Source organism: Achromobacter sp. EG18 (genome assembly GCF_059759395.1).
This window is the reverse complement of record NZ_CM186213.1, coordinates 4,714,893-4,770,696: the sequence shown is the minus strand read 5'-3', so window position 1 is coordinate 4,770,696 and position 55,804 is coordinate 4,714,893. Positions and strand designations below refer to the sequence as shown.

At 68.8% G+C, this 55,804-nt stretch carries 52 protein-coding genes (2 of these 52 only partly in view); 16 read left to right on the top strand and 36 right to left on the bottom strand.

Annotated features, from left to right (window positions below; translation table 11 throughout):
* The 4 genes from fdhE to fdnG form a co-directional block, all read right to left on the bottom strand.
* Positions 1-469, bottom strand: the 5' portion of a protein-coding gene (gene fdhE / locus AC6CR5_RS21945) for a formate dehydrogenase accessory protein FdhE (protein ID WP_035182973.1). Its footprint begins 467 nt before the window's first position; 469 of the gene's 936 nt are visible here — the first part of the coding sequence; the start codon lies at positions 467-469; its stop codon lies beyond the left edge, outside the window.
* 126 nt (positions 470-595) lie between these two features.
* The gene (locus AC6CR5_RS21940; RefSeq protein WP_006387324.1) at positions 596-1,243 is read right to left on the bottom strand and encodes a formate dehydrogenase subunit gamma; all 648 of its coding nucleotides are present in this window, start codon (positions 1,241-1,243) and stop codon (positions 596-598) included.
* Positions 1,236-2,135 carry a formate dehydrogenase subunit beta gene (gene fdxH, locus AC6CR5_RS21935; protein ID WP_020925488.1) on the bottom strand — a complete coding sequence of 300 codons (900 nt, stop codon included), beginning with the start codon at positions 2,133-2,135 and terminating at the stop codon, positions 1,236-1,238. Before fdxH ends, AC6CR5_RS21940 begins: the two co-directional genes overlap by 8 nt.
* A 10-nt stretch (positions 2,136-2,145) precedes the next feature.
* Positions 2,146-5,214 (bottom strand): formate dehydrogenase-N subunit alpha, encoded by a 3,069-nt coding sequence (gene fdnG / locus AC6CR5_RS21930; protein WP_498084953.1) that lies wholly within the window; start codon positions 5,212-5,214, stop codon positions 2,146-2,148.
* 271 nt (positions 5,215-5,485) lie between these two features.
* On the opposite strand from fdnG, the gene AC6CR5_RS21925 reads away from it, so the two are divergent.
* Positions 5,486-7,033, top strand: coding sequence for a DUF1254 domain-containing protein (locus AC6CR5_RS21925; RefSeq protein WP_498084952.1), 1,548 nt, complete (start codon positions 5,486-5,488; stop codon positions 7,031-7,033).
* 77 nt (positions 7,034-7,110) lie between these two features.
* Positions 7,111-7,608 carry an acyl-CoA thioesterase gene (locus AC6CR5_RS21920; protein ID WP_006387319.1) on the top strand — a complete coding sequence of 166 codons (498 nt, stop codon included), beginning with the start codon at positions 7,111-7,113 and terminating at the stop codon, positions 7,606-7,608.
* 182 nt (positions 7,609-7,790) lie between these two features.
* On the opposite strand, the gene AC6CR5_RS21915 is transcribed toward AC6CR5_RS21920, so the two are convergent.
* The 19 genes from AC6CR5_RS21915 to AC6CR5_RS21825 all read right to left on the bottom strand — a co-directional run bounded on the left by AC6CR5_RS21915 (position 7,791) and on the right by AC6CR5_RS21825 (position 27,170).
* Positions 7,791-8,804 (bottom strand): sterol desaturase family protein, encoded by a 1,014-nt coding sequence (locus AC6CR5_RS21915; RefSeq protein WP_006387318.1) that lies wholly within the window; start codon positions 8,802-8,804, stop codon positions 7,791-7,793.
* Between the two features lie 2 nt (positions 8,805-8,806).
* Positions 8,807-9,601, bottom strand: coding sequence for a polysaccharide deacetylase family protein (locus tag AC6CR5_RS21910; protein WP_020925491.1), 795 nt, complete (start codon positions 9,599-9,601; stop codon positions 8,807-8,809).
* Positions 9,585-10,529: a YVTN family beta-propeller repeat protein gene (locus AC6CR5_RS21905; protein WP_047993088.1), complete on the bottom strand. Its 945-nt coding sequence runs from the start codon at positions 10,527-10,529 to the stop codon at positions 9,585-9,587. The genes AC6CR5_RS21910 and AC6CR5_RS21905 overlap by 17 nt, the downstream gene beginning before the upstream one ends.
* A gap of 210 nt (positions 10,530-10,739) precedes the next feature.
* Entirely contained in the window at positions 10,740-11,615 is an 876-nt protein-coding gene (locus AC6CR5_RS21900; protein ID WP_498085755.1) for a DUF2950 family protein, read from the bottom strand.
* 23 nt (positions 11,616-11,638) lie between these two features.
* Positions 11,639-12,937, bottom strand: coding sequence for a DUF3300 domain-containing protein (locus AC6CR5_RS21895; protein WP_498084951.1), 1,299 nt, complete (start codon positions 12,935-12,937; stop codon positions 11,639-11,641).
* 120 nt (positions 12,938-13,057) lie between these two features.
* The gene (locus tag AC6CR5_RS21890) at positions 13,058-13,273 is read right to left on the bottom strand and encodes a TOBE domain-containing protein (protein WP_006227327.1); all 216 of its coding nucleotides are present in this window, start codon (positions 13,271-13,273) and stop codon (positions 13,058-13,060) included.
* 91 nt (positions 13,274-13,364) lie between these two features.
* The gene (locus AC6CR5_RS21885; protein ID WP_053074833.1) at positions 13,365-14,270 is read right to left on the bottom strand and encodes an ATP-binding cassette domain-containing protein; all 906 of its coding nucleotides are present in this window, start codon (positions 14,268-14,270) and stop codon (positions 13,365-13,367) included.
* Between the two features lie 25 nt (positions 14,271-14,295).
* Positions 14,296-15,129, bottom strand: coding sequence for a MetQ/NlpA family ABC transporter substrate-binding protein (locus tag AC6CR5_RS21880; protein ID WP_047993091.1), 834 nt, complete (start codon positions 15,127-15,129; stop codon positions 14,296-14,298).
* A gap of 16 nt (positions 15,130-15,145) precedes the next feature.
* The gene (locus AC6CR5_RS21875; protein WP_006387310.1) at positions 15,146-15,808 is read right to left on the bottom strand and encodes a methionine ABC transporter permease; all 663 of its coding nucleotides are present in this window, start codon (positions 15,806-15,808) and stop codon (positions 15,146-15,148) included.
* Positions 15,808-16,617, bottom strand: a complete 810-nt coding sequence (locus AC6CR5_RS21870) for a methionine ABC transporter ATP-binding protein (protein WP_006387309.1) — start codon at positions 16,615-16,617, stop codon at positions 15,808-15,810. The genes AC6CR5_RS21875 and AC6CR5_RS21870 overlap by 1 nt, the downstream gene beginning before the upstream one ends.
* Positions 16,618-16,645: 28 nt before the next feature.
* Positions 16,646-17,872: an acyl-CoA dehydrogenase family protein gene (locus tag AC6CR5_RS21865; protein WP_024067508.1), complete on the bottom strand. Its 1,227-nt coding sequence runs from the start codon at positions 17,870-17,872 to the stop codon at positions 16,646-16,648.
* A gap of 24 nt (positions 17,873-17,896) precedes the next feature.
* Positions 17,897-18,679: an aliphatic sulfonate ABC transporter permease SsuC gene (gene ssuC / locus AC6CR5_RS21860; RefSeq protein ID WP_049054204.1), complete on the bottom strand. Its 783-nt coding sequence runs from the start codon at positions 18,677-18,679 to the stop codon at positions 17,897-17,899.
* Complete coding sequence (gene ssuD / locus AC6CR5_RS21855; RefSeq protein ID WP_024067506.1) at positions 18,679-19,851, bottom strand: FMNH2-dependent alkanesulfonate monooxygenase; 1,173 nt, start codon at positions 19,849-19,851, stop codon at positions 18,679-18,681. Before ssuD ends, ssuC begins: the two co-directional genes overlap by 1 nt.
* A 17-nt stretch (positions 19,852-19,868) precedes the next feature.
* Positions 19,869-20,834 carry a sulfonate ABC transporter substrate-binding protein gene (locus AC6CR5_RS21850; RefSeq protein WP_006387305.1) on the bottom strand — a complete coding sequence of 322 codons (966 nt, stop codon included), beginning with the start codon at positions 20,832-20,834 and terminating at the stop codon, positions 19,869-19,871.
* Positions 20,835-20,851: 17 nt separating this feature from the next.
* On the bottom strand, positions 20,852-21,445 hold the full coding sequence (ssuE, locus tag AC6CR5_RS21845; RefSeq protein WP_006387304.1) for an NADPH-dependent FMN reductase: 594 nt from the start codon (positions 21,443-21,445) through the stop codon (positions 20,852-20,854).
* Between the two features lie 49 nt (positions 21,446-21,494).
* Positions 21,495-22,301: a MetQ/NlpA family ABC transporter substrate-binding protein gene (locus tag AC6CR5_RS21840; RefSeq protein ID WP_006387303.1), complete on the bottom strand. Its 807-nt coding sequence runs from the start codon at positions 22,299-22,301 to the stop codon at positions 21,495-21,497.
* 1,018 nt (positions 22,302-23,319) lie between these two features.
* Positions 23,320-24,690 (bottom strand): LLM class flavin-dependent oxidoreductase, encoded by a 1,371-nt coding sequence (locus AC6CR5_RS21835; RefSeq protein WP_200220743.1) that lies wholly within the window; start codon positions 24,688-24,690, stop codon positions 23,320-23,322.
* A gap of 20 nt (positions 24,691-24,710) precedes the next feature.
* On the bottom strand, positions 24,711-25,925 hold the full coding sequence (locus tag AC6CR5_RS21830) for an SfnB family sulfur acquisition oxidoreductase (RefSeq protein WP_498084950.1): 1,215 nt from the start codon (positions 25,923-25,925) through the stop codon (positions 24,711-24,713).
* A gap of 3 nt (positions 25,926-25,928) precedes the next feature.
* Complete coding sequence (locus AC6CR5_RS21825) at positions 25,929-27,170, bottom strand: SfnB family sulfur acquisition oxidoreductase (protein WP_054445997.1); 1,242 nt, start codon at positions 27,168-27,170, stop codon at positions 25,929-25,931.
* 206 nt (positions 27,171-27,376) lie between these two features.
* Between AC6CR5_RS21825 and AC6CR5_RS21820 the strand changes: the two genes are divergently transcribed.
* The 6 genes from AC6CR5_RS21820 to AC6CR5_RS21795 all read left to right on the top strand — a co-directional run bounded on the left by AC6CR5_RS21820 (position 27,377) and on the right by AC6CR5_RS21795 (position 34,083).
* Positions 27,377-28,225: a hypothetical protein gene (locus tag AC6CR5_RS21820; protein ID WP_498084949.1), complete on the top strand. Its 849-nt coding sequence runs from the start codon at positions 27,377-27,379 to the stop codon at positions 28,223-28,225.
* Between the two features lie 35 nt (positions 28,226-28,260).
* A complete protein-coding gene (locus tag AC6CR5_RS21815) occupies positions 28,261-29,949 on the top strand; it encodes an ABC transporter substrate-binding protein (protein WP_498084948.1) in 1,689 nt (562 codons plus the stop codon).
* Between the two features lie 12 nt (positions 29,950-29,961).
* Positions 29,962-30,939 carry an ABC transporter permease gene (locus AC6CR5_RS21810; RefSeq protein WP_006387297.1) on the top strand — a complete coding sequence of 326 codons (978 nt, stop codon included), beginning with the start codon at positions 29,962-29,964 and terminating at the stop codon, positions 30,937-30,939.
* Positions 30,936-31,820: an ABC transporter permease gene (locus AC6CR5_RS21805; protein WP_020925510.1), complete on the top strand. Its 885-nt coding sequence runs from the start codon at positions 30,936-30,938 to the stop codon at positions 31,818-31,820. Before AC6CR5_RS21810 ends, AC6CR5_RS21805 begins: the two co-directional genes overlap by 4 nt.
* Positions 31,817-33,526, top strand: a complete 1,710-nt coding sequence (locus AC6CR5_RS21800; protein ID WP_054441344.1) for an ABC transporter ATP-binding protein — start codon at positions 31,817-31,819, stop codon at positions 33,524-33,526. Before AC6CR5_RS21805 ends, AC6CR5_RS21800 begins: the two co-directional genes overlap by 4 nt.
* 119 nt (positions 33,527-33,645) lie before the next feature.
* Complete coding sequence (locus tag AC6CR5_RS21795; protein ID WP_024067497.1) at positions 33,646-34,083, top strand: universal stress protein; 438 nt, start codon at positions 33,646-33,648, stop codon at positions 34,081-34,083.
* Between the two features lie 21 nt (positions 34,084-34,104).
* On the opposite strand, the gene AC6CR5_RS21790 is transcribed toward AC6CR5_RS21795, so the two are convergent.
* From AC6CR5_RS21790 to AC6CR5_RS21775, 4 genes are all read right to left on the bottom strand, one after another.
* Positions 34,105-35,121: a 2Fe-2S iron-sulfur cluster-binding protein gene (locus AC6CR5_RS21790; RefSeq protein ID WP_498084947.1), complete on the bottom strand. Its 1,017-nt coding sequence runs from the start codon at positions 35,119-35,121 to the stop codon at positions 34,105-34,107.
* Between the two features lie 11 nt (positions 35,122-35,132).
* The gene (locus AC6CR5_RS21785; protein WP_020925514.1) at positions 35,133-35,612 is read right to left on the bottom strand and encodes a GlcG/HbpS family heme-binding protein; all 480 of its coding nucleotides are present in this window, start codon (positions 35,610-35,612) and stop codon (positions 35,133-35,135) included.
* Positions 35,613-35,633: 21 nt separating this feature from the next.
* Positions 35,634-37,094 carry an aldehyde dehydrogenase family protein gene (locus AC6CR5_RS21780; RefSeq protein WP_020925515.1) on the bottom strand — a complete coding sequence of 487 codons (1,461 nt, stop codon included), beginning with the start codon at positions 37,092-37,094 and terminating at the stop codon, positions 35,634-35,636.
* Positions 37,095-37,211: 117 nt separating this feature from the next.
* A complete protein-coding gene (locus AC6CR5_RS21775; RefSeq protein ID WP_498084946.1) occupies positions 37,212-38,744 on the bottom strand; it encodes a hypothetical protein in 1,533 nt (510 codons plus the stop codon).
* Positions 38,745-38,969: 225 nt separating this feature from the next.
* On the opposite strand from AC6CR5_RS21775, the gene AC6CR5_RS21770 reads away from it, so the two are divergent.
* Positions 38,970-39,707, top strand: a complete 738-nt coding sequence (locus AC6CR5_RS21770; protein WP_020925518.1) for a sulfite exporter TauE/SafE family protein — start codon at positions 38,970-38,972, stop codon at positions 39,705-39,707.
* Between the two features lie 74 nt (positions 39,708-39,781).
* Positions 39,782-40,498 (top strand): GntR family transcriptional regulator, encoded by a 717-nt coding sequence (locus AC6CR5_RS21765; protein ID WP_026383713.1) that lies wholly within the window; start codon positions 39,782-39,784, stop codon positions 40,496-40,498.
* A gap of 23 nt (positions 40,499-40,521) precedes the next feature.
* On the opposite strand, the gene AC6CR5_RS21760 is transcribed toward AC6CR5_RS21765, so the two are convergent.
* The 4 genes from AC6CR5_RS21760 to AC6CR5_RS21745 all read right to left on the bottom strand — a co-directional run bounded on the left by AC6CR5_RS21760 (position 40,522) and on the right by AC6CR5_RS21745 (position 42,433).
* On the bottom strand, positions 40,522-40,872 hold the full coding sequence (locus AC6CR5_RS21760; RefSeq protein WP_026383712.1) for a 2Fe-2S iron-sulfur cluster-binding protein: 351 nt from the start codon (positions 40,870-40,872) through the stop codon (positions 40,522-40,524).
* Positions 40,869-41,210 carry a hypothetical protein gene (locus AC6CR5_RS21755; RefSeq protein ID WP_006387286.1) on the bottom strand — a complete coding sequence of 114 codons (342 nt, stop codon included), beginning with the start codon at positions 41,208-41,210 and terminating at the stop codon, positions 40,869-40,871. Before AC6CR5_RS21755 ends, AC6CR5_RS21760 begins: the two co-directional genes overlap by 4 nt.
* Before the next feature lie 73 nt (positions 41,211-41,283).
* Positions 41,284-41,622 (bottom strand): 2Fe-2S iron-sulfur cluster-binding protein, encoded by a 339-nt coding sequence (locus tag AC6CR5_RS21750; protein ID WP_006387285.1) that lies wholly within the window; start codon positions 41,620-41,622, stop codon positions 41,284-41,286.
* 79 nt (positions 41,623-41,701) lie between these two features.
* A complete protein-coding gene (locus AC6CR5_RS21745; RefSeq protein WP_006387284.1) occupies positions 41,702-42,433 on the bottom strand; it encodes an iron-containing redox enzyme family protein in 732 nt (243 codons plus the stop codon).
* Between the two features lie 222 nt (positions 42,434-42,655).
* On the opposite strand from AC6CR5_RS21745, the gene AC6CR5_RS21740 reads away from it, so the two are divergent.
* Positions 42,656-42,865, top strand: a complete 210-nt coding sequence (locus tag AC6CR5_RS21740) for a hypothetical protein (RefSeq protein WP_498084945.1) — start codon at positions 42,656-42,658, stop codon at positions 42,863-42,865.
* Between the two features lie 87 nt (positions 42,866-42,952).
* Here AC6CR5_RS21740 and AC6CR5_RS21735 read toward each other — a convergent pair whose 3' ends face one another.
* Positions 42,953-43,357, bottom strand: coding sequence for a DUF2809 domain-containing protein (locus tag AC6CR5_RS21735; RefSeq protein ID WP_150101875.1), 405 nt, complete (start codon positions 43,355-43,357; stop codon positions 42,953-42,955).
* A gap of 142 nt (positions 43,358-43,499) precedes the next feature.
* Here AC6CR5_RS21735 and sorA point away from each other — a divergent pair, with 142 nt between their 5' ends.
* The 5 genes from sorA to AC6CR5_RS21710 all read left to right on the top strand — a co-directional run bounded on the left by sorA (position 43,500) and on the right by AC6CR5_RS21710 (position 50,298).
* Complete coding sequence (sorA, locus tag AC6CR5_RS21730) at positions 43,500-44,735, top strand: SorA family sulfite dehydrogenase catalytic subunit (protein WP_024067491.1); 1,236 nt, start codon at positions 43,500-43,502, stop codon at positions 44,733-44,735.
* A gap of 10 nt (positions 44,736-44,745) precedes the next feature.
* Positions 44,746-45,069: a SorB family sulfite dehydrogenase c-type cytochrome subunit gene (sorB, locus tag AC6CR5_RS21725; RefSeq protein ID WP_024067490.1), complete on the top strand. Its 324-nt coding sequence runs from the start codon at positions 44,746-44,748 to the stop codon at positions 45,067-45,069.
* A gap of 133 nt (positions 45,070-45,202) precedes the next feature.
* A complete protein-coding gene (locus AC6CR5_RS21720; RefSeq protein ID WP_024067489.1) occupies positions 45,203-46,906 on the top strand; it encodes an MFS transporter in 1,704 nt (567 codons plus the stop codon).
* A gap of 219 nt (positions 46,907-47,125) precedes the next feature.
* A complete protein-coding gene (locus AC6CR5_RS21715; protein ID WP_054446001.1) occupies positions 47,126-48,535 on the top strand; it encodes an MFS transporter in 1,410 nt (469 codons plus the stop codon).
* Positions 48,536-48,675: 140 nt separating this feature from the next.
* Complete coding sequence (locus AC6CR5_RS21710; RefSeq protein ID WP_020925532.1) at positions 48,676-50,298, top strand: methyl-accepting chemotaxis protein; 1,623 nt, start codon at positions 48,676-48,678, stop codon at positions 50,296-50,298.
* Positions 50,299-50,339: 41 nt separating this feature from the next.
* On the opposite strand, the gene hutI is transcribed toward AC6CR5_RS21710, so the two are convergent.
* From hutI to hutU, 4 genes are all read right to left on the bottom strand, one after another.
* Positions 50,340-51,557, bottom strand: a complete 1,218-nt coding sequence (gene hutI / locus AC6CR5_RS21705) for an imidazolonepropionase (RefSeq protein WP_150101874.1) — start codon at positions 51,555-51,557, stop codon at positions 50,340-50,342.
* Between the two features lie 25 nt (positions 51,558-51,582).
* A complete protein-coding gene (gene hutH / locus AC6CR5_RS21700; protein WP_498084944.1) occupies positions 51,583-53,112 on the bottom strand; it encodes a histidine ammonia-lyase in 1,530 nt (509 codons plus the stop codon).
* A gap of 29 nt (positions 53,113-53,141) precedes the next feature.
* Positions 53,142-54,566 carry a purine-cytosine permease family protein gene (locus tag AC6CR5_RS21695; RefSeq protein ID WP_006387268.1) on the bottom strand — a complete coding sequence of 475 codons (1,425 nt, stop codon included), beginning with the start codon at positions 54,564-54,566 and terminating at the stop codon, positions 53,142-53,144.
* 69 nt (positions 54,567-54,635) lie between these two features.
* Positions 54,636-55,804: the 3' portion of a urocanate hydratase gene (hutU, locus tag AC6CR5_RS21690; RefSeq protein WP_498084943.1), read on the bottom strand. Its footprint extends 523 nt past the window's final position; 1,169 of the gene's 1,692 nt are visible here — the last part of the coding sequence; the start codon falls outside the window, past its right edge; it ends in the stop codon at positions 54,636-54,638.

Sequence of the window (55,804 nt, the reverse complement as noted above, 5' to 3'; positions counted from 1 at the left end):
CGGCGCCGTCGACGCCGCGATGCTGCTCCGACAGCACCGCCTCGGCCAGGTCTTCGAGCGATTCGGTGTCTTCATCGAGCGCTCGGCGCAGCGCCGAGCAGACTTCCAGCGCCTCGGCCGGCACGTCCTGGCCGCCGGCGACCTCGTCGACCAGCTGGCGCAGGATGTCGCGCCACAGCGGGTCGCGCGGCCATCCCACCGCCTGCAGCGGCGGCATGCCATGGGCCTGCGCCAGGGCGATGCGGTCTTCCGAGGCCGGCGGCGCGTTGCAGCCGCGCAGGGCGTTCTGCTGGGCGTCGACCAGCCGCGCCATCAGCAGCAGGTAGTCGGCCACCGGGCTATCCACGGCCAGTTGCCGCAAGCGCGCCGCGCGCGTCGCGAAGACCGAATCGCGCGCCGGCAGCTGGATGCGGGGGATGGTGTTGTGGTCTAGCGCTTCGATCTCGCCGCGCGGAAGAATTCGCTGCAATTGCGTCTCCAGATAAACAAACACGGCTGCCGCCCCGACAGGGGGAGGCAGCCGTGCGGTGGGATCGGGCGGGATCCACCCGGCGGAGCCGCCACCGCCTGGTGACGCCCGCCGCGCGGGGCCGGCTTACTTCGTCGTGGACTGCTTGCCGATTTGTTCCCGGAACCAGGCGCGGTGGTGCTTCCATGCCCAGCCCGCGGTCACGTAGCCACGCAGCATCGCCGTGAGCGAGCCCTTGACCCAGATCGCCGCATAAATATGCACAATGATCGCGCAAATCAGCACCAATGCACAAACGGCATGCAGCACAGAGGCGGCGCGCACCACCCAGATCGGGAAATAGAAGGCGAAGAACTCGCGCCAGATCACGATGCCGCTGGCGAACAGCCCCAGCATGCACAGGATCAGCACGTAGAACAGCAGCTTCTGGCCGGCGTTGTACTTGCCGACCTCGGGCAGCTTGTCCTCGCGGTTCTCGACCACGTCGTTGAGCTGGCTCAGCCACTGGCGGTCGGCCTTCGTCATCAGGTTGTGGCGCCACATGTGGCCGGCGAACACCACGAAGCAGAAGAACATCACCAGTCCGATGAACGGATGCAGGATGCGGGTCCAGGGACCGCCGCCGAACAGGTTGGTGAGCCAGAACATCGACGGGTGGAACAGCGCCAGCCCGGACAGCGCCAGCAGGATGAAGGTGAAGGCGATGATCCAGTGGTTGGTGCGCTCGCCGGGCGAATAGCGCTTGATCCGGCGGTGATGGCGGTCGTCACTCATGGCGGATCTCCTGTTCGGCACGGCGTTCGTCTTCCTCGTCGACCTCGTTGCGGCCGACGCGGGCGTAGTGGAAGAAGCCGGCCAGCGCCGTCAGCGCCATGGCGGCCACCCCCAGCGGCTTGGCGATGCCCTTCCACAGCGAGACCATCGGGCTGATCTGCGGCTCCTTGGGCAGCCCGTGGTACAGCCCGGGCTGGTCGGCGTGATGCAGCACGTACATCACATGGGTGCCGCCCACGCCTTGCGGATCGTACAGGCCGGCCTGCTCGAAGCCGCGCGACTTCAGGTCCTCGATGCGCTCGGCGGCGTGCTGCTTCATGTCGTCCTTGGTGCCGAACACGATGGCGCCGGTGGGGCAGGCCTTGACGCAGGCCGGCTCCTGGCCGACGGCCACGCGATCGGAACACAGGGTGCACTTGTACGCCTTGTGGTCCTTCTTGCTGATGCGCGGCACGTTGAACGGGCAGCCGGTGATGCAGTAGCCGCAACCGATGCAGTTCTCTTCGTGGAAATCGACGATGCCGTTGGTGTACTGGATGATGGCGCCCGGCGAGGGACAGGCCTTCAGGCAGCCCGGGTCCTCGCAGTGCATGCAGCCGTCCTTGCGGATCAGCCACTCCAGGTCGCCTTGCGGGTTCTCGTACTCCGAGAAGCGCATGACGGTCCAGGAATGCTCGGTCAGGTCGGCCGGGTTGTCGTAGACGCCGACATTGGTGCCGATCTCGTCGCGCAGATCGTTCCACTCCATGCACGCGCTCTGGCAGGCCTTGCAGCCAATGCACTTGGAGACGTCGATCAGCTTGGCCACGGACCCGGTGACGGGCTCGCGGATGCCGGGCGGCGGCGTGGTGGTGGCCGAGCGCCGTTTGATGTCGAGGGATTGCATAGACATGAGCGCTCTCCTAGATCTTCTCGACCTGCACCAGGAACGACTTGAATTCCGGTGTCTGCGAATTGCCGTCGCCCACGAACGGGGTCAGGGTGTTGGTCAGGAAGCCCGGTTTGGCAATGCCGACGAAGCCCCAGTGGATCGGGATGCCGACGTGATAGACGGTCTTGCCCTCGATGGTCAGCGGCCGCAGGCGCTTGGTGACCAGCGCCACCGCCTTGATGTAGCCGCGGTTGGACGACACCTTCACGCGCGAACCGTTGGCGATGCCCAGTTCCTTGGCCATGACTTCGCTGATCTCGACGAACTGCTCGGGTTGCAGGATCGCGTTGATGCGGACGTTCTTGGTCCAGTAGTGGAAGTGCTCGGTCAGGCGGTAGGTGGTGGCCACGTAGGGGAACTTGTCCACCGTGCCCATCGCCGCCAGGTCGTCCTTGAACACGCGCGCCGCCGGGTTGCTGGTGACGCCCTTGGCCTTCGGATACAGCGGGTTGTAGCCCAGCGGCGTCTCGAACGGCTCGTAGTGTTCCGGGAACGGCCCTTCGGCCATGCCGGCGCGCGCGAAGAAGCGCGCCACGCCCTCGGGGTTCATGATGAACGGGCCCATGCCGCCGTCGGGGTTTTCATCGCCCTTGAAGTCGGGGATGTCGGCGCCGACCCAGGCCTTGCCGTTCCACGAGATCAGGCTGCGGCGCGGGTTGAAGGGCTTGCCCGCGACGTCACAGGAGGCGCGGTTGTACAGGATGCGGCGGTTGGCCGGCCACGCCCAGGCCCAGTTCAGGGTCTGGCCGATGCCGGTCGGGTCGCTGTTGTCGCGGCGCGCCATCAGGTTGCCGCCGGGCCCCCAGGCACCGGCGAAGATCCAGCAGCCACTGGCGGTGGAACCGTCGTCGCGCAGTTCGGCAAAGCCGGCCAACTGCTCGCCGCCCTTGCGCATGACCTTGGTCGGGTCCTTGGGGTCGACCAGGTCCACCAGCGCCTTGCCCGAGTATTCCTTGGCCAGTTCTTCCGCGGTCGGACTCTGCGGGTTGGAATACGGCCAGGACAGGTTGACGATGGGGTCGGGGTACTTGCCGCCCTCTTCCTGGTACATCTTGCGCAGGCGCGTGAAGATCAGCGACATGATCTCGATGTCGCTCTTGGCCTCGCCCGGAGGCTCGGCGCCCTTCCAGTGCCATTGCAGCCAGCGCCCGGAGTTCACCAGCGCGCCATCTTCCTCGGCAAAGCAGGTGGTGGGCAGGCGGAACACCTCGGTCTGGATCTGCTTGGGATCGACGTCATTGGCCTCGCCGGCGTTGCGCCAGAATTCCGAGGTCTCGGTGACCAGCGGGTCCATGATGACCAGGAACTTGAGCTTGGCGAAGCCCGCGTTCAGCTTGGCCTTGTTGGGCGCGGCCGCCAGCGGGTTGAAGCCCTGCGCCAGGTAGCCGTTCATCTTGCCCTGGTTCATCAGCTCGTAGACCTGCAGCATGTCGTAGAGCTTGTCCAGCTTGGGCAGGTAGTCGAACGCCCAGTTGTTCTCGGCGGTCGCGGCCTTGCCCCACCAGGCCTTCATCAGGCTCACGTGGAACTTGCCGTAGTTCTGCCAGTAGCTGAGCTGGTTGGGCCGCAGCGGCTTGAGCGCGCGCGTGGCGATGTACTTGCCGTAGTCCTGCTCGGGCTCGTTGGGCAGCGTCATGTAGCCGGGCAGCAGGTTCGACATCAGGCCCAGGTCGGTCAGGCCCTGGATGTTCGAGTGCCCGCGCAGCGCGTTCATGCCGCCGCCGGCGATGCCGATGTTGCCCAGCAGCAGCTGCACCATGGCGCCGGTGCGGATGATCTGCGAACCGATCGAGTGCTGCGTCCAGCCCAGCGCGTACAGGATGGTGGCGGCCCGGTCGGTGGTGGCGGTGGACGCCAGCATCTCGCAGACCTTCAGGAACTTGTCGCGCGGCGTGCCGCAGACGCGTTCGACCATCTCTTCGGTATAGCGCGAGTAGTGCTTCTTGAGCAGCTGGTAGACCGAACGCGGATGCTCCAGCGTCGGGTCGGTCTTGACGTAGCCGTCATCGCCGCGCTCGTAGTCCCAACTGGCCTTGTCGTAGGTCCGCTTGTCGGCGTTGTAGCCGGAGTACAGGCCCGCGTCGAACGCGAAGTCCTCGCGCACGATGTAGGAAAAGTCGGTGTAGTTGCGCACGTACTCGTGCTGGATCTTGTCGTGATCCAACAGGTACTTGATGACGCCACCCAGGAAGATGATGTCGGTGCCGGTGCGTATGGGCGCGTAGAAGTCCGCCACGGATGCCGAGCGCGTGAAGCGCGGATCCACGACGATCAGCTTCGCCTTGTTATGGGCTTTCGCTTCCGTGACCCATTTGAACCCGCACGGGTGGGCCTCGGCGGCATTGCCGCCCATGATCAGTACTACGTCCGCGTTCTTGATGTCGACCCAATGGTTCGTCATCGCTCCACGGCCAAACGTCGGGGCAAGACCTGCCACCGTCGGGCCATGTCAGACACGGGCTTGGTTGTCGAACGCCAGCATCCCCATGCTACGCACGGTCTTGTGCGTGATGTAGCCCACCTCGTTGCTGCTTGCCGAGGCGGCCAGCATGCCGGTGGTCAGCCACCGGTTGACCGTCTTGCCGTCTTCGGTCTTTTCGACGAAGTTGGCGTCACGGTCGGCCTTCATGAGCTTGGTGATGCGCGTGAGCGCGTCGTCCCAGGAAATACGTTCCCACTTGTCCGAACCGGGCGCCCGGTATTCCGGGTACTTCAGGCGGTTGGGACTGTGGATGAAGTCGATCAGGGCCGCGCCCTTGGGACAGAGCGTGCCGCGGTTGACCGGATGGTCGGGGTCGCCCTCGATGTGCATGATGCTGGCGCGGGCATTCTTGGCGCCATCGCCCAGGCCATACATCAGCAGACCACAGGCGACCGAACAGTAGGGACAGGTGTTGCGCGTTTCCGTCATGCGCGCAAGCTTGTACTGGCGCACTTCGGCCATGGCCGTGCCGGGGGCTGCCCCCAGCAATGCCAGGCTCGAGCCAGCCAGCGTGGTACCGGTCACCTTGAAGAACTGGCGGCGGTTCATGTTGACCATGAAGCACTCCTCTCCGGGTGAATAAGGGGAAAGCGCGGGCCGGTCCGGGGAAAAGCCCTACGAATTCCAAGGATTTGCAAGCAAGTATAGGCGCAGCGCGGGCGAGTTGCCATGCCTTGCGTCCCCCGAACGCGAAACCCGGCAATGAGAACGATTTACGGCCAGGATCGGGCTTTTTCGTGGATTTTGGATCATCGCGAGGCTGCTACCATTGCCGGCGGCGGGTTCCGACCCGCTTTTCCGCCCGTCCCGCATGCCTGTTGGAGCGCCGATGCGCCGTTTTGCCCCCCTGGCCCTGTCCCTGTCGCTGGCCGCGCCCGGCATGGCGCCGGCGCCGGCCATCGCCGCGCCGGCGCTGACCCCGGCGGCGGCCGCCACTGAGTCCGCCCGCGAAGCGGCAATGGAAGGCTATCTGTACTTCTACCCGCTGCTCACGCTGGACCTGACCCGGCGCCAGTTCACGCATCCGTCGCAAAGCGAGCGGGGCGCGCCCGTCAATGCCTTCCTGCACACCCGCGCCCTGCCCCGCCCCGGGTCGGCCACGCCCTGGGCCAATCCCGACATGCTGCGCAGCAGCGCCTGGCTCGACCTGAGCGCCGGCCCGGTGGTGCTGTCGGTGCCGGACAGCCAGGGACGCCTGTATACGCTGACCCTGCTGGACCTGTGGAACGAGGCCTTCGCCACGATCGGCACGCGCAGCACCGGCACCGCCCGCGGCAATACCGCGATCGTGCCGCCGGGCTGGACCGGCACCCTGCCCTCGGGCATGCCGCGCATCGACGCCCCCACGGCGTACGTCTGGGCCCGCTCCCTGATCCAGGCCGTCGGTCCGGCCGACTATCCGACGGTGCACGCCCTGCAGGACGGCTTCACCCTGACGCCGCTGGCGCAGTGGAACCTGCCGGCGCAGTCGCAACGGGTCAAGGCCGACCCCTCGCTGGACCTGAAGACGCCGGTGCGCGAACAGGTCGAGTCGATGCCGACGGACGCCTTCTTCACCTACGCCGCCGAGCTGCTGCGCCGCAACCCGCCTCACGCCACCGACCAACCGGTGCTGGCCAAGCTGCGCCGGGTCGGGCTGATCCCCGGCCGCCCGTTCGACTTCGACAAGCTCGACCATCCGGTCAAGCAGGGCCTGCGGCGCGGCCTGCGCGAAGCGCGCGAACGCATGCAGGCCGCCGCCGGCGTCAGCCTGAGCAGCGTCAATGGCTGGCAGCGGGAGACGGCCAGCGTCGGCGTCTACGGCAACGCCTACCTGAGGCGCGCGCTGTCGGCCCAGGCCCAGCCGGGCGCGGGACTGCCCGAGGACCTGTCGGCGCTGCTGCTGGCCGCCGACAGCCAGGGCCGGCCGCTGGATGGCGCCCACCGCTATACGCTGCATTTCGACGGCGGCCAGTTGCCGCCGGCCGGCGCGCTGTGGTCGCTGGCCGCCTACGACGCGCAGGGCCTGCCGGTGGCCAACCCGATCGAGCGCTACACGCTGGGCGAGCGCGATCCGCTGCAATACAACGCCGACGGCTCGCTCGACCTGCTGATCAGCCACACCGCCCCCGAGCCCGGCGCCCAGGCCAACTGGCTGCCGGTGGCGGCCGGCGGGCCTGTGTACGTGCTGCTGCGCGTCTACGCCCCGGGCCCGGCCTTGCTGGACGGGCTGTGGACGCCGCCGCCCGCGGTGCGCGACGACCCGCAGCCCGAGCCGGAACCCGTGCCCGAGCCGGAACCGCGGGCGCAGGCCGCGACGACGCCCGCCGCAGCGCCCCCCGCCAAGGCGCCTTCCGGCGCTCCGGCCACCGCCCCAGGCCCCGCGAAGAAACCCTGACAAAGACGCCGGCGACGGCGCCATGACAGGGTTTCGCCACTACCATAGGCGTTTTGTCGCCGAGTAGAACGCCCGCCATGGACGAAGCCTTTAGCCACCAACTGTCGATGACCATCCTGATGACGCCCGATATGGCGAACTTTTCAGGCAATGTGCACGGCGGAACCATCCTCAAGTACCTGGACCAGGTCGCCTACGCCTGTGCCAGCCGCTACGCCGGCCAGTACGTCGTGACCCTGTCGGTCGACCAGGTCGTGTTCCGCGAACCGATCCACGTCGGCGAGCTGGTGACCTTCCTGGCGGCGGTGAACTACACCGGCCGCACCTCGATGGAAATCGGCATCAAGGTGGTCACCGAGGACATCCGCAGGAAGCTGGTGCGCCACACCAACAGCTGTTATTTCACGATGGTGGCGGTGGATGACAACGGCGCGCCCACCGCCGTGCCGCCGCTGGCGCCGCGCAACCTCGAGGAAACGCAGCGCTTCGAGGCCGCCCGCCTGCGCCGCGAGCTGCGCCAGGAAATGGAACGTCGCCACGACGAAATCAAGCGCGAGACCACCCATGAAGGGTGAGAGCCCCCACGCCGCGCGCGCTTCGCGCGCTAGCTGCCCCCCGAGGGGGCTGCCCGCCCTTGGGGCGGCCCGGCGGGCGGGCGGCTATTCTTGCGACGAGCGACGTCCAGGTCACAGGTGACCGGACATGAAAACCGGGCCTTGAGGCCCGGTTCTTTTTGGCGACGGCGCAACGCTGCGCGTCACGCGCCTTCGGCCGCGCCCGGCGGGCGCGATGGCGGCGCCGTCACGGCCGGCTCGCGGTCGCGGCCGACCATGCGCTTGAGGCCCAGCCACTGTTGCGACCAGAAGCCCTGGCCGTAGTCGCGGCCGCCCAGTTCCGGCTGCTGGTCATGGATGCCGGTGGGGCCATAGCCGACGCCGAAGCGGGCCGAGCGGAACAGCACGTCCCAGACCGGGAACAGCGCGGCGAAGTTGTAGCCGCCGGCCGGGCCCGGCGTCGAGGCGTCATAGGCGATGGAATGGTGATGGCGGTGGAAACGCGGGCTGACCAGCAGGCGTTCGCCGATGGCGCCGAAGTGCATGCGCAGGTTGGCGTGCGAGAAGCTCTGCGCCAGCTGCGTGATGGCCACGATCGCCACGAACTGCGCGGGCGGCACGCCCACCAGCTGCGACACGAACACCACCACGACGTCACGCAGCATGTCGTCCAGCAGGTGGTTGCGGTCGTCGCTCCACATGGTCATCTGGCGCTGGCTGTGGTGCACCGCGTGCAGCGCCCAGAGCCAGGCAAAGCGGTGTTGGGCGCGGTGGTACAGGTAGTCCACCAGGTCGAACAGCAGCAGGTAGATGATCAGGCTGACCCAGGCCTGGTCGGTGACGCCGGGCCAGTACTGGTCGAGCTGGAACGGCGCGAAGCCCCAGATGTGCAGCTGCCCGAAGACGCTGTCCCAGAACGGATCGATGGTGAAGAACAGCGCCAGGCGGAACACGCCCAGGCGGTGGATCAGCGTGTAGAGCACGTCGATGCCGATCTGGCGGCGGTCGGTGACCGGCTCGACCGGGCGCAGGCGCTGCAGCGGGCCGAACACCAGCAGCAGCACGGCCACCTGCAACAGGCCGACCAGCAGCCACATGGTGGCGTCGTAGCCGTCCTCGATGAAATTGCTCAGGCCCAGGTGGAACAGCGCCGGCTGCACCAGGGTTTCGAACAGCCATTGCTGGCAGTTCCCGAACCATTGACTAAGCGTATCCATGATCAGTGATGCGTGGCGATCCAGTCGCGGTAGGCGGGATGCGTATCCAAGGTAGCAAAACAATAGCCCTTGCGCTGCAGGCCTTCAATCAGCGGCTCCAGCACGGCGGGGGCCCAGGGGTCCTGGCGCGACCAGATGCCCAGGTGCGCCAGCAGGATGTCGCCGGGCTTGATGGTGCGCAGCGCCTGGTCCAGCAGCTTGGCGTTGGGGTACTTGTCGCTGGGCAGTTCGTCGCCCAGGAAGCCGGCCGGCGCCCAGCCCACGTGCTCGAAGCCGCAGGCCTTGGCCGCGCGCAGCAGGGCCGGCGAGGTCTTGCCGCCCGGCGCGCGGTACAGCGGCAGCATCGGCTTGCCGGTCATCTGCGTGAAGCGGGTGGCGGAACGCTTGATCTCGGCGCAGTACTGCTCGGCGGTCCAGGTCTGGCGCTTGCCCGTGTCGGGGCCGGCGCTGGGCTTGACGCGGAACTTGCCGTCCGGCAGGTCGCCCTGCCAATAGACGTGGTCGTAGGTGTGCGAGCCGAACACGTGGCCCTCGGCGGCGCGCGCCTTCCACCACGGCGCCCACTGGTCGTCCAGGCTGCTGCCGTCGGTCAGGGTGCGCTCGTTGGCCAGGAAGAACGTGACCTTGACGTGGTGGCGCGCCAGCACGTCGGCGATCAGCGGCGCCACGCCCATGTGGCCGGTGTCGAAGGTCAGGTAGACCGGCTTGTCACAGGTCGCCGGGGCCGCGCCGGCGGCCTGCGCCGCCAGCGCCAGGCAGATGGCGGCGGCCAGTTGCCGTTTAGCGGGTCGACGCATGGTTCAGCGTCCAGACGCCGTGCGGCGACTTGCCGACCGTCACCTGCTTGACGACTTTCTTCTGCTCCAGGTCCACCACGGTGAGCTTGCGGGCCCAGCGCGAGGTGACCAGCAGCGTCTTGCCGTCGGCCAGCACGTCCATGCAGTCGGGGCCGCCCGGCACCGGGAAGGTGTCGACCACGGCCAGCGTCTGCAGGTCGATGCGGCTGATGGAGTTGGCGGTGCGGTTGCTGACGAACAGGTGGCGCTGGTCGCCCTGGGCGCGGAAGGCGTGCGCGCCGGCGGCGGTCTTGATGCGCGAGATCAGCTTGGCCGGGCCCTTGCTGACGTCATAGGCCTCGACGTAGGAATCGCCGGTCAGCGCCACCAGCAGCGTTTTCTGGTCGGGCGTGAGGAACACGTCGGCCGGGGTCTTGCCGACCGAGACGGTCCACTTGGGCGTCTGCGTGGCCAGGTCGATGGCGATGAGCTGGTCGCTGTCCTGCAGCGTGACGTACGCCGTGGTGCTCTTGGCGTCGATCATGATGTGGCTGGGCGTCTTGCCGGCCGGGATGCGCTTGACCAGCGTCAGGTCAAAGCCCTTTTCCAGCGGCTTCCAGGCGTAGATGTCGATGTGGTCCAGGCGGTTGGCGGCCGTGACGAACCACTTCATGTCCGGCGAGAACTGCAACTGGTAGGGATCGACGATGCCGGTCAGGGTGCGCTGCACCTCGCCGGTCTTGGGATCCATCAGCGTGATCGAGTCGCCCGTGGCGTTGGCCACCATCAGCGACTTCTTGTCAGGCGTGAGGTACAGGTGGTGCGGTTCCTTGCCCGTGGGGACGCGCCGCAGTTCCGTGTACGTGGCGGGATCGACGATGCTGACGTTGGCGTCCAGGGAGTTCAGGACGAAGATCGGGGCCGACGCCGCGGCGGCGCTGAGCGCCATCCCTGCGCCCAGGAGGGCGCAGCGGACAAAATGCAAGGGATTCAATTTCCAGGTCCGACAAAAGGGGATCGGGCACCGATCCCAGCGCTCGCCATTTTGGCATAGCCGCCTGTCAAAAAACCGTAAATCCGACCGTCCGGGCCATGCGACAGCCAGGTTGCGGCACGGCTACAACGCTCGCGCCGCCACACCTGCAACAATCGTAAAAAATCATTTGGTGCCAATGGGTTGCGGTGTGATGTCGTTCCAGGTTCCGAACGACACATCGGTGCCCTGGAGCGTGGCCGCGCGGCGTGCCGTGGCCGGCCCCAGGTCAGCCTCGCGCAGCTCGCCACGCGCGTCGATGACAAAGCTGCCGATGCCGGTATGGCCGTAGCGGGCCGGCCAGGCCAGGATCCAGTAGCCGTCGCCGCCGCGCGCCGGCAGCACCTTGTAACGGTAGCCGTAATAGGCATCCGCCACCGGCACCTCCGGCCCCATTGCCAGCGCGTCCGGACCATAGGCCTGCGCCGGGTAACCGGGCAGTTCGGGCCAGTACAGTCCGTCCAGCGCGCCGGGGCGGCTCACCAGCCGGTCGGCGTAGCGGCCCTGGCCCACCCCGTCGCGGTAGCGGATCTGGGCCGCGTGCAGTTCGCGCAGGGTGTCGATGGTGTTGAGCTCGTTGCGTCCGATGGCGCGGCGCGCGATCTCCGCCTTGCCGGCGGCCGGGTCGAACCGCCAGCCCTGCGACACGCGCACGATCGGCACCGGCATGGTCCAGCCGGAATCGCCCACGCTCAGCCAGGCGCGACGTTCGCCGTCGGCCAGCACCTCGTGCTTGCGGGACCAGGCCGCCAGGAAACGATAGACATCGTCCTGCCCGACCCCGCCCGGCACGATCTGGCGATGGTCCGGGCCCAGCACCTTGGCCAGGGCCACGGGGTCGCTGGTGGCCAGCGCCTCGCCGAAGGCATCGGCCGCGGCCTGGGGCGTGGGATAGACGCTTTGCGCCGCGGCGGGCGTGGCCAGCAGCGCCAACGCCAGCCAAGCGACGCTGGCGGCCCGGCGCGACCACCGGTCGGGGGCACGGACGAGCGCATTCATCATCGAGACTCCGCTGATCATGGTGACTACCTCCGTCCGCCGAAATGTCCGCCACCGCCGCCGATATGGCCGCCGCCTCCGCCATGCCAGCCTCCGCCGCCGCGTGGCGCGACCCGGGACTCGCCGCCGCGTTGCACCTGTTGCCGCATGCGCTCGCCATTGCCGGCGTCGCGCAGGGCGCTGCCGCCGTTGTTGGCGCGGGCGCGGTCGCGCGCGGCGGCCGCGTCGGCGTGCTGCCGCTGCGCCGCCGCCTGCCGGTCCTGCGCCGAAAGGTGGCCCGGCCCCTGGGCCCGCGTGCCCGCGCCGCCCTGCCCCAGGTTGCCGCCGCGCGGTCCGGTGTGTCCTTCGATGGACTGGCCGGTGCGGCCTTGGAAGGATTGCGCGGCGCGCTCGCGGGCCGCGTCGCGCGAGCCCGGCGCGGGCGGGGTCCGCCCTTGCGCCCGGTTCTGCAACCCGGCCTGGCGCTGGCCGTCGAACTTCTGCCGGCTGGCCGCATCGGCATAGGGCGCGTTGCCGCGGTTGGCCGGGTTGTGCTGCCAGGCGACGTGGTTGCCGTTGATGTTGGCGGCGTTGATGCGCTGGTTGACGTTGATGTTGTTGTAGCGGTTGACGTTGACGTCCACGTCGTTGTGGCCCCAGTTGAAGCCACCCCACATGGAATCGACCGCGGCCACGCCCAGGCCGAAGCCGATGCCGGCCACCAGCGAGGTGGCGAACACCGAGCCCGGCGGCGGCGGGTAATAGGCGGGGGGATAGGCGGGATAGGGCCAGGCGCCGTAGACCACGGCGGGGTTGTAGCTGGGCACGTAGACCACCTGCGGATCGGCCGGCTCGATCACCACCACGGTCTTGCCGCCAGCGTCGGTCGAGGTGACCTTCTGCTGTGGCGTGCTCTTGAGGTTGCCGGCCTGCTTGGCCTGCGCCCGCAGCCGCTGCACCGAGTCCATGACGGCATCGGGCTGCGCCAGGAAGGCGTCGCCCACCGATTTCACCCACGCGGGCTGGCGCCCCATCATGTCCATGACCGATGGAAAGGCCACCAGGGACTTGACGCTGGGATCCCAGGATTCGCTCTCGACGGCCTTGACGGCGGCGTCGCCCGACTGGCCGGCATGCGCGGCCGACCATTGCGCCGCGGCGGCAATGTCGTCGGGATAGGTGGCCCCCATGAGGACCTGTGACAGAAGGGAGTCGGGGTAGAGCGCCACCGGCGCCAGCAGCTGGTCCAGCTGCCCCTTGTCCAGCTTGGTCTGCGCCGCGGCGGGCAGGCAGATCGCCAACCCGAGGCACAGGCAGCCGAGGAACCACGCTTGCAGTCGACGCATTTCCCGTTCTCCGTGATCGCAACGCAAAAGCCACAAACCTGGAGTGAACCGCCGGATACCGCGCAGACAATATATACCGAAACCGGCGCCGGACAAGCGCCGGTTTCGGGCGACGGACGCCTAGAGCTTGGCGACCGAGACCTCGGTGGCCTTGACGAAGGCCAGCACCTCGGTGCCCACCTGCAGGTCCAGCTCCTTGACCGAGCGGGTGGTGATGACCGACGTGACGATGCCGGCGGGCGTGTCCACGTCGACTTCCGAGACCACCGGGCCCAGGATGATTTCCTTGATCTTGCCGCGGAACTGGTTGCGGGCGTTGATGGATTGAATGCTCATGGTCCTGCTCCTGAAAAAAGAAAGGATTTCCGTTGGATCCCGCTCGCGCCGGGATGGCGCTTGCCGGGAAAACCGCACCGGCGGCCGCGGCCTAGACCGCGAGCCGCAGGTGCCGTATCTGTATGACCGGCGCCAGGGGCCTGTCCGCCGCCGCTGGCGCCTCCTGCTTCATCACCACCCGCAGCACCCGCGCCTCCAGCGCGGCGAAGGCCGCCGAGCCGCGCGCGCGCGGCCGCGCCAGTTCGACACGCTCATCCAGCACCACGCGGCCCTCGTCGATCACCAGGATGCGGTCGGCCAGGGCGACAGCCTCGCTGACGTCGTGCGTCACCAGCACCGCGGTGAAGCCGTCGCGGCGCCAGATGTCCTCGATCAGCTGCTGCATGCCAATGCGGGTCAGCGCGTCCAGCGCGCCCAGCGGCTCGTCCAGCAACAGCAGGCCCGGCCGGTGCACCAGCGCCCGGGCCAGCGCCACGCGCTGGCGCTGGCCGCCGGACAGTTGCGCCGGCCAGTCGCCGCCGCGGTCGCCCAGGCCGACCTGGCGCAACACCTCGGCCGCCTGGGCCCGCGCCTGCCCGGGCAGGCCCAGCGCCACGTTCTGCGCCACGCTTTTCCACGGCAGCAGGCGCGCGTCCTGGAACATCATCCGGACCCGGCTGTCGGCCGACCATTGCGGAAAATTGTCGAACAGCACCGGCGAACGCGCCGGCACGCCGCCCTGCGCCGCGCTGGGTGTCTCCAGCCCGGCCAGCAGGCGCAGCAGGGTGCTCTTGCCACAGCCGCTCTGCCCCACCACCGCCACGAACTCGCCGGGCGCGATGTCCAGGTCCAGCCCCTTGAGCACCAGGCGCTCGCCATAGCGCTTGGACAGCTGGCGCAGGGTCACGCGCAGCGCCGCCCGGGCCGGCACCGCCTCGTCGGCGGCCGGTTCGCGATCGGCGCGCCCGGGAACGTCCAGGTGCTGCAACAACTCGAACTCGTTGGGGTTGATGAACATGGCGTGGCCTCCGGGCGCCGCGTCCTCAGCGGGACGCCGCCAGCTTCTGCTGATAGTCGGTCTTGACGAAGCCGGCGAACGATTTCTCGGTCACCGCCAGGAACTCGGGCGAGGCGTAGGCGGCGGCGATGTCCTTGACGAAAGGCTTGTCCAGGTCGGCCGTGCGCACCGCCACCAGGTTCTGGTAGGTGGGCGTGGTCTTTTCCAGCGCCAGCGCCTCGGTCAGCTTCAGGCCCGAGGCCAGCGCGAAATTGCCGTTCACGAACGAGTAGTCGGTGTCTTCCAGCGAACGCGGCAACTGCGCGGCCTCCAGCGGGATCAGCTTGATCTTCTTCACGTTCACAGCCACGTCCTTCTCCGATACCCGCAACGGGTCGTAGCCTTCGCGCAGCTTGATCCAGCCCAGCTCCTGCAGCACCACCAGCGCGCGCGCCTGGTTGGTCGGATCGTTGGGCACCGCCACGCTCACGCCCTCGGGCGCGGCGTCCACGCTCTTGTACTTGCGGCTGTAGATGGCGATCGGCGCGGTCGGCACCTTGACCAGTTCCGACAGTTCGAGCTTGTTCTTGGCGGCGAAGTTCTGCAGGTACACGATGTGCTGGAACGCGTTGGCGTCCAGCGCGCCTTGCGCCAGGGCGAAGTTCGGCTGCACGTAGTCGTTGAATTCGACGATGCGCACGGTGTAGCCCTGTTTTTCCAGGATCGGCTTGATGCCGAGCTTGATCTGGTCGCTGTAGGGGCCGGCGGTGGCGCCGAAGACGATTTCCTTCTTGGCCGGATCGGCCGCCAGCGCGGCGCCGGACAGCGACAGGAGAGTGGCGGCCAGCGCCAGGCTCAGGAGATTGCGTTTGACGGACATGGGATTCCTCTCGGGATCAGCGTTTGTCGATGCGTCGCGCGACGGTATTGCCGGCGAACTGGATGATCTGCACCAGCACCACGAGCAGCGCCACGGTCAGCACCATCACGTCGGTCTGGAAGCGGTAATAGCCATAGCGGATGGCCAGGTCGCCGATGCCGCCGCCGCCCACCACGCCGGCCACCGCGGAATACGACAGGAAGCTCACCGCCAGCACGGTCAGGGCCAGCACCAGCCCGGACCGCGCCTCCACCAGCAGCACCCGGCGCACGATCTGCAGTTCGGATGCGCCGGCGGCGTGCGCGGCCTCGATGACGCCGCGCGGCACTTCGCGCAGGCACTGCTCGACCAGCCGCGCGAAATACGGGATGGCCGCGAACGACAGCGGCACCGCCGCCGCCACCGGGCCGATCGAGGTGCCGGCGATGACGCGGGTGAACGGCACCAGCGCCACCAGCAGGATGATGAAGGGGAATGAGCGCACGGTATTGACCGTCCAGCTCAGCAACCGGTGCGCCAGCGGACGGTCCAGCGACTGGCCCGGACCGGTCAGGAACACCAGCACGCCGAGCGGCCCGCCCAGCAGGATCGACGCGGCCAGCGCGATGCCCAGCATCAGGAAGGTCTGGCCGACCGCCACGCCCAGTTCGGGCAGCAATTGCACAAAGGTATCCAGCATCAGGCGACCTCTTCATAGGGATGGGTGGCTTCGCGGATCAGCTCGCGGCCGAGCGCGGAGGTCAGGTGCACGCCGGCGCCGGAAATCTCGGCCTGCTCCAGCACCTGGCCGTTCTCCATCACCGCCACGTGGCGGCACAGCGCCCGCACCACCGCCAATTCGTGCGTGACGATGACGATGGTCACGCCCAGGCGTTTGTTGATGTCGCGCAGCACGCTCAGCACCGAGCGCGTGGTTTCGGGGTCGAGCGCCGAGGTCGGCTCGTCGCACAGCAGCACCGCGGGCTCGCTGGCCAGGGCGCGCGCGATCGCCACGCGCTGCTTCTGGCCGCCGGACAACTGCGCCGGATGGCTGGCGGTCTTGTCGGTCAGGCCGACGATCTCCAGGCATTCACGCACCCGCGCCGCGATCTGCTCGCGGCCGCGGCCGCCATGCACGCGCAGCGGGAAGGCCACGTTCTCGAACACGGTCTCGTTCTGCAGCAGGTTGAACTGCTGGAAGATCATGCCGATGTTCTGGCGCGCGGCGCGCAGCGCGGGCTTGCCGAGCGCGGTCAGCTCGGTGCCGCCGACCCGCACCGTGCCTTCGTCGGGACGTTCGAGCAGGTTGATCAGGCGCAGCAGGGTCGATTTTCCCGCGCCGCTCTTGCCGATGATGCCGAAGGTGTCGCCGGCGCGGATCGACAGCGACACGTTGCGCACCGCGTCGAAGCGGCCGGCGCGCGTGGCGAACGACTTGCTCACCGCGTCCAGCCGGATCAGCGGCTGCGGCAGCGAGGCCAGGTCGGGAAGGGAAGAAAGATCGGTCATCGGCGAATCTAGGTGAAGGTCATGCGCATCAGGAATACGCGGTGGGTTCGGGAATCTGGTCCAGCAGCGCGTAGCGGCCCAGGTCGCGGATCTTGTAGGCCACGGGGTCGTGCAGCGTGTGCACGCGCGCGTTGCGCCAGTAGCGGTCGTAGCCGTAGCGCGCCGCGGTGGACGAGGCACCGGTGACGTCGAACAGGCCGTTGCCCACCTCCAGCGCGGCGCGGTGCGCCAGCACCTTGGCCTGGGCCCCGGCCACCGCCACCTCGCCACGTTCGTCGGCGGTCAACGACGGGCCGCGCGCCAGCGCCGCGTCGAGCCGCTGGCCCGCCAGGTCGGCCAGCGCCTGCGCCGCCTGCACCCGCAGCCAGAACTCGCCGAAGCGCTCCTGCACGTAGGGATCGTCGGCATGGCGCTGCACGCCCGACGCGAACCAGGGCCGGGCGTCCTCGCGCACATAGCGGCGCGCTTCCTGGAAGGCGCCGCGGGCGATGCCCAGGTACAGGTTGGTCATGATCAGCTGCGCCACCTGAGAGCGCAGCGTGGCGCGCGGCGTGGGCGCGACGCCAGGCGCCTGCAGCACCTGCACCGGCTCCAGCCACACGTGATCGAAGCGCACCGTGCCGCTGTCGGTCTGGCGCTGGCCGAAGGCGTCCCAGTCGGGATTGACGGTGATGCCATCGGCGCGCGTGGGCAGCGCGGCGATCAGCGCCGTGCCCGAAGGCTTGTGCCAGGCGGAGAAGGTCAGCAGGTCGGATCCGACCGAGCCGGAGCTGAAGTTCTTGACGCCGTCGATGCGGTAGCCGTCCAGCTCGGCGCGCGCCACCACCCGGCGGTCGAGCGGATTGAGCGCATTGCCCCAGAACAGATTGCGTTCGACCGTGGGCGTCAGGAAATACGCGTGCTGTTCAGGCGTGCCATAGAGCAGCACGCCCGCCACTTGCAGATGATGGAAGCCGAACACGTGCGCCAGCGCGCTGTCGGCCTCGGCCAGCGTGCGCACCGCCGCCAGAACAGTCGACCAGCTTGCGCCGGCGCCGCCGTACTGCGTCGGCACCGACAGGCGCAGCAGGCCGCTGGCGCGGATCCGTTCGCGTTCGGCGGCGGCGTGGCCGCCCTGGCGGTCGCGTTCGACGGCGGTCGCCGCCAGTTGCTCGGCCAGGGCCTGGACAGCGCTGGCGGTATCAGCCGCGCGCGCCGGCGCGGCGCCGGTGGCGGGTGCACGGTCGGTATCGGGATGGGGATGGATCTTGGCCATGGCGTCTCGTCGCGAGGATGGCGTTCAGGCCGGCCGGTAGGCCGGGTTCCAGCGCAGCAGGCGATGCTCCAGCGCCCGCGCCAGGGTGTCGGCGGCCTTGCCCAGCAGCGCATACAGCAGGATGCCCAGCAGCACCACGTCGGTCTGCAGGAACTCACGCGCGTTCATGGTCATGTAGCCGATGCCGGATTGCGCCGATATCGTCTCGGTCACGATCAGGATCACCCACACCAACCCCAGCGCGAAACGCAGGCCCACCAGGATCGAAGGCAGCGCGCCCGGCAGGATGACGTCGCGATACAGCGGCCAGCCGGACAGGCCATAGGAACGCCCCATCTCGATCAACGCGGGATCGACCGAGCGGATGCCATGGAAGGTGTTGAGATACACGGGGAAGAACACGCCCAGCGACAGCAGCGCCAGCTTGGCGGTCTCTTCGATGCCGAACCACAGGATGACCAGCGGGATCAGCGCCAGCACCGGGATGTTGCGGATCATCTGCAAGGTGGTGTCCAGCAGGGTCTCGGCGGTGCGCGAGGAACCGTTCAGCAAGCCCAGCGCCAGGCCCAGCCCGCCGCCCAGCAGCAGGCCCCACAAGGCCCGCAGGGCGCTGATGCGCACGTGCTGCCAAAGCTCGCCCGACACCGCCAGCGACCAGGCTGCCGCCGCCACCGCCGACGGCGCCGGCAGGATGCGCGACGACAGCCAGCCGGCCTGCGCGGCCAGTTGCCACAGGCCCAGGATCAGGGCCGGGACCAGCCAGGGCGCCAGCGCCGCGCGCCAGCCGGGCTTGCGGACGGCATCCATCAGCTGGCCGCTTCCTTGGGCACCAGTTCGGTGGCCATGACTTCGCCGAACGGCCCCGTGAGCACCGTGTTGCCGACCTGCCTGCCGCCCTTGCCGGGCAGCAGCGGAAACACCAGCTCGGCAAAGCGGTACGACTCTTCCAGGTGCGGATAGCCGGAGAAGATGAAGGTCTCAATGCCCAGGTCGGCATATTCCTGGATGCGCGCGGCCACGGTCTCGGGGTCGCCCACCAGGGCGGTGCCCGCGCCGCCGCGCACCAGGCCCACGCCGGCCCACAGGTTGGGCGAGATCTCCAGGTGCTTGCGGCCGCCATGCTCGTCGTTGAGCTTGCCGCCGTGCAGCGCCGCCATGCGGCGCTGGCCTTCGGAATCCATTTTCGAGAACGCCGTCTGCGCGGCGCGCACGGCGTCCTCGCTCAGGTGGCTGATGAGGGCATCGGCGGCGGCCCAGGCGGCCGCCTCGGTCTCGCGCACGATGACATGCAGGCGGATGCCGAAGCGCACCGTGCGGCCATGCCGCGCGGCGCGCGCCTTGATGTCGGCGATCTTTTTCGCCACGGCCTCGGGCGGTTCGCCCCAGGTCAGGTACACGTCGAGCTGTTCGGCGGCCAGTTCGTGCGCGGCCTCCGACGAACCGCCGAAATACAGCGGCGGATACGGCTTCTGCACCGGCGGGTAGATCACCTTGCCGCCCTTGGACACCAGTTGCTCGCCCTCGAAGCTGTAGCCCTCGGCCTCGTGGCTGTTTGCCAGGATGCCGCGCCAGATGCGCAGGTAATCGGCGGTGATGGCGTAGCGTTCGTCGTGGCTGACGAAGACGCCATCGCCCTCCAGCTCGCCGGGGTCGCCGCCGGTCACCACGTTGACCAGCAGCCGCCCTTCGGACAGGCGGTCGAAAGTGGCGGCCATGCGCGCCGAGAATTGCGGCGAGCTGACGCCGGGGCGGATCGCCACCAGGAACTTGAGCCGGCGCGTGGCGCCGATCAGGCTGGAGGCCACCACCCACGCATCCTCGCAGGAGCGCCCGGTGGGCAGCAGCACGCCGTCGTAGCCCAGCGTGTCGGCGGCCACCGCCACCTGGCGGAAGTAGTCATAGCCCGCGGCGCGCGCGCCGCGGCTGGTGCCGAGATAGCGCGAGTCGCCGTGGGTGGGAATGAACCAGAAGACGTCCATGGAATGCCTGCCCTTGTCTATTTCAGGCCCGACGGCGCGGCGTCGAACACGTTGAGGGGTTTGGGAATCAGCTTGAGCGCGTGGAACGCATCGGCCACCTGCTGCTGTTCCAGCAGCACTTCCCGGGTGATCGGCTGCACGCCGTAGGCCAGCCGCTCGGCCGCCAGTTCGACCACCGCCTTGTCCAGTCCCAGCACCGGCTGCAGCAGCGCCACGGCCTCGGCGCGATGATCGCGCGCCCACAGGTCGCCCTTGCGGATCTCTTCCAGCACGGTCTGGATCACTTCGGGATGCGCTTGCTGGTACGGCCGCGCGGCCAGGAAGAACTGGTAGTTCTTGACCACGCCGGTGCCATCGGCCAGCACGCGCGCGCCCAATTGCTTCTCGGCCGCGGCCTGGAACGGATCCCAGATCACCCAGGCGTCGACCGATCCGCGCTCGAAGGCGGCGCGGGCGTCGGCCGGTGTCAGGTAGGCAACGTTCACGTCGGCATAGGGCACGCCGGCGCGCTCGAGCTGCTTGACCAGCAGGTAGTGCACGTTGGAGCCCTTGTTCAGCGCGACCTTCTTGCCCTTCAGGTCGGCCACGCGCTTGATCGGCGAATCCTTGGGCACCAGGATCGCCTCGCTGGTGGGCGACGGCGGTTCGTTGCCGACGTACACCAACGCAGCGCCGGCGGCCTGCGCGAACACCGGCGGCGCTTCGCCCACCGTGCCGAAGTCGATCGAGCCAACGTTCAGTCCTTCCAGCAGCTGCGGGCCGGCGGGAAACTCGGTCCACTTCACCGTGATGCCCTGCGCCGCCAGGCGCTTGTCCAGGTCGCCCAGGGCGCGCACGATGGTCAGCGTGCCGTACTTCTGGAAGCCGATGCGCAGCGTCTTGGCATCCTGCGCCTGCGCGGCGGGCCACAGCAACGCCGCGCACAGCAGCGCCGCCAGCCAGCGGAAGACGGAAAGACGCGATATCCAGATCATGCTGCGCATGGAAACTCCTTTTTGGTTCAGACGCTGAAGCCGCCCGCGAGCGCGAGCCGGCCGAGATCGAAGGCTTCATTGACGACCACCCCGCGCGGCCGCAGCTGCTCGGCCAGGCGCTCCACCGAGTCCTCCAGCCGCGTGCGCACGTCGTCATCGATATGGCTGGCGCCGTCATCATCGACGCGCACCTGCTTGTCCGTGGCGTAGACGCCGGCCAGGATGTGGCGCGCGCCCAGCGCCGACAGCACCGGCTTGAGCCCGTACTCCAGCGCCAGCAGATGGGCCGGGCTGCCGCCGGTGGCGATGGGCAGCACCACCTTGCCCGCCAGCGCCTTTTCATCCAGCAGGTCCAGCACCGCCTTCAGGCCTCCGGAAAACGACGCCTTGTAGACCGGCGTCGAGATCAGCACCGCGTCGACCGCCGCCACGCGGGCCCGCAGGGCGTTCGCGGCCGGACCGGCGTAATGACCTTCGATCAGGTCTTCGGCGGGCAGGTCGCGCAGTCCCAGTTCGGCGATGGCCAGCCCGCGCGCGCGCAACAGGTGCGCGGCATGGCGCAGCAAGGCGGAGGAACGGGAACGCTGCGACGGGCTGCCCGCCAGGGTAAGGATGCTCATGTTGGATGCCGGTGTTGCGTTGGAGAGTCGTGCGCGGCGCCTGCGCGGATCAGAAGGCGGGAATCAGCGAACCCTTGAATTCGCTTTCGATGAAGCTGCGCACTTCGGGCGATTGATAGGCGGCGACCAGCTTCCTGACCCAGGGCTGGTCGCGGTCCTTGGTGCGCACCGCGATCACGTTGGCATAAGGGCCGTCGGCGGCCTCGCGGCCGATGGCATCGCGCGCCGGCACCAGGCCGGCCTGGGTGGCGTAGTCGTTGTTGATCGAGGCGGCCGTCAGGTCATCGAGCGAACGCGGCAGCTGCGCGGCGTCCAGCGCCACCAGCTTGAGCTTGCGCGGGTTGGACACCACGTCCAGCGGAGTGGCGTTGTTCTTCTGCTCGGCCTCCGGCTTGAGGGTGATGAGCTTGTAGGCGGCCAGCAGGCGCAGGGCGCGGTTGCCGTTGGACGGATCGTTCTGGATGCCCACCGACGCGCCTTCGGGCAGGTCGTTGAGCGACTTGATCTTGCGCGAGTAGAAGCCCAGCGGCGCGGTGACGGTCAGGCCGACGGGAACGATGTCGAAACCGCGCGCCTTGATCTGGTTGTCGAGGAACGGCTTGTGCTGGAAGGCATTGGCGTCGAGGTCGCCGGCGTTGAGGGCGGCGTTCGGAAGTTGGTAGTCGTTGAACTTGACCAGCTTGATCTCCAGGCCTTCACGGGCGGCGACCTGCTTGACGACGTCGAAGATCTTTTCGGTGGTGCCGACGGAGATGCCGACGGTGATGGTCTTTTTCTCTTGCGCGTCGGCGTGGGCCGTACTGGTCAGGGCCAGGGCGAGGGTGGCGGCGGTGAGCAGGTGGCGGGTGAAGGACATCGTGTTTTTTCCGACGGGATTCGAATGGGATGACTGGATTCTGTCATTGCGAAATCCTTGGGAAAAATACTTAGTGGGTATGAGGATATGTGTTGTGGGTTGATGGTTTGGGTTGCTTTGTCGTTTTGGAAATATGACGTTATTGCTGGGGGTTTTGGTTTTTTGGGGAGCGGGGGGATTTGAGTTCTTAAGGCGCGCGTGTCGGGGTCGGTGGGGGATGGCGGGGCTACGATTGCGGTCCGGAGCGTTCGCTCCGGACTGCCCCGGGCTCAACCTCGTACGCCTTCGGCTCCCTACGGTTTCCGCCGGGCGCATCTACACGCCCCGCCATCCCCCACCGACCCCGCCACGCGCTCGCGATGAGGCTTAGCCTCGGGCTTTGGGGCGGGCGGTGTGCTTGGCGTTTTGGCGCACATTGGGGCTGGAGGGAGGGTCTTGCGGGGCCCGCCGCAAGCCGGCCGCGCGGGCGGCCTTTTGCGGCTTACGCGGCGTCTTGCGTCGGGGTGATGGCGCTCTCGCGTGTGGGAGAGACCAAATCGTTTGCTAGTGAAAGCCCGTTGGCATCACAACGGTTTGTGGTCGGCGCGAGAGGTCGTCACGCGCAACATGCCTTATGCCGCGCCGACCACCACCGCCCCTCCCCTGACGTGCGGAACCATTAGAAAACCGCCCACCGCCAGCGCGCAGCGCACCCGCAACACTTTCAAATGCACAGACGCCCATCGTGGCCGCCCGCGCGGCCGCGATGGGCAGCCCCGCAGATTCCATTCCCTGCACACAGGTCTAGCAGCGCGACAAGCCTAGACGCACGCAGCCCCTCGGTCGGGCGGACCCGATGGCGGGCAACCTCGATGCGCCCGAGGGAATCCGAAGGAGTCGCCGAAGGCGAGGACGAGGATGAGGATGGGGCAGTCCGGAGCGAACGCTCCGGACCGCAATCGTGGGCGCCCGCCATCGGGTCCGCCCGCCCGAGGGGCGACCTACGAAGCAAAAACTCACCCGCCAACAAAAAAACAACCTAAGCCACCACCCGCCGATACTCCCCAGCAGCATGCCCCCCCGCCAGCAACGCCCGCCCCGCCCCAAACAACTTCTCCCGCAACGTCCCCCCCGCATAAGCCGTCTTGTACACGCCTCGCTCCTGCAACTCCGGCACCACCAGATCCACGAAATCCGCATAGCACTCCGGCGTCACCGTCCTCGCCAGGTTGAAGCCATCGATGTCCGTCTCTTCGACCCACGACGCCAGCTCATCGGCCACCTGCGACGCGCTGCCCACCAGCGCCGGATAGCGTCCGCCCAGCGCCATGTCGGCCAACAGATCCCGCACCGTGCGGTCGGTGCGCGCCACCGTCAGGTTCTTTACCGCTGACTCGATCGCGTTGTTCTTCACGTAGCGGATCGGTTCGTCCGCCGCGTAGCGCGAGAAGTCGATGCCGGTGGAGCTGGCATAGTGGGCCAGGCCGGCCTCGGGATTGGCGTAGCGCAGGTACTCCGCGTGCTTCTCGCGCGCCTCGGCCTCCGTGCGTCCCACCACCGCCGTCACGCCCATGAAGAACTTGATGTCGCGCGGGTCGCGGCCCTCGCGCGCCACCGATTCGCGCACGCCCGCCACCAGTTTGCGCAGGCCTTCCTTGGTCTGGCTCGACACGAACACGCATTCGGCGTGGCGCGCCGCGAAGGCCTGGCCGCGGCCCGAGGAGCCCGCCTGGTACAGCACTGGCGTGCGCTGGCGCGACGGCTCCGAAAGATGGTAGCCCTGGACCTTGTAGTACTTGCCTTCGTGATCGATGCGCCGCACGGCGGCCGGGTCCGCGTAGACACGCGTGCGCCGGTCGGCGCGCACCGCGTCGTCGTCCCAACTGCCTTCCCACAGCTTGTAGGCCACCTCCAGGAACTCGTCGGCGCGGTCGTAGCGTTCGTCGTGCGCGATCTGTTCCGACAACCCCATGGCGCGCGCCGCGCTTTCCAGGTAGCCGGTGACGATGTTCCAGCCGATGCGGCCGTCGGTCAGGTGGTCCAGCGTCGAGAAGCGGCGCGCCAGCAGGTACGGCGCCTCATAGGTCAGGTTCACCGTCACGCCAAAGCCCAGGTGGCGCGTGACGGCGGCCATGGCGGACACCGTCAGCAGCGGGTCGTTGACCGGCAGCTGGATCGACTCACGCAGCGTCAGGTCGGCCGAGTCCTGGTACACGTCGTAGACGCCGACGATATCGGCCAGGAACAGGCCGTCGAACAGGCCCCGCTCCAGCAGGCGCGCCAGGTCGGTCCAGTAGTCCAGCGTCTTGTACTGCGTCGAGGTATCGCGCGGGTGGGTCCACAGGCCGTGGTTGATATGGCCGACGCAGTTCATGTTGAACGCGTTCAGGAGGATCTGCTTTTTCGCCATGGCGTGCCGTTCCGAGGGAATCAGGTGGTGCCGACGCGGCCGGGCACGGCGTCGTTCAGGTAGTAGTTGCCGACCGCGTGGCGCTTCCAGCGCACCGGATCGTGCAGCGTGTGGGTGCGGGCATTGCGCCAGTGGCGGTCCAGGTTCAGCTGATCGAGCGTGGCTTGCGTGCCGGCCAGTTCGAACAGCTTGGTGCCGGCGGCCAGCGCCGATTCGGTGGTCAGGGCGCGGGCCTCGGCCACGGCGATGGCGGCGGCGGCCACCAGGTGAGGTTGCGGGTCGGCGGTGGCGGCGTCGAGGATGCGGCCGGCGCGCGCCACCAGCGCGCGGGCCGCGTCCAGGCGGATCGACAAGCGGCCGAACTCGCTGATGGTCAAGGGATCATCGGCGGCGCGCTCGACCCCGGCGTCGATCCACGGCCGCGAGCGGTTGCGCACGAAATCCAGCGCGTCCGCCAGCGCGGCCTGGCCGATGCCCAGGTCGATGGCGGCGTGGATGATCTGCGCCAGCGGCTTGATGGTGTTGGGCGGCGCGGAAGGGTCGACCAGCACCATCACGTCCTCGGCCGGCACGGCCACGTCCTGGAACAGCACGGTGCCGCTGCCGGTCACGCGCTGGCCGAACCCCGACCAGTCGTCGATCACCTCCACGCCGGGGCTGTCGCGGCGCACGAAGGCCAGCCGCTGCAGGCCGTCCTCGCCCACGGTCGCGGTGGGAATCCATTGCGCATAGAGCGCGCCGGTGCAATAGAACTTGCTGCCGTTGATGCGCCAGCCGCCGCCGTCGGCCGACAGGCGGGTGCGGCGTTCGGCCGCCGTGCGCGTGCCGATTTCGGCCAGCGCGTTGCCAAAGCGTTCGCCCGCCAGGGCGCGGGCGTAGAAGCGGCGCTGCTGGTCGGCGTTGCCGTTCACCCGCAGCACTTCCAGCGCGTAGTAATGGTTCTGCGGGATCTGCCCGAGAGAGCCGTCGGCGCCGGAGATGATGGCCGTCACTTCGGCCAGCGTCACGCGCGACACGCCGGCGCCGCCGTGCTCGCGCGGCACGGTGATGCCCCACAGACCCGATTGCGAATAGCGCTCCAGCTCCGGCAGCGGCAGGCGGCGCTCGCGGTCGCGCTGCGCGGCTTCGCGGGCGAAGTCGGCGGCAAGCTCGCGCGCCACCGCGATTGCCTCGCCGTCGCTGCCGATGATGGCGGCGCGTCGCGGCGCCAGGGTGGAAATGGCTGTGTCGGTCATCGCTCAGATCCAGGAATGACGGTTGGGACGGCGGCCGTTCAGCAGATAGTCGCCGACCGCGTGGTACTTCCAGCGCACCGGATCGTGCAGGGTATGCGTGCGGGCGTTGCGCCAATGGCGGTCCAGGTTGAACTCCGCCAACGACGCGCGGGCGCCGGACAGCTCGAACAGCGTTTCGCTGGCCGCCAGCGCGATCTCGGTGGTCAGCGCCTTGGCCCGCGCCACCGCGATCGAGGCGGCGGCGACGTCGTCGGCACCGAGCGCGCGCGGCGTGGCTTCATCCAGGTGCGCCGCGGCCTCGGCCAGCACCGCCTGCGCCGCGTGCAGGTCGATGAACAGCCGGCCGACGTCGCCGATCACATAGGGGTCCTGCGTGGCGCGTTCGACGCCGGCCTCGGCCCAGGGACGGGCACGCTCGCGCAGGAATTTCACAGTGTCGTTCAGGGCCGCTTCGGCGATGCCGGCGTCGATGGCGGCCTGCATCAGTTGCGCGAACGGCCCCTGCAAGGCGGGAGTCTCCTGCAGTTTCCAGGCCGGCAACACACTGTCCGCCTCGACCCGCACGTTGTCCAGCAGCACGGTGCCGCTGGCGGTGGTGCGCTGGCCGAAGCTGGACCAGTCGTCCACCACCGTCAGGCCGGCGGCGCCGCGTTCCAGCAGCACCGTCACCAGCCGGTCCTCGGTATCCAGCGCCTTGGTCGGGATCCAGTGCGCATACAGCGCGCCAGTGGAATAGAACTTGCGCCCGGACAGGCGATAGCCGTCGCCATCGGCCACCAGCCGCGCCTGCACATCGCGCGCATGACGCGTGTGGCGTTCGGGCCCGGCGTTGCCCAGCCTGCGGCCGGCCAGCACGCCCTCGTAGTAGCGCCGCTTCTGCGCCGGCGTGCCGACCTGCCGCAGCAGGTTGAGCGAACCGAAGTGGTTCTGCGGGATCTGGCCCAGCGACGGGTCGGCCGCGCTGAGGATGCGGAACACGTCCGCCAGTGTCACATGGGATACCTGGGCGCCGCCGTACTCGCGCGGCACGGTGATGCCGCCCAAGCCACTGGCCGAATAGCGCTCGATCTCGCGCCACGGCAGGCTGCGTGTCTGGTCGCGGTGCGCCGCGCCCTGGGCGAAATCCGCCGCCAACGCCTGCGCGGCTTCGATAGCCTCGCCGTCGCTGCGGATGCGGGCGGCGGGCACCACGCGCGGAGCCTCGTCGTCATCGATCGGGAGGGAGAAACTCGCGGCTTGCGGCATGGGAGGATGCGGACAGTTGGGAAAGAAGCAGCCTATCGGCCCGCCACGCCGCGCGGAAGGACGGATTTCTCATGCGGATATTTGGAATCGGTATATGCGCCGCGCCCCCTTCGTCCCTACTGTTAGCAGCCCCGGCGCCGGCATATCCAAATCACGAAAGAGTGTTTGCGGCGCGCTTTGGCGCTTGCTTAGAGTCGAGCTTTTCCGTGACTACCCGCGCCGCCTTCATGCCCGTACTGGATCTGCCCATTGCCCTGGATTACGACGGCGCGCTGGAAACGCGCCTGTTCGACGACATCCGCCTTGCGGTCGCGCCGCACATTCCCGCCGCGCGCCTCGATCCGCCTCGCGACCTGGCCGCCGTCGCCGAGCGCCAGGCGGCCGGCGAATACGCGATCTGGAACACCGTGCACGATCTGTTCATCACCCAGGTGGCGGCACATGCCATCGCCGGCCTGTTCCGCGACGACACCGATTTCCAGTTCGCGCTGGCGCGCCAACTGGGCGATGACGCGGCCCACGCCGAATTCTCGCTGGCGCGCGCCAGCCTGCTGCTGGAGCGCGATGCCAGGCCCGAGGTCGAGCAGGGCGTGCGCGACGCCTGGGACCTGGTTGGCGGCTTCGCCCTGCGCAACTGGCAGAACTTCCTGGCCTGGCAGTTCCACTACGAGCACTACATCCTGGCACGGCTGTTCGTGAATCGCCGCACCGCGAAGGTGCTGGACTTCGGCCACCGCGAGTTCGGCGAAAACCGCATCCTGCCCGACGAGGAAGCCCACCGCATCCGCATCACGCAATGGTGGCTGCGCAAGCTGGCCGGCGCCGACGAAAGCGAGCGCCACGAATGGACCCAGGGCCTGGTCCAGGCCGACGAGGACGTACAGCGCCTGCTCGGCCCCTACCTGCGGGACTCCTGGCAACTGAACCTGCGCGCCACCGGCCTGGACACGCGCAACCACGTGGCGCTGTACGACGCCTGGCGGCGCGAACTGCTCGCCACCCTGCTGCGCGTGGCGCCCGACGACCTGCCTTCCCTGACCAGCCTGGCCTCCTGACGCGGCCGCTCCCCCTTACGACCGAAGGAATCCGCATGACCCAGCCCTTGCCCCCGGCGCACGAGACCGACGCGCCGCAGGATACCGTCAACCCCCTGCGCCGCTGGCTGATGGGCGCCGGCGCGCTGATGGGCGTCGGCGCCCTCTTTCCCAACGTGATCATGGCGCCCGCCCATGCCGACACGCAGAGCCTGCCGAACACGCTGGACGGCGCGGTCAAGGGCGGCGTGCTGAACGCGGTGGTGCACCCCGAGCCGCCCACGCTGGCTTTCTACCTGAACTCCTCCACCCCTACCGGCGCGGTCGCGAGCAAGATCTTCGACGGCCTGGTGGAATACGGCCCCGACCTGAAGCCGCGGCCGGTCCTGGCGGAAAGCTGGAGCGTGTCGGAAGACGGCAAGACCCTCACCTTCAAGCTGCGCCAGGGCGTGCTATGGCACGACGGCAAGCCCTTCACCGCCGCCGACGTGAAATGGTCGGCCGAAGAGGTCTGGCTCAAGCACGCGCCCAGCGCGCGCCGCGTGTTCCAGTACCTGCAGCGGATCGAGACGCCCGACGACCACACCGTGGTGCTGCACCTGTCGCAGCCCACGCCAGTGGCGCTGAACGCCATCGACTCGCTGGGCGCGCCGATCCTGCCGCGCCACCTGTTCGAAGGCACCGACATCCAGAACAATCCGTACAACAACAAACCGGTGGGAACCGGGCCGTTCGTCTTCAAGGAATGGAACCGCGGCAACTACATCGTGCTCGAACGCAATGAGCACTACTGGCAGCCCGAGCGCCCGTTCCTGGACCGCATCGTCTGGAAGATCGTGCCCGACGTCTCCGGTCGCGCCACCGCGCTGGAGACGGGCGCGGTCTCGTATGGCGAGCGCAATCCGGTCGCCTTCACCGACGCCACCCGGCTCGCCAAACTGCCCAAGCTGGCGGTGGACACCGCCGGCTACAACGGCTTTGCCGCCTGGCTGTGGCTGGAGACCAACCTGCGCGACCCGATCCTGTCGAACCTGAAGGTACGCCAGGCCATCGCCCACGCCGTCAACAAGCAGGCGCTGGTCAAGACCGTGTGGAACGGCTATGCCGAGCCCTTCGTCAGCCCGGTGCCGTCGCTGGTCAAGCCCTATCACAACCCCAACGTGCAGCAGTATCCCTACGACCCGGCGCTGGCCGAGAAACTGCTGGACGAAGCCGGCTACCCGCGCGGCGCCGGCGGCTGGCGCTTCGCGCTGACGCACGACTACATTCCGTTCGGCGACGACTACCGCCGCACCGGCGAGTTCGTGCGGCAGGCGCTGCGCAAGATCGGCATCGACGTGACGCTGCGCGGCCTGGACCTGGCCACCTGGACGCGCAACGTCTTCACCGACTACAACTTCCAGCTCATCAGTTCGTGGGGCACGGTGCTGATCGACCCGCAGCTGGGCGTGGAGACGCGCTACTGGAGCAAGGCGGAAGCGCGTGGCACGCCCTGGTACAACGTGTCCGGCTACAACAATCCTGAAATGGACCGCGTCATCGAGGCGGCCCAGGTCGAGACCGATCCGCAAAAACGCATCGAGCAGTACAACGAGCTGCAGCGGCTGGCGCAGCGCGACCTGCCGCTGATCGGCCTGTTCGAGTTCCGCTGGTTCGGCGTGTGGGACAAGCAGTTGCGCAACGTGACCGACGCGTCGTCGCACTCGCGCAACAACTTCGCCCACGTCTGGCTCGGCAAGGCCTGAGGGGCCGGCGATATGCTTGCGCGCCTGCCCCGTCCCGTCCGCTACCTGCTGCAGATCCTGTTCGTGGTGGCCGCCACCGGAGTGGCCAACTTCTTCCTGCTCAAGCTGGTGCCGGGCGACCTGGTGGACGTGATCGCCGCCGAAAACAGCGGCATCACTCCCGCCCACGTGGCCGAGCTGCGCCAGGCCTACGGGCTGGACCGGGGCCTGCTGGCGCAGCTCGGCTATTACCTCAAGAGCCTGGCTTCACTGGACCTGGGCTATTCGTTCCGCTATGGCGAACCGGTGGCCGACCTGATCTTCGGCCGCCTGCCGGCCACCCTGGCGCTGATCGGCACCGGCCTGGCCTTGTCGGTGGCATTGGGCGTGCTGCTGGGCGTGCTGGCGGCACGGCGGCCGCACGGGCTGCTGGACACGCTGCTGTCGGGCCTGGCCACGGCGGGCTATTCGGCGCCGATGTTCTGGACCGCGTTGATGCTGATCGTCGGCTTTGGCGTGCACCTGGACTGGCTGCCGGTCGGCGGCATCCGCGACGTCGGCGCCGCCCATACCGGCGGCGCGCTGTGGCTGGACTACGCGCGGCACCTGGTGCTGCCGGTGGCCACGGTGGCGATCTATTACGTCGCCATCTACGCGCGGCTGTCGCGCGCGTCCATGATCGAGACGCTGCAGGAAGACTACATCCGCACCGCCCGCGCCCGCGGCAACAGGGAGGGCCGGGTGGTCTGGCGCCACGCGCTGCGCAACGCCATCCTGCCGGTGGTCACCATGCTCGGCCTGCAGAGCAGCGCGCTGCTGGGCGGCAGCATCGTGGTCGAGACCGTGTTCGCCTGGCCCGGCCTGGGGCAACTGTCGTTCGAGGCCATCGCCAGCCGCGACGTCAACCTGCTGCTGGGCATCCTGCTGATGAGCGCGGCGCTGGTGGCGGTGATGAACATCGCCGTGGATGCCTGCTATGGCCTGCTCGACCCGCGCGTGAGGAAAGCATGAAGCACGCCTTGACGTTCCTGGCGCGCCTGTTGCGGGCGCCTTCCGCCGCCATCGGCGCGGCTGTGCTGGTGTTGCTGGTGGCCGCCGCCGCCACGGCCGGCTGGCTGTATCCGGGCGACCCGCTGGAAATGGTCGGCGCGCCCTTCACCTGGCCCGGAACCGACGCGGAATTTCCGGCCGGCACCGACCTGATGGGCCGCGACATCCTGGCCGGCCTGTTCCACGGCGCCCGAGTCTCGCTGCTGGTGGGCGGCGCCTCCGCCGCCATCGCGCTGGCGCTGGGGCTGCTGGTGGGCGCCATTGCCGGCTACGCCGGGCCGCGCGTGGACGCGGTGCTGATGCGCCTGACCGAACTGTTCCAGACGGTGCCGTCTTTCCTGCTGGCGATCGTGCTGGTGGCGATCCTGGGGCCGTCGCTGTCGACCATCATCTTCGCGCTGGGCGTGACCTCCTGGACCGGCATCGCGCGCCTGACCCGCGGCGAGTTCATCACCCTGCGCCAACGCGAATTCGTGCGCGCCGCGCAGGCGCTGGGCGCCGGCCACGCCCGCATCATCTTCCGCGAAATCCTGCCCAACGCCCTGCCGCCCATCATCGTGACCACCGCCGTTCTGGTGGCCAACGCCATCCTGTCCGAGGCCGGCCTGTCGTTTCTGGGGCTGGGCGACCCAAACGTGGTCAGCTGGGGCAGCATGGTCGGGGCCGGGCGCGAGGCGCTGCGCACCGCCTGGTACATGACCGCCCTGCCGGGCCTGACCATCATGGCGGCCGTGCTTGCCCTGAACCTGTTGAGCGACGCCGTCAACGACGCGCTCAATCCCAAGCTGCGGCGGCGCGCCGCCGTGGCGCCCGCCGCCCCGCTACCGACCGCCTCCCCATGAGCACACTGATCGACATCCAAGGGCTGAACGTGGCCTTCCCCGGCCATCAGGCCGTCAGCGCGCTGGACCTGCGCATCGCCGCCGGCGAGACCCTGGCGCTGGTGGGCGAATCCGGTTGCGGCAAGTCCACCACCGCGTTGGCGCTGCTGGGCCTGCTGCCGCGCCACGCCCGCGCCAGCGGCCGCATCCTGTTCGAGGGCCGCGACCTGCTGGCGCTGTCCGAGCGCCAACGCTGCGCCCTGCGCGGCGACCGCATCGCCATGATCTTCCAGGAACCGATGACGAGCCTGAACCCGGTGCTGACGCTGGGCCAGCAGATCGGCGAAGCCCTGCGCCTGCATCGCGGCGCCTCGGCCCGGGCCGCGCGGCAACGCGCGATCGAACTGCTGGACCTGGTGCGCGTGCCCGAGCCGCAGCGGCGCGTCGACGACTACCCCCACCTGCTGTCGGGCGGCCAGCGCCAGCGCGCCATGATCGCCGCCGCCATCGCCTGCGAACCCGCGCTGCTGGTGGCCGACGAACCCACCACCGCCCTCGATGTGACGGTGCAGGCGCAGATATTGCGGCTGCTGGACGACCTGCGATCGGAACTCGGCATGGGCCTGCTGCTGATTACTCACGACCTGGCGGTGGTGGGCGACTGGGCCGACCGAGTGGCGGTGATGGTGGGCGGCGAGAAAGTCGAGGAAGGCGCTGCCGCCACGTTGCTGTCGCGACCGCGCCACCCCTACACCCGCGGCCTGCTGGGCGCCTCCCTGCGGCTGGACGACGCTACCCACTATCGCCAGCGACGCCTGCCGGAAATCCGCTCGCGGCTCGATCCGGCCTCGGGGCGGCCCATATTCGGCTTGGTGACGCCCCCGCGCGTGGCCGCGGCCAATGACCCGACCGCCGGCGATCCTCATCCCCTGCCCTTGATGCAGGTGCGCGACCTGCGTGTCGACTACGCCACGTCCCAGGGCGCCAAGCACGCGGTGGACGGCGTGTCGTTCCAGATCGCGCCTGGCGAAACGCTGGGCCTGGTGGGGGAATCCGGCTGTGGCAAATCCACCCTGTCACGCACCCTGGTGCGGCTGCTGGCCCCCGCCGCCGGACAGGTCCTGCTGCGCGGCCAGGACACGTCGCGCCTGGACCGGCGCGGCCTGGCCGCCTACCGCCAGAGCGTGCAGATGATCTTCCAGGACCCCTACGCCTCGCTCAACCCGCGCCACACGGTCAACGACATCCTGGAATCGGCGCTGCGCATCCACCGCGTGGCCGATCGCCAGGAACGGCGCCGCCGCATCGCCCACATGCTGGACGCGGTCGGCCTGCCGCAGAGCGCCCTGGCGCGCTACCCCAGCGAGTTCTCGGGCGGCCAGCGCCAGCGCATCGGCATCGCCCGCGCCCTGGTGCTGCGGCCGTCGCTGGTGATCTGCGATGAACCGGTGTCGGCGCTGGACGTATCGGTGCAGGCGCAGATCCTGAACCTGCTGGTCGACCTGAAGGCCGAGTTCAACCTGTCGTACCTGTTCATCTCGCACGACCTGTCGGTGGTGCACTACCTGGCCGACCGGGTGCTGGTGATGCACGCCGGCCGCATCGTCGAGGAAGGCCCCAACGCCACCCTGTGGCGCGAGGCCCGCCATCCCTACACGCGCAGCCTGATCGAAGCGCTGCCGCGCGGCCTGGACGGGGAAGGGGAAACCCTGCGTCGCCGCGCCTGACAGGGCGGGCGCGGGCGGCGCCAGACAGTCATCCGAACGCGGTACTGGATTGCGGGCAGGGGCGGGCCTATACTGGATTCGCCCTTGCTGGACGTTCCTTTTCTCAAAGGAGACGCAACATGTACAGGCATCTGCTCATCGCCGTGGACGGCTCCCTGCTGTCCGAATCGGCCTTCAAAAAGGCGCTCGTTTTCGCCAAGGAAATGAACGCCGCCATCACCCTGCTGCGCGCCATCCCGGAAGACCACCTGACGGTCTACCAGGCGGAAATGCTGGGCGCCCACCAACCCCAGCACACCGACCAGGCGCGCAAGAACGCCACCGGCTACCTGGAAGGCCTGGAAACCGAGGCGCGCCACGCGTTGGTGCCGTGCGAGACGGCCGTGGTGGTCAACGACCACCCGCACGAAGCCATCGTCGACACGGCGCAGCAACGCGGCTGCGACCTGATCGTGATGGGTTCGCACGGCCGCCACGGCATGACGGGCTTCCTGCTCGGCAGCGAGACCCAGCGCGTGCTGGCGCGCACCAGGCTGCCGGTGTTGGTGTTCCGCTAGGGATCGCCGCGCGAGCCCGCCCTACGGCATCGCCGCCGTGGCTGGCGCGTGCTGGAAGGTGAAGCTGTCGGCGTAGACGTGATCGAGGCTGGCGCCACGCCCCGCCAGCAGCGTGGTCGCCTCGCTGACCATCGCCGGCGCGCCGCACAGGTAGAAGGCATGTTCGGACAGGTCGCCGTGGTCCGCCAGCACAGCCTGTTGCACATGGCCGCGCCGGCCCCGCCAGTCGGCTCCCGCGCGCGACAGCACCGGCACGAAATTGAACTCGTACAGCCGGCCAGCCCAGCCTTCGATCTGCTCGCGCAGATACAGGTCGGCCTCGGTTCGCATGCCCCAGTAGAGCGTCACCGGCGGGCAGTCGTCATTGTCCAGCAGCGATTCCAGGATCGCCTTGATCGGCGCAATGCCGGTGCCCGTGGCCATCATGATCATCGGCCGCCAATCTTCCTCGTGATAGCTGAACACACCCAGCGGCGCCTCGATCTCCAGCGCCGCGCCCGGCCGCGCCTGTCCCAGCCACTGGTCGGTGTAGCGGCCGCCCGGAATGCGGCGCACGTGGAAATCCACCAGGTTGCCGGCGGGCGCCGAGGCCATCGAGAAGCTGCGGGTGGCGCCGTCGGGCAACACCACGTTCATGTACTGGCCCGGCGCGTAGTCCAGCGGCGTGTCCGGCGGCAGCGCCAGCGTCAGGTGGATGACGTCGTCGCACAGCGCGGCGATGCGGTGCACGGTGGCGTCCAGGCGCCGCGGCTCGGCGAATTGGCGCGGGTTGGCGATGCTGATGCACAGATCGCTGCGCGGCCGCGCCTGGCAGGCCAGCGCATAGCCCTGGGCCGCCTCTTCCGGCGTCAGCGCCATGGGGAATTCTTCGTAGTCGACCGCCCCTTCGGCCAGCTTGATACGGCAGGTGCCGCAGCCTCCGAAGGTACATTCGTGCAGCAGCCGCACCGAGGCGCGCTCGGCCGCCTGCAATACGGATTCATCCGGCGCGACCATGAAAGCCTGCCCGGTCTCGAGGATCTGGACACGGTATGCCATGACGACAGCGCCTATTTCTTGATGTCCGCCTGCACCAGCACCGTCAGGCCGCGCGGCTCCAGCATTTCGGCCAGCGCCCCCAGCGCGGCCAGGCCGGCCTGGGTATCCTGCTCGCCGTTGCCGCCGCTCAGGCCGACGCCGCCGATGACCTCGTCGTTGACCACGATGGGAAAGCCGCCCACGAACGCGGCGAACTTGCCTTCGAAGCTCCATTGGATGCCGAAGGCTTCGTTGCCGGGTAGCGCCGGCCCATTGGGCGGCGTGGTGAACAGGTGCGTCGAGCGCTTGTGCCCGGATGCGGTGAAGGCCTTGTTCCAGGCGATCTGCGGGCCCGTGATGCGAGCGCCGTCCATGCGTTCCAGCGCGATCGGATAGCCGCCGTCGTCGACGATGCACACCGATTCCAGCACGCCGATCTGTTCCGAGCGGGCGATGGCGGCGCGCACCATGAGACGCGCTTCTTCCAGTTCCAGGCGATAAATCTGCTTCATGTCTTTTCTCCGAAGGCGCCGTCAGCCGGCGCGGTAGACGGTCTTGATCTGCGTGTAGAACTCCAGCCCGACCCGGCCCGATTCACGGAACGTCGACGTGCTGGAGCTTTTCAGGCCGCCGAACGGCGCGTTGATGAGATTGCCCGTGGTGGTGCGGTTGATCTTGACGGTGCCGGCCTGGATGTCGCGGGCGAAGCGGTGGGCGTAGCGCGCGTCGCTGGTGGCGATGGCCGCGGACAGGCCGTATTCGGTGTCGTTGGCGCAAGCGATGGCCTCGTCGTAGCCGTCCACCGCGATCAGCGCCAGCACGGGGCCGAAGATTTCTTCGCGCGCGATCCGCATCTGCTGTGTCACGTCCGTGAACAGGGCCGGCGTCACGTAATAGCCGCGCTCGAAGCCCGGACCGTCCAGGCGCTCGCCGCCGATCAGGTGGGTGGCTTCCTGCTTGCCCAGCGCGATGTAGCTCAGCACCGTGTCGAGTTGTTTACGCGTGGCCAGCGGTCCCAGGTCGAAATTGCCTTCCAGGCCGTTGCCGATGGTCAGCTTGCGCATGCGCGCCAGCAGCTTGTCGGTGAACGCCGCCAGCACCTTGCGATCGACCAGCAGGCGGCTGGTGCCGGTGCAGGCCTGGCCGCTGAGCGAAAAGCCGCCCTTGACCGCCAGCTCCACCGCGCGATCCAGGTCGGCGTCGGCCAGCACGATCAGCGGGTTCTTGCCGCCCAGCTCCATCTGCGTGCGCGTGGTCAGGCCGGCGCCGCGGTGGATCTGCTCGCCGGCGGCTGTCGAGCCGGTGAAGGAAATGGCGCGCACCGCCGCCGCCGTGGTGATGGCCTGGCCCACCTTCGAGGCCGGCCCGGTCACGAAATTCAGCACGCCCGGCGGCAGGCCCGCCTCGACGAAGGCCTCGGTGAGCCGGTAGCCGGTCAGCGGCGCATCGGACGAGGGCTTGAACACCACCGTGTTGCCCGTGATGAGCGCCGGCGCGATCTTGCGGGCCGGGATCGAGATCGGGAAGTTCCACGGCGAGATCACCGTCACCACCCCCAGCGGCTCGCGCTGGCTGTAGACCACCATGTCGGGATCGTCGTTGACGAAGGTCTCGCCGGTGAACGACTGGCCCTCCACCGCGTAGAAGCGGATGGTCTGGGCCGAACGCAGGACTTCGTCGCGCGCCAGCGCCAGCCCCTTGCCTTCCTCGCGGGTCAGTTCGCGTGCCACGCTGTCGGCGCGGTCCTCCAGCAGCTGGGCGGCGCGGAACAGGATGGCGGCGCGCTTGGAGATCGGTGTGTCGCGCCAGGCGGGAAAGGCAGCGGCGGCCGCCGCCACGGCGCGGGCGCCGTCGGCGGCGTCCGATTGCTGGAAGCGTCCCACCACGTCGGCGCTGTCGGCCGGGTTCAGGTTCGGCGCTGTCGCGCCCGAGGCGCAGGCGACCCATTCGCCCCCGATGTGATTCAGAAATTCCTGCTGCGAAAGCTCGTCCACGGAAGTCCTTCCTTTGCCGGGCTGGCCGGGATGCCCGGAAATTGGCCGTCTGAGGTAATTTCTGAACATTGTATACTTTAATCTAAATGGTTCGATCCATGTAAACCCGAACCGGCGTCAATGCCAGATCAGCACCGCGCAGATCGTGGACACGAACAACGCCAGCACCACCGGCAGCAGCAGCGCCCGCACCAGCGACAGCACGTGCACCCGCGCGAACCCGGCCACCGCGATCAGCGAGGACCAGGCGATCAGCGTGCCGCCGCCGGTCCACACCGCGCCCATCTGGCCCACTGCCGCCAGCGTCGCCGGATCCACGCCCACCACCGGCCCCAGCGCGCCCGACAGCGTGCCGGTCAGCGGCAGGCCGGCGAAGCCCGAGCCGTCGATGCCGGTGATCATCCCCACCAGCAGCACGCCGAACGCCACCAGGAAGTGGTTCTCGGGGATCAGGTGCTGGCCCGCCGAGATCACTTCGAACAGCAGGCCCGGCGCCTGCGCCTGCGGCACGCCCAGGATCTGCGCCGCGGTCTCGTTGGCGCCGACGAAGAAGAAGCCCGCGATCGGCAGCACCGAACCCATTGCCTTGAAAGCGAACACGAAGCCGTCGGTCACGTGCTCGGGGCACACGTCCAGCATCCTGCGCGGCCCTTCGGCGGCCAGCGTCACCAGCATCATCACCACGAAGGCCACGCCGCCCACCAGCGCGGCCGCGTCGCCGCCGCGCAGCGCGGGCAGCGCCGGGAACAGGCGCGGCAGCACCATCACCGCGATCACGCCCAGGAACGCCAGCGGCGTCACCACCGCGAACACCCGCGACCAGCGCACCCGGCGCCGCTCCTCCTCGTCCAGCCCCGGCCCGCGCGGCAGCGCCGGATTGGCGCCCATGGTGCCGCGCGCCAGCTCGGCCTTGTCGAACGAGCCGGAATGCTCGATCTCGGCCAGGCTGCCGTCCTGCGCCCGCGCCTGCCAGGCCGACAGCAGCGCCGTATCGGCCGGCACGATGTGCTTGCGGATCAGCAGGTAGGCGGCGGTCAGCGCCACCGCGCCGGTGATCAGCGACAGCACCAGCGCCCGGTCCGCCACCACCGCGGCGCTGACGGCGGCGCCGGCGGCCTTGGCGCTGATGCCCGGCGCCACGCCGATCACGTAATCCGAAGACAGCGCCATGCCCTGGCCGGCGATGGCGATCGCCATGGCGCCGGCCAGCGGCGGCAGTCCGGCCGCGATGGCCGCGGGCAGCAGGATCGCCGACACCAGCGGCACTGCCGGCGTTGGCCAGAAGAACAGCGAGATCACGTAGGTACAGAGGGCGATGATGAGAAACGACGAGTGCCCGCCGCGCATCACCCGCCGGAACGGCTGCACCATGCGCACGTCCGCCTGCAGCGTCTTGAGCGCGTTGAGCAGGGCCGTCATGAAGGTGATGACCAGGAAGATGTTGAAAAGCTCTTTGGCGGCCACGAAGCTGGCCGAGAAGATGCCGATCAGCGCGCTGATCGGGTTGCCGGTGATGGCCAGCACCACCAGGAAAGTGCCGATCACCGACGGCACCACCACGTTGGCGCGCAGGATCATCGTCAGGATGATCGCGGCGACGCTGATCAGGTACATCCAGTGAGCGGCGTTGAGCACGACGTCCGATTGCATGCGCTATTCCCCTTGTCGACGTGGCTGTTGGGTCGCCACTTCGGTATACTATATTTCGTTTGCTGCCATACCAACCGAAATATGCAGCGCCTAGGGAAAGCGATAATCCTGAAATTTCCATGAATATTCGAGAAAAATCAGTGCATTAAGTTAGGGCGCAAGCCCCGGTTTGGTGCATCGCCGATATTTCAATAGACTACCGTATACAAAAAAAGCGAATACGGCATGATGGCTTCCCTACCCGATCTCTGGCATTACGCCGCCATGGCGGCGGTGGTGTTCGGCGCCGCGCTGGCGCAGGGCGTGGGCGGCATCGGCTTCGCCATGTTCGCCGCGCCGGTGGCGGCGCTGTGCTTTCCCCAGCTCGCCCCCGGCCCCCTGCTGACGCTGGGCGGCTTCATCTCGCTGCTGACCGCGCTGCGCGAACGCGCCGCCATCGACTGGCGGGCCGTCGCCTATGCGCTGACCGGGCGCGCCGCCGGCACCCTGATCGCCATCTACGCCATGGCCCGCTTCGCGCCGCAGACGCTGGGCCTGCTGTTCGCCGCGCTGATCCTGGCCGCGGTCGCGCTCAGCGCGGCCGGGCTGCGCTTTGCGGCCACGCCCGGCCGGGTCTCGGGCGCCGGCGTGGCGTCCGGCATCATGGGCACCATGACCTCGGTCGGCGCCCCGCCCATCGCCCTGGTGCTGCAACACGCCGAACCGCCACGGCTACGCGCCACGCTGGGCATGGTGCTGTTCCTGGGGTCGCTCTTTTCGCTGGCCATGCTGGCCTGGGCGCGGCGCTACACCGGTTACCACGCCGGCCTGGCGCTCAGCCTGGCGCCGTTCCTGCTGGCCGGCTTCGCCGTGTCGGGCCGCCTGCGCCACCGGTTGCCGCCACGCGCGGTGCGCGCCGTGCTGCTGGGCGCCTGCGCCGTGGGCGCGCTGGGAGTGATCGGCAAGGCGCTGTGGGCCGGTTGAACCCGCTTGCGTCCGCCACCGCCCATCCCGGTAATACAATGCAGACTGTATCCATTCCGCCAGACCTGCTCGCCATGACCACCACGCCCGTCAGCTCGCAAGCCGTAGACACGCCGCAATCTGCCCCGCTGAAGATCGGCGAGCAGCATCCGCAGTTGTTCGCGGTCATCCGCGACAAGCTGCGCGAGCGCATCCTCAGCGGCGAATTCACCCCCGGCGACCGCCTGGTCGAAGGACGCCTGTCGGAAGAGATGGGCGTGTCGCGCATCCCGGTGCGCGAAGCGCTGCGGGCGCTGGCCGCCGAAGGGCTGGTCACCATCGAGCCGCGCCGCGGCGCCTCGGTGTCGGTGCTGTCGGACGCGGTCGCCTACGACATGGTCGAGGTCCGCGCCACGCTGGAAGGCCTGAACGCCAAGCTGGCGGCGCAGCGGCGCGACGACAAGACCGTCGAGCGCCTGCAGGCCTTTCTGCGCGAAGGCACCGAGGCCGCGCGCGGCGAGCAGCTGGACAAGTTCCTGGCGCTGAATTCGCAGTTCCACGAGATGCTGGCCACCATCGGCGGCAACGTGGTGCTGACCGACCTGATGCGCTCGCTGCGCGACCGCACGGCGCTGCTGTTCGCGCCCAGCAACATGCACCGCGCCAAGCAGAACTGGGACGAGCACTCGCAGATCCTGAACGCCGTCATCGCCGGCAATGGCGACCTGGCCGCGCTGCTGGCCAGCCAGCACGTGCACAACGCCGCCAAGGCCTACACCGAGACGCGCCAGGCGCATTCGTCGGCCGCCTGAGCGCGGCCCCGGCCGCAACCCGCTCAGGGCGCCACGGGCGTCGCCTGGCCGGCGTCGTCCACCACCACGCCCTTGCCGTCGCGCACCACCCACGACACCGCCACGTCGCCCAGCACGAAAGTCTGGCAGGCCATGCGGTAGCCGGCCTCGAAATCCTCGGGCCGCAGATGCTTGCGTTCCTTGGGCTTGATGGCGTCGGTGTTCTCCAGCCCCTGTTCGATGCGGCATTTGCAGGTGCCGCACAGGCCGCCGCCGCACTTGAACGGAATGCCGCCCTGTTCCTTCAGCGACACCCGCAGCAGATTGCTGTTCTCGGGCGCGCTGGCCACCTTGCCGCCATTCGATAGAAACGTGATGTTGACCATGCTGCTCAGTGCTCCGCGGCGACGGGGCCGGGACGCCGCGTCAGGGTGGTTTGCATGCTGCCGAAGCGGCTCAGGTGCGCCAGCTCGCGGCGCGCCGCCGCCAGCGAGGCGAACGACTCCAGGAACTTGGACGGCACGCGGTTGACGATGTAGGGCGGGGTCTCCTCGGTGACCAGCAGTCGCGCCGGCCCTCGCAGGCGGGCAATGCTGAACACCGCGCGGGTCCTGCCGTCGCAGGCGTAGTCGTAGGTCTCGACGATCTCGGCCTGCGCGTCCACCTCGGTGCGGTACACGCCGGGCTTGGACGTCAGGATCACGAACACGGCGTCATTCGCGTCGCGGGTCATGCGCGGTTCCTTTGCATCGGGTTGGGCGCCGGGGCCAGGGCGTGTTGGCGCCGCGGGACGCCCGGCGCGGGCGTCAGGGTTGCTCGAGCGCGGCCGCGGGCTCGCGCGCTGGCGCCACCTCGACGTCCTGCGCCAGCTCGATATCGTGGCCGAGCCACAACTGGCAGGCCAGGCGGTAGCCGGCGTCGATGCGCTCGCCCAGCTGCTTCTTTTCCTTCCAGTTCACCGGCGGCAGGTGCTCGGCCCCCGCCAGCACGCGGCAGGCGCACTTGGCGCACTTGCCCATGCCGCACTCGTAGCGCAGGTGCGGGAACGGGAACTGCCGGATGCCGGCGCGCACCACCAGGTTGGCGTTGTCCGGCACCTCGCCGGTGTAGGTCTGGCCGCCTTTGTGAAATGTGACGGTAGGCATGTATCGGTCATCCAGTGAAGCGCCGCGGCAGCCGGCCCGCGCCATGCGCGGGTGGCGCCGCAAGCGCGGGCGCGGGCGCTCAGGCCGCCAGGCCCAGCTCGGGCAGCGCGATTTCCTGCTGCACGTAGTCGGTATAGAGCGCGGTGGTGTACAGCAGCCGCATCTGCGCGCCGATCTCGCAGATCTTCAGGCAGCGCTGCTGCAGCTCGACCGTGTTGGCGTGCTCCAGCACGATCTGGTAGCCGCGTTCGCCATGGATTTCGTCGGACACGATGTGCAGGTCGAAGAACTCGACCTCCTCGTCGGTGAAGCCGTATTTCTCGCGCAGGGTCGGGGTCTGCTTGCGATAGATCGACGGCACCTGCGATTCCAGGCCCACCACCAGGCCGGCCACCGCCACGATGGGGTCTTCGCGCATGGCCACCGCGTAGCACCAGCTTTGCAGGGCGCGGGTGGTGGGCGACATGTTGTCGGGGTTGGTGACCCGCTCGCGGGTGGTGCCGCAGGCCTCGGCGAAGCGGATCAGCAGGTCGGTATGGCGGTCGCCGCCGATCTCCTCTTCGTACATGTTGGCCAGCAGGAAGTCCTTGGCCTCGGTGTAGGTGTCGGGCGTGCGGGCGTACAGATAGCCCAGGTAGTCGGCGAACGGGCCGACGTAGTGATAGTGGTTCTCGGCCCAGCGCGACAGGTGCTCCCGGCTGAGCTTGCCTTCGGCCCAGGCAATGGAAAAAGGCGAGGCATTGGCGCTCTTGCCCTTGATCGCGTTTTCCAACGCGGTGCGGAATTCATCTCGGTTCATCAGTTCTGCCATGACGCGCTCCAGGTCTGTGAGGGAGGGGCCGGCCGAAAACCTCGACCGATGCAGAACATTGTATACCGTCTACCGTTTTCATCGACTAGGGTATTCCCGTTGCCGTCGAAACCAAAAGGGACCGTCCCTCTGATATCAACGACTTGGATCAACCCGGGCGGATTGGAGATCAGGGTTTACCCTGGTACAATGAATACAATTTCAATGCAATTCGGAAATACCATGAACACCCGCCCCCCCCTGGGAGACGCCCCGATCGGCCAGCAGCTGCTGGCGCACTACGCCCGCCGCGATGCGGTGCGCCATGCCACCCCCTTGTTCCCTTCGTCATGGGCCGAATGCCTGGCCCCGTTCCGCAACGCGCGTCTGCGCCCGCAGGCCAAGCCCGCCGGGCAGGGCGGAGACAGCGCCCCGGTCGGCCAGGCTGGCTGAATCGGCATGCGCCGCGTTGCGGCGCGCCGTGCCGGGCGCGCGACAGAGCCGCGGCGCTCGCAATGATGGGCCGGGCGCCGCGCGTTTTCAGGTGTTTTGAATGGGGCCCGCGCCCGGGCTCCGCATGCGGCGCGCGCCGGCCAGCAACAGCACCAGCAGGAAACCCAGCGTGTAGGCCAGCATGTCCCACCAGTCGGGCACGCTGCCCAGGATCACCCGCAGCACCGGCTGCTCCAGGCGCCAGCCATAGTGGCGCGCCAGATACTGGCCCAGTTCGACCCCGTAGCCGGTCAACAACGCCGCAATGGCCAATGGCAGTACGCCGGCGCGGATGAAGCTGCGGTACACCAGATAGGCCCAGCCCACCGCCACCACGTCGCCCACGAAGCCGCGCAACAGCGGGTAGGGCTTGCCCAGGGTGGCGATCAGCGCCTCCACGGCGGTCACGGCCAGCAGCGCGGCGAAGGCCGGCCGGTTGAAAGTCAGTCTCATCGCGATGCCATGCGCCCGTGGCGCGGAAAACACGGTTATTGGAACGGTCGACGCAACTGTTAACGCATTTGTCAGGTCGACGGGCGTAGCCTGATTCGACCGCGCCGCAGGCGAGGGTACTAGAAAACAAGAGGAGACAAGCATGAGCGCATTCGATCCGGATGGGCGCCGACGCTTCCTGCGCCAGGCCTGTACCCTGGGCGCGACCGGCACGCTGGCCGGCCACGCCCTCACCAGCCTGGCGGCCCCGGCCACCGTCACCCTGCCTTTCGCCAACGGCGAGCGCGACCTGATCGCCTATCCGCAGAAGCGCCCGCTGATCCGCCAGACCTCGCGGCCGCCGCAGCTGGAAACCCCGTTCGCGGTTTTCAACGAAGACCTGATCACGCCCAACGACGCCTTCTTCGTGCGCTACCACCTGGGCAACATCCCCACGGCCATCGACCCCGCCGCCTACCGGCTGCGCGTGGGCGGGCTGGTCTCCAAGCCGCTGGAATTGTCGCTGGCCGACCTGAAGCAGCAGTTCGGCGCGCCGGTCGAACTGGTGGCGGTGACCCAATGTTCCGGCAACAGCCGCGGCTTCTTCGAGCCGCGGGTGGGCGGTGGCCAGCTGGGCAACGGCGCCATGGGCAACGCGCGCTGGCTCGGCATCCCGCTCAAGCGCGTGCTGGAAAAGGCCGGCATCCAGGCCGGCGCGCGCCAGGTGACGTTCGAGGGGCTGGACCGGCCGGTGCTGCAGGGCACGCCGGAGTTCGTCAAGGCGCTGGACGCGGCCCACGCGCTCGATGGCGAGGTGATGCTTGCGTACGCCATGAACGGCGCCGACCTGCCCATGCTCAACGGTTATCCGGTGCGGCTGGTGGTGCCCGGCTACTACGGCACCTACTGGGTCAAGCACCTGGCCGACATCAAGGTGCTGGACAAGGAGTTCGACGGCTTCTGGATGCAGAAGGCCTACCGCATTCCCGACAACGACTGCGCCTGCACGCCGGCGGGCAAGGCGCCGGAAAAGACCCGTCCGATCGGACGCTACAACGTGCGCAGCTTCATCACCAGCCTGGCCGACGGCGCCCGCGTGGCCAAGGGCCGGCGAGTGCAGGTGCGCGGCATCGCCTTCGATGGCGGCCGCGGCATCCGCGACGTGCAATTCTCGGCCGACGGCGGCAAGACCTGGCGTGCCGCCACGCTGGGCCGCGACCTGGGCCGCTATTCCTTCCGCGAATGGCACGCCGACTTCACCCCCGCGCAGGCCGGCGTCTATCAGTTGAAGGCGCGCGCCACCAACATGGCCGGCGACACCCAACCGCTGGAGGCGCTGTGGAATCCGGCCGGCTACATGCGCAACGTGGTCGAAACCGTGCGCGTCGACGCCGCCTGAGGAGAGCGCCATGATCCGACTCGCCCGCCTCGTCCTGGCCCTGGCCGCCGCCGGCGCCTGCGTTCCCGCGCTGGCCCTGGACATCCAGCTGCCGCAGGAAACCGCCACCCTGCACCCCGGCGCCGGTCCCGGCGCCCAGGGCGCCACCCTGTGCCTGATGTGCCACTCGGTCGACTACATTTCGTCGCAACCGCCCATGCCGCCGGGCTTCTGGGACGCCGAGGTCAAGAAGATGGTCGGCACCTACGGCGCGCCGATCCCGGCCGAACAGGTGCCGCTGATCGTCGAGTACCTGAACCAGGCCTACCCGCCCCCGGCCCGGCCCAAGCCCTAGTTCCCGCCGCGGCGCGCAGGCCGCGCGCCGCGGCTGCCTCGTCCCGCGGCTGCCTCGTCTTAACCCGGACCCCTAATAGGCGTACCATTGGACGGCCCCCGCCCGCCATGTCCGGGTGATCACAGAGGCCTCCATGCTCCAGCCCGTTTCGGCCAACAACGATCTTCCCCCCACATCGCCGGGCACGTCCGCCGCGCCCCCTCAACCCGTCCTGCGGGTCAGCACGCTCTCCCCCTTCGCGTTCCCGGCGTTCCGCATCATCTGGATCGCCAACCTGTTCGCCAACCTCGGCACCTGGGCGCAATCGGTGGCCGCCGCCTGGGTCATCACCACCGAACAGAGCAGCCCGCTGATGGTCGCCATGATCCAGGTGGCCGCGGCCTTTCCGCTGGTGGCGCTGTCGATCCTGACCGGCGTGCTGGCGGACAACTACGACCGCCGCAAGGTCATGCTGGTCGGCATGCTGCTGGAACTGGCCGGCGGCATCTTCATCACGATACTGGCGTATATCGGCCTGCTGCATCCGATCACCCTGATCATCTCGGTCTTCTGCATCGCCATCGGCAGCGCCATCGTCACGCCCGCCTGGCAGGCGGCGGTGGGCGAGCAGGTGCCGCGCGAGCACATCGGCAGCGCGGTGCTGCTCAACAGCGTCAACTACAACGTGGCGCGCGCAGTCGGGCCGGCGATCGGCGGCCTGCTGCTGGGCGCCGCCGGCGCGCCCACCGTGTTTCTGCTGAACTGTGTCTGCTACGGCAGCCTGATCTGGGCCATCTGGCGCTGGCGCCGCGACGTGCCGGCGCGGCGGCTGCCGCCGGAGCGGCTGTTCGAGGGCGTGGTGGCGGCGCTGCGCTATACCCAGCATTCCACCGTGACGCGGGTGGTGATGCTGCGCGCCTTCGCCTTCGGCCTGTCGGCCAGCGCCCTGTGGGCGCTGCTGCCGCTGCTGGCCTACGCCCACGAGCAGGGCGACGCGCTGCTGTACGGCTACATGCTGGGCGCGCTGGGCGTGGGCGCCATCCTGGGTAGCGCCGTGGTGCGGCGGCTGCAAGCAGCCTGGGGCGCCAGCGGCCTGGTGAGCGTCGCGGCCGGCCTGCTGGCCGCCTGCCTGCTGGTGCTGGGGCTGACCGACACGCTGTGGCTGGCGTTTCCGGCGCTGCTGCTGTCCGGCGCCTGCTGGATCGGCGTGCTGGCCACCTACAACACCACGGTGCAGATGCTGGTGCCCGACTGGGTCAAGGCGCGTTCGCTGGCGCTGTACCAGACCGCGATCTTCGGCGGCCTGGCGGCCGGCTCGTTCATGTGGGGCCATTTCGCGGGCACCATGGGCGTGTCCGGCGCGCTGTCGGCGGCCGGCGTGATGCTTGCCATCACCGTCGCCCTGCTGTACCGCTCGCGCCTGCCCGAACAGGTCAACACCCAATCGCTGGCGCGCGCCGACGCCACCGAACCGGCGCTGTCGGCGGCCGGCTTCAACACCCAGCACGGCGCGGTGCTGGTGGCGGTGGAATACCTGATCCCCAAGGAAAAGCTGACCGCCCTGATCGATGCGGCGCGGCCGTTGCGCCTGCTGCGACTGCGCAATGGCGCGCAGCAATGGCAGCTGTTCCGCGACCTGGAGCGCGAGGGCGTATGGCGCGAAGTCTTCCTGGTGGAAAGCTGGATGCAATACCTGCGCATGATCGACCGCATGACCCTGGCCGACAAAATGGTGCTGGACGAATTGCGCGCCCTGCATGCCGGCGACAAACCGCCGGTGGTGTCGCGCAATGTCAGCTACCTGGCCATGAACGAAGCGCAGGGATTTTCGCTGCGCCGCGAACCGGAATCTTTGTAGCGGCCGGCACCGACGGCTGTCAGAATGTGATGGTGGCCGTGACGATGTCGGTGTATTTCCCCGGGCGCGGCCGATTATCAGCCAGGCGCGCAAGGCCACGCGTGACGGAAAATCCGTGCAGAGCTGGCTGACGAAGCGTTGAATCGACATGTCGCACTAGAATCGACGCTTCCCCACAGCCGGCGCCCCCCTTGCCCCGGCGCCAGGCCACGGCATCTCATGTTCTCCTTCTCACGCAACACCATCCACCCCGCAGGCCAGGGCCTGCCGGCCTCCGAACGCCTGGGCGCCTTGCTGGCCGTGATGCTGGCGGTCTGCATGGCCAGCCTGGACACCGCCATCGCCAACACCGCGCTGCCCACCATCGCGCGCGACCTGCGGGCCAGCGACGCGGGCTCGATCTGGGTCATCAGCGGCTACCAGCTGGCGATGGTCGCCGGCCTGCTGCCGGCAGCCGCGCTCGGCGAGATCCTCGGGCACCGCCGCGTCTACATGGTCGGCATCGTGGTGTTCACGCTGGCGTCGCTGGCCTGTGGACTGGCGCCCACCCTGCCTGTGCTGGTGGCCGCGCGCATCCTGCAGGGGCTGGGCGCGGCCGGCGTCATGAGCGTGAACGCGGCGCTGCTGCGCTTCATCTATCCCGCGCCGGTGCTGGGACGGGGCATGGGCCTGAACGCCATGGTGGTGGGACTGTCCTTCGCGGCCGGCCCGACGGCGGCCTCCACCATCCTGCTGCTGGGATCATGGCATTGGCTGTTCCTGGTCAACGTGCCTATCGGCCTGCTGGCCATGGCGCTGGGCCTGCGCGGCCTGCCCCCCACGACGCGCGCGCCGCACGGTTTCGACGGGCTGGCCGCCGCGCTGTGCGCGTTGACGCTGGGACTGTTCGTGCTGGGGTCGAACGAACTGGCGCACAGCGCGCCGTGGCAGCGCGTCACGCTGGAATGGGGCCTGGCGGCCGCCAGCCTGTGGCTGCTGATGCGGCGCCAGGCCGGCCATCCCGCGCCCATCCTGGCGGTGGACCTGTTGCGCCGGCCGCTGTTCGCGCTGTCGGCGGCCACCGCCGTATGCGCGTTCGCGGCGCAGGCGCTGGCCTTCGTGTCGCTGCCATTCCTGTTCCAGACCGTGCTCGGCTACACGCAGGTGCACACAGGCTTTCTCATCACGCCCTGGCCGGTCGTGGTGGCCTTCATGGCGCCCATCGCCGGCCGCCTGTCGGACCGCTATCCGGCCGGCATGCTGGGCGGCGTCGGCCTGGCGTTGCTGGCCCTGGGCATGGCATCGCTGGCCTTGCTGCCGGCCGCGCCATCCGCATGGGACATCTCGTGGCGCATGGCATTGTGCGGCGCCGGCTTCGGTTTTTTCCAGTCGCCCAACCTGCGCGCCATCATGACCTCGGCGCCGCCATCGCGCGCGGGCGGCGCCAGCGGCATGATCGGAACGGTGCGCCTGCTGGGACAGGCCAGCGGCGCCGCGCTGGTGGCCGCCTGCTTCAATGTCTCGAGCACCCATGGCGCGGTGATGGCGCTGTGGCTGGGCGGCCTGTGCGCCGCGCTGGCCAGCCTGGCCAGCTTCGCGCGGCTGCGTTTCGGCGCGGTCGAGTCCGCCGATGCGCCGGCGGCGCGTTGAAATCGCCGTTTTATTGCGTTTAATGTCGTTATATATCGGTGATCGCCAGACACATACGTAAGATGTGCAACACGCGCTAAATATTCGTTCAGGGCGGGCCGTTGTCCGGGTGTAGTCCCGTACCTCCCTGAATGACGCGTATGACACAGTTCCTGAAAGACATCACCATCCGCCGCATGATCCTGTGCACGCTGCTCACGATCAGTGTCCTGCTAGCCGGCCAGTCGGCCATCAGCGTAAAAGGGTTGCAAAGCTCCGGTGAAGCGCTCGCCGCCAGCTATGAACTCCTGAACGAAGTCTCATCCCTCTCCCGCGTCAACGACCAGATCATGCGCGCCCGCCTGCGGTTGGCGCGCCAGATGGAATACGTCCGCGACGGTCTGGCCGCCCCCGCCGCGGAAGAAGGCCGCGCGATCGACGCCGCGTTGGAGGCCGCCCGCAAGAATCAGGCCGCTTTCCTCGAATCGGCCAAGGACAGCGCGCCCGCCTCGATACTCGAACCGCTGCAGGGCGGCTTCAACGCCCTGGTCAACGATGGCATCGCGATCCAGCGCGGCTTCCTGGCGGCCGAGGACCTCGAAAAGGCCCGCGCGCACGCCGCCGGCCCGGTCATCGCCGCCAGCCGCGCCTTCGGCAAGGCCATCGAGAACTACGAAGCCTATGCGCAGGAACGCCAGGACGCCCTGCGCAACAGCGCGCAGCGGGAACGCCAGCAGGCCTACACGGGCATTGGCGTGCTGCTCGGCGTCTGCCTGCTGCTGCTGGTTCTGGGCGACCGCTACGTGGTGCGCTTCGTGCGCCAGCCGCTGGACCAGGTCAAGCGCCACTTCCAGCACATCGCCGCCGGCGACCTGACCGCGCCCATCGCGCCCTACGGCAGGAACTGCGTCGGCCAGCTGATTCCCTATCTGCAGGAAATGCAGGCCAGCCTGGTGCGCACGGTGCACGCGGTGCGCGACGGCGTGGCCGAGATCAACACCGGCTCCAGTGAAATCGCCGCCGGCAACCAGGACCTTTCCAGCCGCACCGAACAGCAGGCCGCCTCCCTCGAAGAGACCGCCGCCAGCATGGAGGAACTGCTGTCCACCGTCACCAGCAACGCCGACAACGCGCGCCAGGCCAACGCCATGGCCGCCGAGGCCTCGGAAGTGGCTCGTCGCGGCGGCGCGGCGGTGCAGAGCGCGGTCGCCACCATGCGCGAGATCGCCCAGGATTCGGGACGTATCGAGGATATCGTCGGCGTCATCGACGGAATCGCGTTCCAGACCAACATACTGGCGCTGAATGCCGCGGTCGAAGCCGCCCGCGCCGGCGAGCAGGGCAAGGGCTTCGCCGTGGTTGCCGGCGAAGTGCGTTCGCTGGCACAGCGCAGCGCCAGCGCCGCCAAGGAAATCAAACAGCTGCTCGGCGCGTCCGGCGCAACCGTGCAGGCCGGCGCGGCGCAGGTGGAAACCGCCGGCCGGACCATGCAAGAGATCCAGCTCGCCATCGAGCGCCTGACCGTGCTGGTGGGCGACATCGCCGCCGCCTCGCGTGAACAGGTCACCGGCATCGGGCAGGTCAATACCGCGGTCACGCAGATGGACCACGTCACGCAGCAGAACGCGGCGCTGGTCGAACAGGCCGCCGCCGCGGCCGCCTCGCTGGAATCACAGGCCCAGCGCCTGCAGCACTCGGTCAGCACCTTCCGCCTGCCCGCCGGCCAGCAGGACCCGGCGCCGCTGGCGTTGCCGGTGCGCGACACGCTGGCCCTGCCGGCCTGACCGGCCGCGGGCCGTTGATCTCCGTCGACCGCGCGGCCGCGCTATTGCAGCGTGGCCGCGTGGACGTCGACGCCGTGGCGGATGACCCGCTTGGGCAGGTCGCCGCCAATCCAATAGGCCAATTCGGCCGGATGGGCAACGTCCCAGGCGACGAAATCCGCCATCATGCCGGCGGCCAGCACGCCGTGCGTCGCCTGCAGGCCCAGGGCGCGGGCCGCATGCACGGTGGCGCCGGCCAGCGCCTCCTGCGGCGTCAGGCGGAACAATGTGCAGGCCATGCTCAGCATCAGCCGCAACGACAGCGCCGGCGAGGTGCCGGGGTTGAGATCGCTGGAAATCGCGATCGGCACCCCGTGGCGGCGCAACAGTTCGACCGGCGGCAATTGCGTTTCGCGCAGCGCGTAGAACGCGCCGGGCAGCAGCACCGCCACCGTGCCGGCTGCCGCCATGGCGCGCGCGTCGGCCTCGGTCAGGTATTCCAGGTGATCGGCCGACAGCGCGCCGTAGCGCGCGGCCAGGCTGGCGCCATGCAGCGACGACAACTGTTCTGCGTGCAGCTTCACCGGCAGGCCCAGCTGGACCGCGGCCAGGAATACGCGTTCGACTTGCGCGGGCGAGAATGCCAAGTGTTCGCAGAACGCATCGACCGCGTCCACCAACCCCTCGGCCGCCAGCACCGGCAGCATGCGGCGCGCGACCTCGTCGATGTAGTCGTCGGCGCGTCCGGCGAACTCCGGCGGCAGGGCATGCGCGGCCAGGCAGGTGGCGCGCACGGTCAACGGCAGCGTCTGTCCCAGGTGCCGCGCGACGCGCAGCATCTTGCGCTCGTTGGGCAGATCCAGGCCATAGCCCGACTTGATCTCCAGCGTGGTCACGCCATCGCGCAGCAGATGCAGCGCGCGGCGCCGCGCGCTGGCGTACAACTGCTGCTCCGAAGCGGCGCGGGTCGCCCGCACGGTGCTGGCGATGCCGCCGCCCTGCGCCGCGATCACGGCGTAGTCCACGCCCTGCAGGCGCTGCTCGAATTCCTGGCTGCGGTCGCCGCCGAACACCAGGTGGGTATGGCAATCGATCAGGCCGGGCGTCACCCAGGCGCCAGCCAGGTCGTGCACGGGCCCGTCTCCGTCCCGCGGCAGCGCCGCCTCGGGGCCGATCCATTCGATACGATCGCCGCGGGTCACCAACGCGGCCCGTTCGATCGTCGCGTATTCCCCGCCCGCCATGGTCGCGGCATGGCAATTGCGCCAGACCTGTTTCATCGCGTCACTCCCGTCATCGACATGGTCAAAGGCTGGGCAGCAGGCCCGGCGGCATCAGCGCGTTCAGGTGGCGGTCCGCGATCAATTGGCTGGCCGCCTCGATGTCGGGCGCGAAGAAGCGGTCCTTCTCGTAGTGCGCCACCCTCCCGCGCAGCAGGCCGCGCGCGCGTTCCAGCTTGGGCGATGTCTTCAAGCCGGCGCGGAAATCCAGGCCCTGGCACGCGCCCAGCCATTCGATCGCCAGGATGTCGCGCACATTGTCGGCCATCGGCCAGAGCCGCTTGCCGGCGTTGGGCGCCATCGATACGTGGTCTTCCTGGTTGGCCGAGGTCGGCAGGCTGTCTACGCTGGCCGGATGGGCCAGGGCCTTGTTGTCGCTGGCCAGCGCGGCCGCGGTGACCTGCGCGATCATGAAGCCCGAGTTGACGCCGCCATTGCTCACCAGGAATGGCGGCAACTGCGACATGTGCTTGTCCATCATCAGTGAAATGCGGCGCTCGGACAGCGCCCCGATCTCGGCCAGCGCCAGGGCCAGGTTGTCGGCCACCAGCGCCACGGGCTCGGCATGGAAATTTCCGCCCGACAGCACATCGCCCTGTTCGGCGAACACCAGGGGGTTGTCGGAGACGGCATTGGCCTCGATCTGCAACACCTGCGCCACATGGCGGATCTGCGTCAGGCAGGCGCCCATCACCTGCGGTTGGCAACGCAGCGAGTAGGGGTCCTGGACCTTGCCGCAATCGACGTGCGAATGGCCGACTTCGCTGTCTTCGGTCAGCAGGTCGCGGTATACCGCGGCCACGTCGATCTGGCCGGGCTGGCCGCGCGCTTCGTGGATGCGGGCGTCGAAGGGAACGCGCGAGCCGAGCATGGCCTCGACACTGAGGCTGCCGCATACCAGGCCGGCCGCCAACAGGTCTTCGGCTTCGAACAGGCCGCGCAGCGCGTAGGCGGTCGACACCTGGGTGCCGTTCAGCAGCGCCAGGCCTTCCTTGGCCGCCAGCGTCAGGGGTTCCAGGCCGGCGCGCGCCAGCGCCGCCTTCGCGGGCAGCCATTCGCCGTCACAGCGCGCCCGGCTTTCGCCCAGCAACAACAGCGACATGTGCGCCAGCGGCGCCAGGTCGCCCGACGCCCCCACCGACCCCTTGAGCGGGATGTGCGGATAGACGCCCGCGTTGACCAGCGCGATCAGGCTGTCGATGACCTGGCACCGGATGCCGGAACGGCCACGCGCCAGACTGTTTATCTTGAGCACCATGATCAGCCGCACCATGTCGTCGCCCAGCGGCTCGCCCACGCCCGCCGCGTGCGACAGCACCAGCGAGCTTTGCAGCGCCTCCAGATCCTCGCGCGCGATCCGGGTGGAGGCCAGCAGGCCAAAGCCGGTGTTGATGCCATAGGCGGTGCGGCCGTCGGCAACGATGCGCTCGACGCAGGCGACGCTGGCGTCGATCGGCCCGTAGGCGGCCGGGTCCAGCGTCACGCGGCCCGGATGCTGGTAAACCTGGCGCAGTTGCGCCAGCGTCAGATGGCCGGGTTTGAGGTGCAGATCCATGTTGTTGTTCTCCAGGACGGGATGCGGTGTCAGGCGATGTCGGCGCCACGCCGCGCCGGGGCCGGACAGGGCGCGGGCCGGGGATCGCGGCGGGCGAAAACGTAATAGAGCAGCCCGGGCACGATCAGGCCGATGATCCACGAGATATCGACGCCGCCCAGGCGCGCGACCAGCGGACCCGTATAGAGCTTGGTCGAGATGAACGGCATCTGCACCAGCACGCCGAACACATACACCAGGATGCCGGGCCAGTTCCAGCGGCCGTAGCGGCCATCGGGATCGGACAGCGCCGCCACATCGTAGCGCTCGCGGTTGATGAAGTAATAGTCGACCAGGTTCACGGCGCTCCAGGGCGTGAAGAACGCCAGCAGGAACAGGATGAACGACTTGAAGGCATTCAGGAACGAATGCTGGCCCAGCCAGGCGACCAGCGTGGCCGCGCCCACGATCAACAGCACGAACACCAGCCGCTGGCGCCGCGAGATATCCACATGGCCCCGAAAGCCGCTGATGATGGTGGCGATGCACATGAAGCTGCCGTACGAGTTCAGCGTCGAGATGGTGACCTTGCCGAACGCGATGCTGAAGTACAGCGCCGCCGCGGTGGCGCCGGCGCCGCCCAGGCCGACGATGTAGGCCACCTCGCGGCCGGCGAACTGGCCCGCCGCCATGGCCGCCGCCAGCACCCCCAGCGTCATCGCGATCTGCGCACCCAGTACGGAACCCAGGCCGACCGCCAGGAAGGTCCCGAACGAAGAGGTCCGGCTGGGCAGATAGCGCGAGTAGTCCGCTACATACGGGCCATAGGCGATCTGCCAGGACGCCGCCAGCGACACCGCGAGCAGGAACGAGGCCCAGCTGAAATGACGGATCTGCAGCAATTGCCCCACGTCGCCCAGCGCGATCACGCGGCTGAACAGGTAGACGAAGGCGATCAGGCCCAGCACGCTGGCCACGCGGCCGATGATGTGGATCATGCGGTAGCCGAACACCGTCACCAGCACGATGACCGCGGCGAATATCAGAATGCCGGCGCTGTCGCTCACCCCCAGCAACTGGCCGATGGCCTGCCCCGACAGCACCGTGCCGGTGGCGGTGAAGCCCAGGTACATCAGGCACACCAGCACGATCGGGATGGCGGCGCCATAGACGCCGAACTGCACCCGGCTCGAGATCATCTGCGGCAGGCCCAGTTTGGGGCCCTGCGCCGCGTGCAGCGCCATCACCGCGCCGCCGAACACCTGGCCGACGAACAGGCCGACCAGCGACCAGAATACGTCGCCGCCCAGCACCACCGCCAAGGCGCCCGTGACGATGGCGGTGATCTGCAGATTGGCGCCCAGCCACAGCGTGAACTGGCTGTAGAGCCGCCCGTGGCGCTCCGTTTCCGGGATGAAGTCGATCGAGCGCCGCTCGACCAGCGTTCCCTTTGGCACCGCGCTGTCCTGCTCCATGCATTGTCTCCTTGCGGGCGCCGCCATGCGGCGCCCTGGTTCTTCTGGATGAGGCCGCCCGCGGGCGGTTCAGCGCGCGGCATCGACCATGGGCAGGTCCAGCCCTTGCTCGCGGGCGCAGTCGATGGCGATGTCGTAGCCGGCGTCGGCATGGCGCATCACGCCGGTGCCCGGGTCGTTGGTCAGCACCCGCGCGATGCGCTCGGCCGCCGCGTCGGTGCCGTCGCACACCATCACCATGCCCGCGTGCTGCGAGAAGCCCATGCCCACGCCGCCGCCGTGGTGCAGCGACACCCAGGTGGCGCCGCCGGCGGTATTCAAGAGCGCATTGAGCAGCGGCCAGTCGGACACCGCGTCGGAACCGTCGCGCATGGCCTCCGTCTCGCGGTTGGGGCTGGCCACCGAGCCGGAATCCAGGTGATCGCGGCCGATCACCACGGGCGCCGACAGTTCGCCGCTGCGCACCATCTCGTTGAACGCCAGCCCGAGGCGGGCGCGCTGGCCCAGGCCAACCCAGCAGATCCGCGCCGGCAGGCCCTGGAAGCGGATGCGCTCGCGCGCCATGTCGAGCCAGCGATGCAGGTGCGCGTCGTCGGGAATCAGTTCCTTGACCTTGGCGTCGGTCTTGTAGATGTCCTGCGGATCGCCCGACAGCGCGGCCCAGCGGAACGGGCCCACGCCGCGGCAGAACAGCGGGCGGATGTAGGCCGGCACGAACCCCGGAAAATCGAAGGCATTGGCCACGCCCTCGTCCTTGGCCATCTGGCGGATGTTGTTGCCGTAGTCGAAGGTCGGTATGCCCTGCTTCTGGAACGCGAGCATGGCCTTGACGTGCACGGCCATGGACTGCTTGGCGGCCTTCACCACCGCGGCCGGTTCGCTGCGGGCGCGCTCGCGGTACTCGGCCCAGGTCCAGCCGGCGGGCAGATAGCCATTGAGCGGGTCATGGGCGCTGGTCTGGTCGGTGACCATGTCCGGACGCACCCCGCGGCGCACCAGCTCGGGCAGCACTTCGGCGGCGTTGCCGCACAGCGCGATCGATACCGCGCGGCCTTCCCTGGTGTAGCGGGCGATGCGCGCCAGGGCGTCATCCAGGTCGGTGGCCTGCTCGTCCACATAGCGGGTGCGCAGGCGAAAGTCGATGCTGGCCTGCTGGCACTCGATGTTCAGCGAGCAGGCGCCGGCCAGCGTCGCGGCCAGCGGTTGCGCGCCGCCCATGCCGCCCAGGCCGGCGGTGA

Bases quoted from the DNA above. Each gene is read 5' to 3' on its own strand.
- AC6CR5_RS21940 (WP_006387324.1), bottom strand. From the start codon at position 1,243: ATGAGTGACGACCGCCATCACCGCCGGATCAAGCGCTATTCGCCCGGC.
- fdxH (WP_020925488.1), bottom strand. From the start codon at position 2,135: ATGTCTATGCAATCCCTCGACATCAAACGGCGCTCGGCCACCACCACG.
- AC6CR5_RS21925 (WP_498084952.1), top strand. From the start codon at position 5,486: ATGCGCCGTTTTGCCCCCCTGGCCCTGTCCCTGTCGCTGGCCGCGCCC.
- AC6CR5_RS21920 (WP_006387319.1), top strand. From the start codon at position 7,111: ATGGACGAAGCCTTTAGCCACCAACTGTCGATGACCATCCTGATGACG.
- AC6CR5_RS21915 (WP_006387318.1), bottom strand. From the start codon at position 8,804: ATGGATACGCTTAGTCAATGGTTCGGGAACTGCCAGCAATGGCTGTTC.
- AC6CR5_RS21910 (WP_020925491.1), bottom strand. From the start codon at position 9,601: ATGCGTCGACCCGCTAAACGGCAACTGGCCGCCGCCATCTGCCTGGCG.
- AC6CR5_RS21905 (WP_047993088.1), bottom strand. From the start codon at position 10,529: ATGGCGCTCAGCGCCGCCGCGGCGTCGGCCCCGATCTTCGTCCTGAAC.
- AC6CR5_RS21900 (WP_498085755.1), bottom strand. From the start codon at position 11,615: ATGATGAATGCGCTCGTCCGTGCCCCCGACCGGTGGTCGCGCCGGGCC.
- AC6CR5_RS21895 (WP_498084951.1), bottom strand. From the start codon at position 12,937: ATGCGTCGACTGCAAGCGTGGTTCCTCGGCTGCCTGTGCCTCGGGTTG.
- AC6CR5_RS21890 (WP_006227327.1), bottom strand. From the start codon at position 13,273: ATGAGCATTCAATCCATCAACGCCCGCAACCAGTTCCGCGGCAAGATC.
- AC6CR5_RS21885 (WP_053074833.1), bottom strand. From the start codon at position 14,270: ATGTTCATCAACCCCAACGAGTTCGAGTTGTTGCAGCACCTGGACGTT.
- AC6CR5_RS21880 (WP_047993091.1), bottom strand. From the start codon at position 15,129: ATGTCCGTCAAACGCAATCTCCTGAGCCTGGCGCTGGCCGCCACTCTC.
- AC6CR5_RS21875 (WP_006387310.1), bottom strand. From the start codon at position 15,808: ATGCTGGATACCTTTGTGCAATTGCTGCCCGAACTGGGCGTGGCGGTC.
- AC6CR5_RS21870 (WP_006387309.1), bottom strand. From the start codon at position 16,617: ATGACCGATCTTTCTTCCCTTCCCGACCTGGCCTCGCTGCCGCAGCCG.
- AC6CR5_RS21865 (WP_024067508.1), bottom strand. From the start codon at position 17,872: ATGGCCAAGATCCATCCCCATCCCGATACCGACCGTGCACCCGCCACC.
- ssuC (WP_049054204.1), bottom strand. From the start codon at position 18,679: ATGGATGCCGTCCGCAAGCCCGGCTGGCGCGCGGCGCTGGCGCCCTGG.
- ssuD (WP_024067506.1), bottom strand. From the start codon at position 19,851: ATGGACGTCTTCTGGTTCATTCCCACCCACGGCGACTCGCGCTATCTC.
- AC6CR5_RS21850 (WP_006387305.1), bottom strand. From the start codon at position 20,834: ATGCGCAGCATGATCTGGATATCGCGTCTTTCCGTCTTCCGCTGGCTG.
- ssuE (WP_006387304.1), bottom strand. From the start codon at position 21,445: ATGAGCATCCTTACCCTGGCGGGCAGCCCGTCGCAGCGTTCCCGTTCC.
- AC6CR5_RS21840 (WP_006387303.1), bottom strand. From the start codon at position 22,301: ATGTCCTTCACCCGCCACCTGCTCACCGCCGCCACCCTCGCCCTGGCC.
- AC6CR5_RS21835 (WP_200220743.1), bottom strand. From the start codon at position 24,690: ATGGCGAAAAAGCAGATCCTCCTGAACGCGTTCAACATGAACTGCGTC.
- AC6CR5_RS21830 (WP_498084950.1), bottom strand. From the start codon at position 25,925: ATGACCGACACAGCCATTTCCACCCTGGCGCCGCGACGCGCCGCCATC.
- AC6CR5_RS21825 (WP_054445997.1), bottom strand. From the start codon at position 27,170: ATGCCGCAAGCCGCGAGTTTCTCCCTCCCGATCGATGACGACGAGGCT.
- AC6CR5_RS21815 (WP_498084948.1), top strand. From the start codon at position 28,261: ATGACCCAGCCCTTGCCCCCGGCGCACGAGACCGACGCGCCGCAGGAT.
- AC6CR5_RS21810 (WP_006387297.1), top strand. From the start codon at position 29,962: ATGCTTGCGCGCCTGCCCCGTCCCGTCCGCTACCTGCTGCAGATCCTG.
- AC6CR5_RS21805 (WP_020925510.1), top strand. From the start codon at position 30,936: ATGAAGCACGCCTTGACGTTCCTGGCGCGCCTGTTGCGGGCGCCTTCC.
- AC6CR5_RS21800 (WP_054441344.1), top strand. From the start codon at position 31,817: ATGAGCACACTGATCGACATCCAAGGGCTGAACGTGGCCTTCCCCGGC.
- AC6CR5_RS21795 (WP_024067497.1), top strand. From the start codon at position 33,646: ATGTACAGGCATCTGCTCATCGCCGTGGACGGCTCCCTGCTGTCCGAA.
- AC6CR5_RS21790 (WP_498084947.1), bottom strand. From the start codon at position 35,121: ATGGCATACCGTGTCCAGATCCTCGAGACCGGGCAGGCTTTCATGGTC.
- AC6CR5_RS21785 (WP_020925514.1), bottom strand. From the start codon at position 35,612: ATGAAGCAGATTTATCGCCTGGAACTGGAAGAAGCGCGTCTCATGGTG.
- AC6CR5_RS21775 (WP_498084946.1), bottom strand. From the start codon at position 38,744: ATGCAATCGGACGTCGTGCTCAACGCCGCTCACTGGATGTACCTGATC.
- AC6CR5_RS21770 (WP_020925518.1), top strand. From the start codon at position 38,970: ATGATGGCTTCCCTACCCGATCTCTGGCATTACGCCGCCATGGCGGCG.
- AC6CR5_RS21765 (WP_026383713.1), top strand. From the start codon at position 39,782: ATGACCACCACGCCCGTCAGCTCGCAAGCCGTAGACACGCCGCAATCT.
- AC6CR5_RS21755 (WP_006387286.1), bottom strand. From the start codon at position 41,210: ATGACCCGCGACGCGAATGACGCCGTGTTCGTGATCCTGACGTCCAAG.
- AC6CR5_RS21750 (WP_006387285.1), bottom strand. From the start codon at position 41,622: ATGCCTACCGTCACATTTCACAAAGGCGGCCAGACCTACACCGGCGAG.
- AC6CR5_RS21745 (WP_006387284.1), bottom strand. From the start codon at position 42,433: ATGGCAGAACTGATGAACCGAGATGAATTCCGCACCGCGTTGGAAAAC.
- AC6CR5_RS21740 (WP_498084945.1), top strand. From the start codon at position 42,656: ATGAACACCCGCCCCCCCCTGGGAGACGCCCCGATCGGCCAGCAGCTG.
- AC6CR5_RS21735 (WP_150101875.1), bottom strand. From the start codon at position 43,357: ATGAGACTGACTTTCAACCGGCCGGCCTTCGCCGCGCTGCTGGCCGTG.
- sorA (WP_024067491.1), top strand. From the start codon at position 43,500: ATGAGCGCATTCGATCCGGATGGGCGCCGACGCTTCCTGCGCCAGGCC.
- sorB (WP_024067490.1), top strand. From the start codon at position 44,746: ATGATCCGACTCGCCCGCCTCGTCCTGGCCCTGGCCGCCGCCGGCGCC.
- AC6CR5_RS21720 (WP_024067489.1), top strand. From the start codon at position 45,203: ATGCTCCAGCCCGTTTCGGCCAACAACGATCTTCCCCCCACATCGCCG.
- AC6CR5_RS21715 (WP_054446001.1), top strand. From the start codon at position 47,126: ATGTTCTCCTTCTCACGCAACACCATCCACCCCGCAGGCCAGGGCCTG.
- AC6CR5_RS21710 (WP_020925532.1), top strand. From the start codon at position 48,676: ATGACACAGTTCCTGAAAGACATCACCATCCGCCGCATGATCCTGTGC.
- hutI (WP_150101874.1), bottom strand. From the start codon at position 51,557: ATGAAACAGGTCTGGCGCAATTGCCATGCCGCGACCATGGCGGGCGGG.
- hutH (WP_498084944.1), bottom strand. From the start codon at position 53,112: ATGGATCTGCACCTCAAACCCGGCCATCTGACGCTGGCGCAACTGCGC.
- AC6CR5_RS21695 (WP_006387268.1), bottom strand. From the start codon at position 54,566: ATGGAGCAGGACAGCGCGGTGCCAAAGGGAACGCTGGTCGAGCGGCGC.